Origin of the sequence: Paraburkholderia sp. JPY419, assembly GCF_050435705.1 — a bacterium.
GTDB classification, from domain to species: Bacteria; Pseudomonadota; Gammaproteobacteria; order Burkholderiales; family Burkholderiaceae; genus Paraburkholderia; species Paraburkholderia youngii.
In genome coordinates this window covers 1-57,671 of the sequence record NZ_JBNDKV010000003.1, presented here as the reverse complement: position 1 = coordinate 57,671, position 57,671 = coordinate 1, and the positions used below count along the sequence as shown (strand labels likewise).

39 protein-coding genes and 18 pseudogenes (1 of these 57 running past the window's edge) are annotated in these 57,671 nt (G+C 59.4%); 24 read left to right on the top strand and 33 right to left on the bottom strand.

Features of this window, described 5'->3' with window-relative positions:
* A pseudogene (locus QFZ91_RS23830) lies at window positions 1–162 on the top strand (IS66 family transposase zinc-finger binding domain-containing protein) (its annotated part extends 501 nt beyond the left edge of the window); the annotation flags it as partial.
* A 92-nt stretch (window positions 163–254) separates the two neighbouring features.
* Here QFZ91_RS23830 and QFZ91_RS23825 read toward each other — a convergent pair.
* Window positions 255–815, bottom strand: a pseudogene (locus QFZ91_RS23825) (ATP-binding protein); the annotation flags it as partial.
* Window positions 797–1,441 (bottom strand): annotated as a pseudogene (locus QFZ91_RS23820) (IS21 family transposase); the annotation flags it as partial. The pseudogenes QFZ91_RS23820 and QFZ91_RS23825, both read right to left, overlap by 19 nt.
* A gap of 168 nt (window positions 1,442–1,609) precedes the next feature.
* Here QFZ91_RS23820 and tnpC (QFZ91_RS23815) point away from each other — a divergent pair.
* Window positions 1,610–2,521, top strand: a pseudogene (gene tnpC, locus QFZ91_RS23815) (IS66 family transposase); the annotation flags it as partial.
* Between the two features lie 61 nt (window positions 2,522–2,582).
* On the opposite strand, the pseudogene QFZ91_RS23810 reads toward tnpC (QFZ91_RS23815), so the two are convergent.
* The 3 genes and pseudogenes from QFZ91_RS23810 to tnpA all read right to left on the bottom strand — a co-directional run.
* Window positions 2,583–3,472: pseudogene (locus QFZ91_RS23810) on the bottom strand (IS66 family transposase); the annotation flags it as partial.
* A 30-nt stretch (window positions 3,473–3,502) separates the two neighbouring features.
* The gene (tnpB, locus tag QFZ91_RS23805) at window positions 3,503–3,847 is read right to left on the bottom strand and encodes an IS66 family insertion sequence element accessory protein TnpB (RefSeq protein WP_429568716.1); all 345 of its coding nucleotides are present in this window, start codon (window positions 3,845–3,847) and stop codon (window positions 3,503–3,505) included.
* Entirely contained in the window at window positions 3,844–4,302 is a 459-nt protein-coding gene (tnpA, locus tag QFZ91_RS23800; RefSeq protein WP_429568715.1) for an IS66-like element accessory protein TnpA, read from the bottom strand. The genes tnpB (QFZ91_RS23805) and tnpA overlap by 4 nt, the downstream gene beginning before the upstream one ends.
* A 599-nt stretch (window positions 4,303–4,901) precedes the next feature.
* Here tnpA and QFZ91_RS23795 point away from each other — a divergent pair.
* Window positions 4,902–4,997: pseudogene (locus QFZ91_RS23795) on the top strand (IS6 family transposase); the annotation flags it as partial.
* Between the two features lie 100 nt (window positions 4,998–5,097).
* Here the strand turns inward: QFZ91_RS23795 and QFZ91_RS23790 are convergent.
* Complete coding sequence (locus QFZ91_RS23790; RefSeq protein WP_429568714.1) at window positions 5,098–6,546, bottom strand: FAD/NAD(P)-binding protein; 1,449 nt, start codon at window positions 6,544–6,546, stop codon at window positions 5,098–5,100.
* A 1,036-nt stretch (window positions 6,547–7,582) separates the two neighbouring features.
* Between QFZ91_RS23790 and QFZ91_RS23785 the strand changes: the two genes are divergently transcribed.
* The 7 genes and pseudogenes from QFZ91_RS23785 to QFZ91_RS23755 all read left to right on the top strand — a co-directional run bounded on the left by QFZ91_RS23785 (window position 7,583) and on the right by QFZ91_RS23755 (window position 14,638).
* Window positions 7,583–8,689: an IS5 family transposase gene (locus QFZ91_RS23785; RefSeq protein ID WP_429522659.1), complete on the top strand. Its 1,107-nt coding sequence runs from the start codon at window positions 7,583–7,585 to the stop codon at window positions 8,687–8,689.
* Window positions 8,690–8,983: 294 nt separating this feature from the next.
* Window positions 8,984–10,120 carry a hypothetical protein gene (locus QFZ91_RS23780; protein WP_429568713.1) on the top strand — a complete coding sequence of 379 codons (1,137 nt, stop codon included), beginning with the start codon at window positions 8,984–8,986 and terminating at the stop codon, window positions 10,118–10,120.
* A 319-nt stretch (window positions 10,121–10,439) separates the two neighbouring features.
* Window positions 10,440–11,309, top strand: coding sequence for an MFS transporter (locus QFZ91_RS23775; RefSeq protein ID WP_429568712.1), 870 nt, complete (start codon window positions 10,440–10,442; stop codon window positions 11,307–11,309).
* A gap of 91 nt (window positions 11,310–11,400) precedes the next feature.
* Window positions 11,401–11,811 (top strand): annotated as a pseudogene (ssb, locus tag QFZ91_RS23770) (single-stranded DNA-binding protein); the annotation flags it as partial.
* 700 nt (window positions 11,812–12,511) lie between these two features.
* Window positions 12,512–12,965 (top strand): annotated as a pseudogene (locus QFZ91_RS23765) (hypothetical protein).
* Complete coding sequence (locus tag QFZ91_RS23760; RefSeq protein ID WP_429568711.1) at window positions 12,919–13,113, top strand: type II toxin-antitoxin system RelE/ParE family toxin; 195 nt, start codon at window positions 12,919–12,921, stop codon at window positions 13,111–13,113. The pseudogene QFZ91_RS23765 and the gene QFZ91_RS23760 overlap by 47 nt, the downstream one beginning before the upstream one ends.
* 526 nt (window positions 13,114–13,639) lie before the next feature.
* Window positions 13,640–14,638: a TylF/MycF/NovP-related O-methyltransferase gene (locus QFZ91_RS23755; protein ID WP_429524073.1), complete on the top strand. Its 999-nt coding sequence runs from the start codon at window positions 13,640–13,642 to the stop codon at window positions 14,636–14,638.
* Between the two features lie 187 nt (window positions 14,639–14,825).
* Here the strand turns inward: QFZ91_RS23755 and tnpC (QFZ91_RS23750) are convergent.
* The 8 genes and pseudogenes from tnpC (QFZ91_RS23750) to QFZ91_RS23715 form a co-directional block, all read right to left on the bottom strand.
* Window positions 14,826–16,436: pseudogene (tnpC, locus tag QFZ91_RS23750) on the bottom strand (IS66 family transposase).
* 51 nt (window positions 16,437–16,487) lie between these two features.
* Entirely contained in the window at window positions 16,488–16,835 is a 348-nt protein-coding gene (gene tnpB, locus QFZ91_RS23745; protein ID WP_429568710.1) for an IS66 family insertion sequence element accessory protein TnpB, read from the bottom strand.
* Window positions 16,836–16,847: 12 nt separating this feature from the next.
* Window positions 16,848–17,240, bottom strand: coding sequence for a transposase (locus QFZ91_RS23740; RefSeq protein WP_429568709.1), 393 nt, complete (start codon window positions 17,238–17,240; stop codon window positions 16,848–16,850).
* A 203-nt stretch (window positions 17,241–17,443) separates the two neighbouring features.
* A pseudogene (locus QFZ91_RS23735) lies at window positions 17,444–18,739 on the bottom strand (IS5 family transposase); the annotation flags it as partial.
* A 159-nt stretch (window positions 18,740–18,898) separates the two neighbouring features.
* Window positions 18,899–20,221 carry an IS5 family transposase gene (locus QFZ91_RS23730; RefSeq protein WP_429568708.1) on the bottom strand — a complete coding sequence of 441 codons (1,323 nt, stop codon included), beginning with the start codon at window positions 20,219–20,221 and terminating at the stop codon, window positions 18,899–18,901.
* A 121-nt stretch (window positions 20,222–20,342) separates the two neighbouring features.
* Window positions 20,343–21,038, bottom strand: coding sequence for an FkbM family methyltransferase (locus QFZ91_RS23725; protein ID WP_429568707.1), 696 nt, complete (start codon window positions 21,036–21,038; stop codon window positions 20,343–20,345).
* Window positions 21,039–21,376: 338 nt separating this feature from the next.
* Complete coding sequence (locus QFZ91_RS23720; protein WP_429568706.1) at window positions 21,377–22,927, bottom strand: mannitol dehydrogenase family protein; 1,551 nt, start codon at window positions 22,925–22,927, stop codon at window positions 21,377–21,379.
* Window positions 22,924–23,637, bottom strand: a complete 714-nt coding sequence (locus QFZ91_RS23715; protein WP_176369547.1) for an HAD family hydrolase — start codon at window positions 23,635–23,637, stop codon at window positions 22,924–22,926. The genes QFZ91_RS23720 and QFZ91_RS23715 overlap by 4 nt, the downstream gene beginning before the upstream one ends.
* Window positions 23,638–23,973: 336 nt before the next feature.
* On the opposite strand from QFZ91_RS23715, the pseudogene QFZ91_RS23710 reads away from it, so the two are divergent.
* A pseudogene (locus QFZ91_RS23710) lies at window positions 23,974–24,563 on the top strand (IS110 family transposase); the annotation flags it as partial.
* 1,811 nt (window positions 24,564–26,374) lie between these two features.
* The gene (locus QFZ91_RS23705) at window positions 26,375–27,388 is read left to right on the top strand and encodes an IS110 family transposase (protein WP_429569124.1); all 1,014 of its coding nucleotides are present in this window, start codon (window positions 26,375–26,377) and stop codon (window positions 27,386–27,388) included.
* A gap of 470 nt (window positions 27,389–27,858) precedes the next feature.
* Here the strand turns inward: QFZ91_RS23705 and QFZ91_RS23700 are convergent, their stop codons facing one another.
* From QFZ91_RS23700 to QFZ91_RS23685, 4 genes and pseudogenes are all read right to left on the bottom strand, one after another.
* Window positions 27,859–28,098, bottom strand: coding sequence for a hypothetical protein (locus QFZ91_RS23700; RefSeq protein WP_429568705.1), 240 nt, complete (start codon window positions 28,096–28,098; stop codon window positions 27,859–27,861).
* Window positions 28,029–28,682, bottom strand: coding sequence for a hypothetical protein (locus QFZ91_RS23695; protein WP_429568704.1), 654 nt, complete (start codon window positions 28,680–28,682; stop codon window positions 28,029–28,031). Before QFZ91_RS23695 ends, QFZ91_RS23700 begins: the two co-directional genes overlap by 70 nt.
* 204 nt (window positions 28,683–28,886) lie before the next feature.
* Complete coding sequence (gene lanM, locus QFZ91_RS23690) at window positions 28,887–31,178, bottom strand: type 2 lanthipeptide synthetase LanM (RefSeq protein WP_429569123.1); 2,292 nt, start codon at window positions 31,176–31,178, stop codon at window positions 28,887–28,889.
* A gap of 9 nt (window positions 31,179–31,187) precedes the next feature.
* A pseudogene (locus QFZ91_RS23685) lies at window positions 31,188–31,254 on the bottom strand (hypothetical protein); the annotation flags it as partial.
* On the opposite strand from QFZ91_RS23685, the gene QFZ91_RS23680 reads away from it, so the two are divergent.
* Complete coding sequence (locus tag QFZ91_RS23680) at window positions 31,225–31,716, top strand: hypothetical protein (protein ID WP_429568703.1); 492 nt, start codon at window positions 31,225–31,227, stop codon at window positions 31,714–31,716. The pseudogene QFZ91_RS23685 and the gene QFZ91_RS23680 sit on opposite strands and share 30 nt — an antisense overlap.
* Window positions 31,717–31,983: 267 nt before the next feature.
* Here QFZ91_RS23680 and QFZ91_RS23675 read toward each other — a convergent pair whose 3' ends face one another.
* The 7 genes and pseudogenes from QFZ91_RS23675 to QFZ91_RS23645 form a co-directional block, all read right to left on the bottom strand.
* Window positions 31,984–32,325, bottom strand: coding sequence for a hypothetical protein (locus QFZ91_RS23675; protein ID WP_429568702.1), 342 nt, complete (start codon window positions 32,323–32,325; stop codon window positions 31,984–31,986).
* Window positions 32,326–32,567: 242 nt separating this feature from the next.
* Window positions 32,568–33,553 (bottom strand): IS630 family transposase gene (locus QFZ91_RS23670; RefSeq protein ID WP_429568700.1). Its coding sequence is split into 2 segments (ribosomal slippage): window positions 32,568–33,094 and window positions 33,094–33,553, totalling 987 coding nucleotides; the frame shifts between segments, so codons are not numbered across the junction.
* Between the two features lie 994 nt (window positions 33,554–34,547).
* On the bottom strand, window positions 34,548–34,814 hold the full coding sequence (locus QFZ91_RS23665; protein ID WP_429537879.1) for a hypothetical protein: 267 nt from the start codon (window positions 34,812–34,814) through the stop codon (window positions 34,548–34,550).
* A 46-nt stretch (window positions 34,815–34,860) separates the two neighbouring features.
* A complete protein-coding gene (locus QFZ91_RS23660; protein WP_429568701.1) occupies window positions 34,861–35,247 on the bottom strand; it encodes a transposase in 387 nt (128 codons plus the stop codon).
* A gap of 402 nt (window positions 35,248–35,649) precedes the next feature.
* Entirely contained in the window at window positions 35,650–36,675 is a 1,026-nt protein-coding gene (locus QFZ91_RS23655) for an IS110 family transposase (RefSeq protein WP_429569122.1), read from the bottom strand.
* 849 nt (window positions 36,676–37,524) lie between these two features.
* Window positions 37,525–38,510 (bottom strand): IS630 family transposase gene (locus tag QFZ91_RS23650; protein ID WP_429568700.1). Its coding sequence is split into 2 segments (ribosomal slippage): window positions 37,525–38,051 and window positions 38,051–38,510, totalling 987 coding nucleotides; the frame shifts between segments, so codons are not numbered across the junction.
* 301 nt (window positions 38,511–38,811) lie between these two features.
* Window positions 38,812–39,502, bottom strand: a pseudogene (locus tag QFZ91_RS23645) (IS6 family transposase).
* Window positions 39,503–39,543: 41 nt separating this feature from the next.
* Between QFZ91_RS23645 and QFZ91_RS23640 the strand changes: the two are divergent.
* Window positions 39,544–40,503, top strand: a pseudogene (locus tag QFZ91_RS23640) (IS5 family transposase); the annotation flags it as partial.
* A gap of 305 nt (window positions 40,504–40,808) precedes the next feature.
* On the opposite strand, the gene QFZ91_RS23635 reads toward QFZ91_RS23640, so the two are convergent.
* Both QFZ91_RS23635 and QFZ91_RS23630 read right to left on the bottom strand, forming a co-directional pair.
* Entirely contained in the window at window positions 40,809–41,576 is a 768-nt protein-coding gene (locus QFZ91_RS23635; protein WP_429569121.1) for an IS3 family transposase, read from the bottom strand.
* A 58-nt stretch (window positions 41,577–41,634) separates the two neighbouring features.
* Window positions 41,635–41,835, bottom strand: coding sequence for a transposase (locus tag QFZ91_RS23630; RefSeq protein WP_429568699.1), 201 nt, complete (start codon window positions 41,833–41,835; stop codon window positions 41,635–41,637).
* Window positions 41,836–42,162: 327 nt separating this feature from the next.
* Here QFZ91_RS23630 and QFZ91_RS23625 point away from each other — a divergent pair, with 327 nt between their 5' ends.
* The 5 genes and pseudogenes from QFZ91_RS23625 to QFZ91_RS23605 form a co-directional block, all read left to right on the top strand.
* Window positions 42,163–42,447: a hypothetical protein gene (locus QFZ91_RS23625; RefSeq protein WP_429524042.1), complete on the top strand. Its 285-nt coding sequence runs from the start codon at window positions 42,163–42,165 to the stop codon at window positions 42,445–42,447.
* The gene (locus tag QFZ91_RS23620) at window positions 42,420–42,719 is read left to right on the top strand and encodes a methyltransferase family protein (protein ID WP_429568698.1); all 300 of its coding nucleotides are present in this window, start codon (window positions 42,420–42,422) and stop codon (window positions 42,717–42,719) included. The genes QFZ91_RS23625 and QFZ91_RS23620 overlap by 28 nt, the downstream gene beginning before the upstream one ends.
* A 1,703-nt stretch (window positions 42,720–44,422) precedes the next feature.
* Window positions 44,423–44,620: a hypothetical protein gene (locus QFZ91_RS23615; protein WP_176369994.1), complete on the top strand. Its 198-nt coding sequence runs from the start codon at window positions 44,423–44,425 to the stop codon at window positions 44,618–44,620.
* 246 nt (window positions 44,621–44,866) lie between these two features.
* Entirely contained in the window at window positions 44,867–45,433 is a 567-nt protein-coding gene (gene phaP / locus QFZ91_RS23610; protein WP_429557367.1) for a TIGR01841 family phasin, read from the top strand.
* A gap of 146 nt (window positions 45,434–45,579) precedes the next feature.
* A pseudogene (locus QFZ91_RS23605) lies at window positions 45,580–46,134 on the top strand (SDR family NAD(P)-dependent oxidoreductase); the annotation flags it as partial.
* 30 nt (window positions 46,135–46,164) lie between these two features.
* Here QFZ91_RS23605 and QFZ91_RS23600 read toward each other — a convergent pair.
* The 3 genes and pseudogenes from QFZ91_RS23600 to QFZ91_RS23590 all read right to left on the bottom strand — a co-directional run bounded on the left by QFZ91_RS23600 (window position 46,165) and on the right by QFZ91_RS23590 (window position 47,799).
* On the bottom strand, window positions 46,165–46,488 hold the full coding sequence (locus QFZ91_RS23600; RefSeq protein WP_429568697.1) for a transposase: 324 nt from the start codon (window positions 46,486–46,488) through the stop codon (window positions 46,165–46,167).
* Window positions 46,489–46,519: 31 nt separating this feature from the next.
* Window positions 46,520–46,981, bottom strand: a complete 462-nt coding sequence (locus tag QFZ91_RS23595) for a winged helix-turn-helix domain-containing protein (protein ID WP_429568696.1) — start codon at window positions 46,979–46,981, stop codon at window positions 46,520–46,522.
* 84 nt (window positions 46,982–47,065) lie between these two features.
* Window positions 47,066–47,799: pseudogene (locus tag QFZ91_RS23590) on the bottom strand (IS6 family transposase).
* A 1,097-nt stretch (window positions 47,800–48,896) separates the two neighbouring features.
* Between QFZ91_RS23590 and QFZ91_RS23585 the strand changes: the two are divergent.
* The 3 genes and pseudogenes from QFZ91_RS23585 (at window position 48,897) to QFZ91_RS23575 (ending at window position 53,622) form a co-directional block, all read left to right on the top strand.
* Entirely contained in the window at window positions 48,897–50,705 is a 1,809-nt protein-coding gene (locus tag QFZ91_RS23585) for a hypothetical protein (RefSeq protein ID WP_429568695.1), read from the top strand.
* A 188-nt stretch (window positions 50,706–50,893) separates the two neighbouring features.
* Window positions 50,894–51,584, top strand: a pseudogene (locus QFZ91_RS23580) (IS6 family transposase).
* A gap of 1,030 nt (window positions 51,585–52,614) precedes the next feature.
* Window positions 52,615–53,622 (top strand): IS110 family transposase, encoded by a 1,008-nt coding sequence (locus QFZ91_RS23575; RefSeq protein WP_429568694.1) that lies wholly within the window; start codon window positions 52,615–52,617, stop codon window positions 53,620–53,622.
* Here QFZ91_RS23575 and QFZ91_RS23570 read toward each other — a convergent pair.
* Window positions 53,593–54,534, bottom strand: coding sequence for a Tn3 family transposase (locus tag QFZ91_RS23570; RefSeq protein ID WP_429568693.1), 942 nt, complete (start codon window positions 54,532–54,534; stop codon window positions 53,593–53,595). The two genes, QFZ91_RS23575 and QFZ91_RS23570, sit on opposite strands and share 30 nt — an antisense overlap.
* Between QFZ91_RS23570 and QFZ91_RS23565 the strand changes: the two are divergent.
* A pseudogene (locus QFZ91_RS23565) lies at window positions 54,496–54,964 on the top strand (DDE-type integrase/transposase/recombinase); the annotation flags it as partial. The gene QFZ91_RS23570 and the pseudogene QFZ91_RS23565 sit on opposite strands and share 39 nt — an antisense overlap.
* 359 nt (window positions 54,965–55,323) lie before the next feature.
* On the opposite strand, the gene QFZ91_RS23560 reads toward QFZ91_RS23565, so the two are convergent.
* The gene (locus tag QFZ91_RS23560; protein WP_429568692.1) at window positions 55,324–55,974 is read right to left on the bottom strand and encodes a hypothetical protein; all 651 of its coding nucleotides are present in this window, start codon (window positions 55,972–55,974) and stop codon (window positions 55,324–55,326) included.
* A gap of 113 nt (window positions 55,975–56,087) precedes the next feature.
* Between QFZ91_RS23560 and QFZ91_RS23555 the strand changes: the two genes are divergently transcribed.
* Window positions 56,088–56,810 (top strand): IS6 family transposase, encoded by a 723-nt coding sequence (locus tag QFZ91_RS23555; protein ID WP_429568691.1) that lies wholly within the window; start codon window positions 56,088–56,090, stop codon window positions 56,808–56,810.
* Between the two features lie 7 nt (window positions 56,811–56,817).
* Here the strand turns inward: QFZ91_RS23555 and QFZ91_RS23550 are convergent.
* Window positions 56,818–57,671, bottom strand: an 854-nt coding sequence (locus QFZ91_RS23550) for an IS110 family transposase (protein ID WP_429568690.1), incomplete at its 5' end; no start/stop codon positions are given.

The following is a 57,671-nucleotide window of genomic DNA, read 5'->3' as shown; positions in this document are numbered from 1 at the left end:
ATGCCCGGCCTGCCGATCGAGCGCAGCATCGCCCATCCGAGCTTGCTGGCAGACATCCTCGTCTCGAAGTATGCAGACCACCAGCCGTTGTACCGGCAATCGGCGATCGCGGCGCGCGACGGCGTGACGCTTGACCGGGCCAGCATGGGCCGATGGGTCGGCTGCGTATTTCGGCGAACGTGACCGCCGATTTCGGGAACGTGACCGATCCGGCGGGGTGAGGCGTTGCGCGGTGTTGATTGTAGATTTCCTTGTTAGTTCTGGTCGAGTTTGGGCTCCAGGACGTTGGGTTTTGGGGATGCTTTTCTGAGGGATTCACCGGTGAGCGTGATCCGGTGATGACGCTGCATGAGGCGGTCGAGCATTGCGTCGGCGATGGTCTCGTCGCCGATCCATCCATGCCAGTGCTCAATCGGTAACTGGCTGGTGATGATGGTCGCCTTTCCCGCCGAGCGGTCATCGATCATCTCGAGCAGATCGTTTCGAACCATCGTATCGAGAGGCGCCATTCCCCAATCGTCCAGCAGAAGTACGTCAACGCGGGCAACCTGCAGCAGCCATTTTGTGAAGCCGCCGTTGCCGTGCAGAACGCGAAGCTCTTCGCCAAGTCGTGGCACGCGCAGATACAAGGCTGAATGCCCACGCCGGCAAGCGTATTGGGCCAGGGCGCAAGCGAGCCACGATTTCCCGGCGCCGGTTGGGCCGCTGATGAGCAGGCTGTAGCCGGCTTCGACCCAGTCACCGAGCGCGAGACTCGTGAGTGAGCGCGGATCGACGCCACGGCCAGCGCGCGTGTCGAGATCTTCAATGGCGGCTTATCCGGCACGATCAGCTGCGGCACGCCACCATAGAAGGTCAGCGCACGTGCGATGCCGCTCAGCCAGTCCTCCATCGTTTCGGCTGGCGTCGCGCATGCGAACGTGTAACTCGATGCGCCCATGGCCGCCACGAAGATGTGCGCGCGGCGTCCAGTCGTCAGCGGCAACGTGGGGCCGGCGAAGTCGACAAACAGTTTCTCGCCGGCGCGGTGAATCTGACGCATCGAGCGCTTCAGGCGTTTCGTGAACGCCTTGTAGTGCTCGCAGAACTGCGTATAGCGGTAGGTCTGCCGGTCCGCAAACTCGGCCTGGTACTCCTCCCACAGCAACGTCAGCGTCATGCCCTTGCGACGCAGCTCCTGGTGGATGCGTCCGTAGTCGGGCTGGGCGTAGCCTGCTGGCCCCGTGGGCTTGCCGAGGAGCCGCCGCTCGAGGTCGCCTTCATCCATATCGCTGGCGCTTGCCCAGTCCAGCCCGGCGGCACCGGCCAGTCCTATGTACTTCGTGACCACGCCCTTGGATATGCCCAGTGACGCGGCGATCCGATCGTGCGAGAAACCGCCGTCGAATTTAAGTCGTAAAACGTCCTTGATCATGCGCATGTTCATCCGGTGCGCGGCCATGCTCTCTCCGGCAAAAGCCGGCGAGCATAGCCCGCGTAGTTGATGTCATGCGCAACGCCAATCCTGCCTTCCGGTCCGCACGGTCACGTTCCCGAAATGCCCGGTCACGTTGCCGAAATCGCCGGTCACCATCCCGAAACGGCCGGTCACGTTCGTCCGAAATACGCAGTCGGCCAGTGCGAGGCACTGTGCGCACCGCTAACAGAGGCGCTGCGCCGCTATACCGTGTCCGCCACCAAGCTGCACGCGGATGACACGCCGATCCCGGTGCTCTCACCGGGCAACAGGAAGACCCGCACCGGCCGGCTATGGGTCTACGTGCGCGACGATCATCGCTCCGGCTCGGCGCAACCTGCTTCAGTCTGGTTCGCGTACTCGCCGAACCGGCAAGGCATCCATCCTCAAACCCATCTCGCCAGCTTCAAAGGGATTCTGCAAGCGGACGCTTACGCGGGCTTCGACGAATTGTTCCGCGATGGCTTGATACGCGAGGCGGCATGCCATGCCCACGCGAGGAGAAAGTTCTACGACATCCATGTGCGCACGCCATCTGACACAACACAAAAGGCACTCGAATATATTGGCGGGCTCTATGACATTGAGGCCTCCATTCGCGGCAAGCCCGCCGCCGAACGGCTGCGAATACGGCAGGAGAATGCCAGACCTCTGCTTCAGATCTACGAAGCGTGGCTCAGGGCAAAGCTCGAAACGCTGTCGTCGAAGTCCGATACGGCCAAGGCGATCAACTATACGCTGAACCAGTGGAGCGCACTGACGTTGTATTGCGAAGACGGTACGCTCGAGATCGACAACAACATCGCGGAGAACGCGCTGCGTTGTGTAAGCCTGGGTCGGAAAAATTTTTTATTCGCCGGCTCAGACAGCGGCGGCGAACGCGCAGCCGCGATGTACGCATTGATTGGCACTTGCACACTGAATGACATCGATCCGCGTGCCTACCTCGACTATGTGCTAACCCATATCGCCGGTCACAAAATCAATCGCATCGACGAGCTCCTGCCTTGGCGTGTGGCCGACAAGCTGCACACGCCAGCCAGTTCGCCAAAGCCCTCTACCTGACCGGCAGCTCCAGTTCACCATCATGCTTTACGCGCACCGCGAATGGACGAACGGCCCAGCTGAGCCGCTTACCATTCTCCTGCCGTATTCGCAACCGCTCGGCGGCTGGCCTGCCGCGAATGGAGGCCTCGATGTCATAGAGCCCGCCAATATATTCGAGTGCCTTTTGTGTTGTGTCAGATGGCGTGCGCACATGGATGTCGTAGAACTTTCTCCTCGCGTGCGCATGGCATGCCGCCTCGCGTATCGAGCCATCGCGGAACAATTCGTCGAATCCCGCGTAAGCGTCCGCTTGCAGGATCCCTTTGAAGTTGGCGAGATGGGTTTGAGGATGGATGCCTTGCCGGTTCGGCGAGTACGCGAACCAGACCGACGCCGGTTGCGTCGAGCCCGAGCGTCTGCGAGCAAGCTCGGATGGGCGATGCTCCGCTCGATCGGTAGGCCGGGCATCGGCGGCTGGGTGATAGTGCTGCAGCATGGGCAAACCAGTTTGCGCCGGATCGTGCGAATGACCTTGAACGCCGCTGCGACCCGGGCGAGTTGTTCGGATTCGTCCTCGCCAAGCACCTGCATTGGGTGTCCGCAATCCGGGCAACCTGATTCAGGCTTGAGCACATGATCCTCGCGCGGCAGATGCGCGGGAAGCGCTTGCCTCGAAGATGCTTCGTCCGTCCTCGCAATCGAGGCGGACGCATTTGCACCGCGAGCCTGCGCACGCTGCACATCCACAACGCCGCGCCCAGCCGCCAGATCCTCAAGTTGAGTCTCGAGCGTCTCGATTTGCCGCTGCAGCTGCTCGGACTTGCGACCGAACTGCATTCGCCTGAGCTTGTGGATCTGCGCCTTGAGCTGCTCAATCTCGACATCGCGTTCGGCAAGCAGGCTACGGGCCTCAACCAGCAAGGCCTTCAGGAGCTCGACATCGTCAGGAAGATCGGCGCCGTTCGACATGCGCCGTAGTTTACGAGTCCGCCGCGCGGTTTACAACATCGATAGTGCGGCAGTGCGACGGGGCTGTCGCCAGTCGATGCCCTCAAGCAGCATCGACAGCTGTGCAGAGCTCAGATGCACCTTGCCACCGTCGGCCTTGGGCCATATAAACCGGCCTCGTTCAAGCCGCTTCGCTAGCAGCCAGATTCCATCCTCCGAGGCCCAGAGAATCTTTACCAGATCGCCCCGACGGCCCCGGAAGATGTAGACGTTGCCGCCCAGCGGATTCTCCCCAGGCGCTGTTTGCACCTTCGCTGCCAACCCCTGGAACCCGCATCGCATATCGGTGACGCCAGCAGCGATCCAGATGCGCGTGCCTGCCGGTAGGGAGATCATGAGCGCAGACTACCCAGCACGATCCGCAGCATATCGGCATCAACCAGGCCGTCCACTTTAACCACCGCACGACCGATCCGGATCTCGATCGTGCCGACCGGTGATACAGGCTTCGCGCCCTGCGCGGGCGCTTCTACCGGAGCTGACTCAATGACCTCCGTCGGCGTGTCGCTGAGCAAAACGACCGGAATGAGCCCGGCAGATCGAGCTTGCTGGTCAGCCAGATAACGCCGCCGCCAGGTGAACAGCATGTTCGCGTTGATGCCATTCTCCCGAGCCAGCTTCGCGACTGATACGCTAGGCTCGCAAGCTGCTGCTGCCAGTCGCTCACGCAGCTCCCGGGGGTAGTTCGGCCGCCCCGTTCGGGAACCCGGCTTCTTCTCCGCAGACTGTGTCAAAGTGGTGCCCATCAGATTGGAAATGATGTGCATCACTTTGATGTCGCCCTCAGCCACTGTCTATAACGGCCGGCACGAGCCGCTTACAGTCGGCCAGCCAGCATGCTTCCTCAAGGATGGCCGCTTCCCCCGGCGAAGGCGGCGCACCGCCGTCCTCTTCCGTCATCACACCATTCATGTCCATGTCGTCACCAAATCGTTAATGCATGCCTCCGGACGCGGCATCGAGATGCTTGTCCGACGTAGATGCGTCGTACACCGGCTGGTATCACCTGACGTGCCTACGCTTATTGATTACGCTTCACGCCATTTTGCGCATGATGGCATGCGAGCCAACGTGCATCGTTGCGAAGCGATGTCTGGCGAATGATCCAAGGCGGGCGGTCTACGCTGACGAACGATTGTCGAAGCCGTCCTCTGGATCGCCTTCCTCGCCCGGCAAGACGTTTCATCGCTCAATAACGTTCGAATCATCTTGGCCTGCTCGCGAAAAAGACAAGATGTAAGCACATTTCATCGAATGTAAACAGCCCCTAGATGCTGTGTGGAAGGGCTGCGTCAGGCGCGCCCGTTTGCGTGCTCCTTCGGAGAAAACGAGTGTGCAAATCCCGTTTTACTCCAGTCGGGCTTACTGCCACTGCCCTCCCACATAGCATCTAGGTGGCATCGAAGTCATGCACATGATCGTCAAGGGGAAATTGAACGATGGCGGCGTTTGGCAAACTCCCGCACATCAGTTCTATTCGCTGGCTGGACAAGGAATCCATGCCATATCGGTCTTGACCGACCTCTCGATCTTACTGCGACAGAACCCGCTTGGATCCACGCCCCTGTCAGGCAATGCGCTCGCGTTTAACGTGCAGAAACCTGCCGCATTATGATCTCCGTCATCCGCTCGATATGCAATAGCAATTCCGGCACCGCCGTCGCCTCCCAAAAGCGTCTTCTAAGCGCAGGGCCAATATAAAACAGCGATGGATTCGTACAGCTATTGACTCGAACCACGCGGTAAGACTCATCAACACACAACCCCGCCCAGTCAAATTTTGCAATCCCGTCGCGCCGTAACTGATCAAAAAGAGAATCACACACGTGTGCTATAGGCCGGTGTATGCAATCTGCATGCGGTTCTGTATCTGACGCCGTAGCTCGATGCGCTGGAGCCATCCCGACACCGGTGCAATTCACGAAATACGATGCGTGCACAACGCGCGAGCCCGTTGCTGCGCGCGGGCGAATAGCCAGCAGCAGCCCGTCGCCATGTGCGCTGATTGTCTCGATTCGCCCCCCCATAAGCGAGAGACGCCCACTCATCCTGAGTGACGCGACAAACGCTGCCGTGGAAGCTGGCTGTCGGTGACGATGTGTGTCCCAGTAAGGCGCAATATGGCGCACGAAAGCGCGCCGGTCGGCCTCAGACCAGTTTGACCAGATCTGCGGTACCGCTGGACGCAGGCTATCGATCACCTCGCGCCAGTCACCGCCTCTCGCGCGATGTTCAGCAATGACTTTGCGTACGACAGTGGTGCAATGCCTAGGGCCGGCAGTCAGTTGATCGAGAAGCGACCGCCGCGCTTCTGGCTGAAGTCTCGGCGGTGACTGGCAGTGGTGTTGGGGCAACAAACCACGGCGGGACATAAGCGTGAAGCGCAACTTTTCGCTGCGCCGGTGCAGCGCGTAAACAACGTCGAGTGCCGTCAGACCAGACCCGCACATGAAGAAATGGCTGCCATCCGGCACGGTCGGCAGTTTAACTGCGTCCCAGGGATTCGCGAGGAAACGTTGATCGAGTGAAGCGCCACCGGTCGCTGCTACAGTGATGGAGCGGCGGCCATCGCTGTGCCCGGTCGCAAGAACGACGTGATCGGCAGAAATCTCCACACCCGTGTGCAAATGAACCTCCGTTCGGCCATCCTCGACGGGCTTCAGCGCCACGGCGTATCCGTCATGTTGAGAAAACTGATGCTTCCCGGGGTTTTCGACGGCTTGTTTTAGCAGATGTGCAAGATAATCACCGTACCACGCACGTGGCAGGAAATCATCGGGTTCGGCAGGACGGCCCCGCAGTCGGCAATAATCGATAAAGCCGTTGCCGTTGTCCCGCTCAACACTGAGGGTCCGTGCGGGGGCGTTCAGGAGCCAGCCCTCTTCGTCTGACCGATAAGCAATACCGCGCGAAACGCTATAGCTGTCATCGACCAGTGCGATCGACAGGGGCTTTGCGGTTTGATCCGACAGTAGCCATGTGGCCGTCATCGTCCCGCAAAAGCCGGCACCCACTATCACAATCGATACAGTCATTGCCACGGCTCCGATGGTTGTTCGTATCCGCTCACGCAGAAAATTAATTTTGACGTTCAGATGGATACCCGCTCCGATGGAGTCGCTTGAATCGGGGCACGTCAGGAAAGCTCTCTTTCTGGCGCGGATAGTCGGAAGCTGTGCCGCGCGTCGCAGGAAGCGACTATGCGGCATTTCGCCCCAAGCTACAAAATCGATTGTTTGGATAACACTGATTCGCATCGCAAATGAATGGGTTCGGGACGGATGGGTGTGCCGTCTGGAGGGTGCCGTTCAAACCCAGTAGCGCACCTATTTCGCGTAGACCTCGCCACACCTCAATGGCATCGCAGCGCTGTCCACGAACCCTCAGACAGTGGGGCCGGCTAACGGGGCGTCAACAATACTCCGCAAATTGAGGCTCGGATAGTTGGGGCTTTCATACCCTTCATTTCGGGACATGGATTGCCGCATCAACGGTTTTGGCAGCTTCTCATTGATGGACAAGAGCTCCCGTGAAGTGTCGCGGCGCGCAGGGGTAGCAACGAAATTAGTTGCGCGAGCGGCGGGGAGGTAGGTGGGCTCCGTCTCCCCCAGTCGGCTTCACGCCCCTCCATCACCTGGCGTTGTTCTGGGTGCGGCGGTATCCGGTCAGTTGTCGCACGCGGCAGTTGCACGGTGTGCGCAGCTGTCCTCACGTGAGCAGCTTTAATCGTGCAGGGTGAACAGGGTTGAGCTGCCCATCCCCCGAATACGTGAGCGTTTCGCTGAGTACCGTCAAACAGGAGAGGCGGGTAAGCAAGGCTGACGGCGGTCGAGCCGCCTTCTGAAAATTTTTTGCACGCGCTCTTCAAATAACGGGTTTTTTGCCGATACCGGTAAATCTCGACAAAAAAAAGAAGCGCACCATGTCAGACGCCGTTGACCGTTTCGCCGGCGCACCCGGCGACCGCCCCCCCCTTCGCCTAGCAGGCTGTTGAATTTGGGTCCCGTGTAAACGGGGTTTGAGGGACGGGCGTTATGGATATCGTGTTCATGATCTTTGGCAGCGGATGCGATGCGCGGAATGGATGAGATGCAGGAACCCCTGTTCACGACGGTCAAGCTCGAGGACTTCGTCCCGGCAGATCACCCGTTGCGACCGATCCGGTTGCTGGTGAATGACGCGTTGAAACGGCTCAACGGGCTGTTCAGCGTCATCTACGCGGACACCGGCCGTGCCTCGATTGCGCCTGAGAAGCTGATGCGGGCGCTGCTGTTGCAGGTGTTCTACTCGGTGCGCAGCGAGCGCATGCTGATGGAGCAGATGCGCTACAACCTGCTGTTCCGCTGGTTTGTCGGGCTGGCGATTGAGGACGCGGTGTGGGACCACTCGGTGTTCTCGAAGAACCGCGACCGGCTTCTGGAGCATGAAGTCGTGGAAGCGTTCTTCACCGAAGTCATGAGCCTGGCGGACAAGCGGGGCTTGCTGTCGAGAGAGCATTTCTCGGTGGACGGCACGCTGATTCAGGCGTGGGCCAGTCACAAGAGCTTCCGCCGCAAGGACGGCCCGGACGATGGTCCGCCAGCCGGCGGTGGCCGCAACGCCGACACTGACTGGAAAGGCGAGCGACGTAGCAATGCCACGCACGAGTCGACTACTGATCCGGAGGCGCGATTGTTCAAGAAGAGCCACAAGAGCCCGGCCATCCTGTGCTACCACGGGCACATCCTGATGGAGAATCGCTCGGGGCTGGTGGTCGGCGCCGTGGTGAGTCACGCAGATGGTTTCGCCGAGCGGGCCAGCGCATTGCAATTGCTCGATTGCGTGCCAGGCGCTCATGCGAAGACAGTTGGTGCCGACAAGGCGTATGACACCCGCGACTTCGTGAACGATTGCCGCGCTCGCAACGTGACACCGCATGTCGCGCGCAACGATGAGCGTTGGGGCGGCAGCGCAATCGATGGTCGCACTTCGCGGCATACAGGCTACCGGATTAGCCAGATCATCCGCAAACGAATCGAAGAGCATTTCGGCTGGGGTAAAACGGTCGGTCGGATCCGGCAGACGGTCTATCGCGGTATCAAGCGCGTCGACCAGCACTTCAAGCTGACGATGGTTGCGAGCAATCTGACCCGCATGGCCCGAATGCCAGGGGTGGTGCCGCAAGGAGCGGCGCGATGAGCCGTCACGGCGTGAAGACTGCGCGCCAGCGGGGCTGCATGCGTGCGCATGCCCCGCGCGGATCGCGCGGCAAACCGGTAATTCAGCGGGAAATTGCACGCGCAAGTCTCCTGAACGTAGCTTCGGTCGTCATGACGGGGCGCTTTTCAACAGCCTGCTAGATCTTCATCGCTCGATCACGCTCACTGTGGCGATGGAGAGGCAGCGGACCTGGGGATCCGGGGCGAAAAGGCCTTGATCGTCGCGCCGGAGCGGGACGCTAGCTGGTTTCGGCGAGTGTGCCTCGCGACGGCCATGATCGCCGCCATTGCGTTGTATCTGTGGGCAGTGCTCTGGCCGCAACTCGACGGGCACTACACTGGGGACGCGGGCCGAATCAGCGCCGATGTGGTGTCCGATAAAAGCCAGACGCAAGTGATGCTCTCAGGTGACGCCGCTGGAGACAGCGCCGGGCAGCGCGTCGATGGCAACCGGAACATGACAACGGTCAGTTTTGGAAACGACGTCCTTCAGCGCCAGGTGCTGGAGGTTCATCCGTTCAACAGCGGACCTGGGCGATACAGGCTGGTCAACGGATGTCGCTCGATCACGCTCAACAAGAGCTCGCCAGGCAGCCGCTTCGTTCTGGCGCACCCCTACCTGACGGTTCTAGTTATCACGGCCGGCGTCCTGTTATTCATGGGCTGGGTGCTCAACCAGAAAGCGAAGGGTGAGCCAGAGGCGATCTTCCCGATGTGGCTCGCGTTCTTTGTCGCATTCTTTGCCAGTGTCGGGTTGCTTTGGTGGTCAGGCAATGCCGGGATGTTCGGGTTCGACGGCGTAGCCCGAAACCTCGTGGCGCGGGTCATTGCCCAGGGCGCCGAGTGGTTCCTTGCGGTGAACGACGAATGCACGTTGCTGCTAGGCAGCCTGGCGATGTTCGTCCTGCCGCAGTGGTGCGCGTATCTCGTCGCGGGCGCCAGCGGCGCGGCCCAGCGCTCGCGGTTTGTGGTCTTCGCGTGGAAATGGGTCGCGCTGTTCATCGCCAAGGCCTTCATCAGTGCGTCCGCCGTACTGCTGGGTATCGTCCTTGTTGGCAGCTACTACGCGTGGCTGAACCCCGAGCCGCTCAATGTCTGCGCGAATGCGATGACCGCCCTCCTGCTGCTGGTCCCAGGAGTGGCAATTTTCTGCACCGTTCCGCTCAAAAAGATGGAAGGCCGGACCGTCTCGCGCCGCGTCCGGCGGGTCCACAAGTGGATGCGCCGCAAGCTGCGCAAGCCTAAGGGCGCGGTCGCGCGGCAGATCGAACGGGAGGCGCGCGAGGCTGCGAAGCGAAAGGACGATCGTCTGTCGGCGGTTGCCGGCGGATGTGGCCAATGGGTGCGGAAGGAGTCGCGCGGCAGCGCGGCGTCGCGGCGGACGAAACATCGGCGGCGTCGTCAACACTGACGGCACGCTGGCCACCAAAGGTGGCAGTCTCGAGCGGCGCGCAGTTCAATGGCCGCTTCGCGGGTAATGTGGCGGCAGCTACCTGGAGCATCCAGGTCAGCATTAATGGCGCGCCGCGGACGCTTACGGGTGCCTGGGGCGTGCAGCGCACGGCCGCTGCCGAAGGCTGCGAGTGATTCGGTACCGGACCTGCAACGGTCTTAGGTAACAGAAGGGCAGACGGGCCGGGTTCCGCAACGAACCCGGCCCGTCCTTGAATCGACTCCACACCCATCGTGTTCCGCTGGCTCAGTTGCTCTGACACTGGCATGGCGTGCGCATGCTGGGTCTCTTCATGATCATGCCGGTCTTCTCGATCGACGCGAAGACCATTCCCGGCATCGGCGCGATGTCGTCGGCGGTGATCACGTTCATTGCTGATCTGACCGCGGAGGAACATCGCACGAAGGCGATGGCGATGGTCGGCGGCAGCATCGGCGTGTCGTTCGCGGTCGCGATCGTCGGCGCGCCGATCGTGTTCCACTGGCTCGGCATGAGCGGGCTCTTCACGCTGGTCGGCGTGTTCGCGATCCTCGCGATCGGTGTGGTGGTGTGGGTCGTGCCCGATGCGCCGAAGCCGGTGCACGTGCGCGCGCCGTTCGCCGAAGTGCTGCACAACGTCGAGCTGCTGCGCTTGAATTTCGGCGTGCTGGTGCTGCACGCGACGCAAACCGCGCTGTTCCTCGTCGTGCCGCGTATTCTCGAAGCGGGCGGGTTGCCGGTCGCGTCGCACTGGAAGGTGTATCTGCCGGTAATGGGGCTGTCGTTCGTGATGATGGTGCCGGCGATCATCGCCGCCGAGAAGCGCGGCAAGATGAAGATCGTGCTGCTGTCGGCGATCGCTCTTATCCTGACCGGCCAGTTGTTATTGGGCGTTGCTCCGCATACGATTCTGAGTGTGGCGGCCATCCTGTTCGTGTACTTTCTCGGCTTCAATATTCTCGAGGCCTCGCAGCCTTCGCTGATGTCGAAGCTCGCGCCCGGTACCCGCAAGGGAGCAGCGGCCGGCGTATACAACACCACGCAGTCGATCGGTCTCGCGCTGGGCGGGATGGTCGGCGGGTGGCTGCTGAAGGTGAACGGCCAGAGCGCGGTTTTCTCCGCCTGCTCCGGGCTGGTATTTTGCTGGCTTATAATCGTCGCAAGCTGAAAACAGCCGCCGCACATAGGAAAAAGCGCTGGCTCAAGACGTGCACTGTGCATGCTGTACCGCCAGCAACGGAGCCGACAGAAAGGAGTCCATAGCATCAGTGAATAAGGTCATTCTCGCGGGCAACCTCGAGGCCGATTGTCCAGTCCGCGCTGTTCTGTGCAGCGACGAAGCGGCGAACATCCGCCTAGCGACGACGGACCGCTACAAGGACAAGGCGTCGGGCGAAATGAAGGAAGCCACCGAGTGGCACCGCGTCGCGTTCTTCGGCTGCCTCGCGGAAATCGTCGCGGAATATCTGAAGAAGGGCGTGTCGATGTACGTCGAAAGTTGCATCCGCACTACAATTATCAGGCGCAGGACGGCACCGATCGCTTCTCGACCGAAAGTCGCGAACAGATGCAGTTGCTCGGCGGCCGAGGCGGTGCGGCGATGAAGGCGGTTACAGCCGTGGCGAGCCGCGGAGCGTAGCGGCGGTGGAAGTGTTGGTCGCGCGATGTCATCGGCCTGGGGCTGAGATATGCCGTAACCTCCGAAAACAATGGCTGGAGTATGTAATCTGTCGATTGAGCTCGCCTTACGCTCAAATGGAAACGGCGCCGTTATCAGCGCCGTTTCAAATGGGGAAGGGACTTCGCCCACGTCCGTCGAAAGATTCAGGCGGGCCCCTTCGGATCACGAACCCACCTTATGGAGGGCACATGACTCTAGCAAACTGGGGTATTGGCTGCTTGCAGCTAACTACCTCTGCACGAGCTTGGTCTATGTCGCGTTCGCGATGTATCACTGACGCAGTGCGGAAGCGATATCGCCGATGCTATCCGGCTTAAGCGTAGCACGTTTCGCTGGCTTAACCTAGCGTGACTGCCAGTCCCTCGCCCGCATCGCCTCTCTGCCGGTGCGAGGGTCTTTTCGCGTACGCTCAAAAATTCTCAATAAATCGGGATGCTCTACAAGGTGGTCGTCACGCTTTACGCAGCGGGCAACCTGGTCGGGATTCACCGTGTCACCAATCAGCGCTCGTTGCCCGCATCGGCCCGATGCTCGATGATTCCTGCTGTTGCGGTCATATAAGTTGCAAGGTTGGGTTGCGACCCGTTAACCGACAGCCCCCCAGTGAGTCCCCAGATAGCATAGATTCCCGCACGCGGTCGCGACACGACGTATTATTAATCGTGCAGACTACATTTATAAGTCAGACGATGGAAACCTTGGACCTCTCTCAGGCTACGGCTGCCGCTCACGCGGGCGGCGTCCTGTCCGCCATTCTGAAAGCCCAAGGCGGCTCTTTCTACGTCGAACTGGAAACCCGCTGGTACGGCCGTGCTTCTTACGTCGAACAATCGCCGGCCCCGCGCATTTCGCAATCCAGCCAAGGCACTCGAAGTGATTCGCGAACTTGGCCTGCAGACAGGGAAATTTTCGCTCGAGGCCTGGCGCCCAGATGAAGTTGAGCTCGACCGGCACAGCCGGCCCGACCGCGCCGAGGCGATGAAGGCCACGCATGCGAGCGCTGCCGCCTACGACAAGTGGGTGCGCGAGCAGGTACAGGACGCCATCGACGACCTGCGGCCGACAATCGCGCACGACGACGTAATGAAGAAAGCCGATGCACGCATCGAGGCGATGCGGAAGGGTAAGCGTGCGAAGGCTTGAATGGAAGGTACAGGCAGAAAACGATCTATTCGACATACTCGACTATATTGGCCGCGACAATCCGGATGCCGCACTCGGGTTGGTAGAAAAAATCCGCACCAAGGTTGACGGCCTTCGACAGCGCCCGACACTGTACTATCAAGGCTAGCGCCATCAGATACAGATCCGGACTGTTGCACGCCCAACGCAGCCGATTGCTGCGGCGTTTGGGGACTTTCATCTTCCGCATCGGCACCAGATTGCTGGGATCGCCCTCAAGGATGTGCGATGCCTGATCATCTCAGACTCAGCGACCCGGCCGCTACCGTCGCGGCGTCTGTCTGTGCAAATTGGTCAATCAGATGCTTACACAAAACGAACGGTTTGTCGGAAAACCGACGTCCAGACGCCTGCTTGATATCCGCGCCTAGAGACGTCTCGTCAACGATTTTCACGTGCAGACTCGACATGGTGCATAGGCTGCTTTGCAGCGGCTCGTGCCGGCACGCTTTCTGCGGGTACAGAGAAAGAACTGCATCTGGACAGATTCGTCGCTGCTTTGCAGTCACGGAACACAACCCGGTTCCATAACGTCTTTTCCAATCGAGGACACCAATGCGTCACAGATACGTCGTCAAGGGGCCATGTGGTGCCGGGCTTGCGACACGCCGCTTTCACGCGGTGTGCGACGAGTCATGAGCATTTTCGAGCGCTTTCTTGGCGATCCTCTTTTCGCCAACCTTACGCTTTTCGAGCCGACCACCCAGACCTCGAAAAGCGTCGCCCCGGAGACTTTCCCGACAAAGCGGAAGTTCATCGTCTCAGACCAGCCGATTCCGCAGGATGTGAGCGATTCAATCGGGCCGGTGCTCACGAACGTGGATGGTTTGGCTCCGCAGGAGATCTCGGAAGCCGTCTTTTACATCGGAATGCAATGCGATTCCGATGCGCTACCAGTCCTCCGCCGAATCAAGCAGCATGGCGGCACATTCGTTCCGCATCTAAACTTTGCCAAAACCGAATATCGGTTCGTCAACCGCCTGGCGCACAACGCAATGGTGAAGACGTGGACAGAAAAAGGGCATGCTGTCTCGCACCTCCACACCGGGATTCATGAAAATCTTTGCGAGGCGCTCGACATCACGCGGACAGTCGAAGGTGACTATGTCGAGATCGGCGTGTACCGCGGCGGCTCGGCGCTGACGGCCATAAACTATCTCGACCAGCTCGCCTGCGTGGGGGCTCCGTGCAGGAAAGCGTGGCTACTCGACACGTACGATGGCTTCACCTACGAAGAAGCGGTCGGGAGCATGGACGCGCTGTGGTCCGGCACGCACCGGCTGTACGGCAAAGACGAAACGATGAAGTACATCCGCGAGACGGTCATGTCGGACGTCTCGTCGGAGTTCGAGCTGATCGCTGTGAACATTTGCGCCGATGACCTGCCGTTTGGCATCAAAAAGATCTCGGTCGCGAACATCGACGTCGACATGTACGAGGCAACACTTGCTGCGCTTCACAAGGTTTCCCCGCTGATGGCACAGGGCGGCATCATCATCGCGGAAGACCCGACAGCGACGCCGGGCCTTTACGGTGCGTTGCTTGCGCTTGACGAATTCATGACGTCTCCCGCTGGCAGGCCGTTCTACAAGATCTTCAAGGGATCGCAGTACTTCCTGATCAGGATGCATTGAACCTTAGCCGCCGATGCAACGGATTTCCGGCCTACCATCGATAACCCAGCGTCACTATATGCGCCGCCCGAAATCCGAGCGGCACGTTGCTATAGCTGACGTTCTTAACGGTGTGCTGACGTAGATATAGCGTAAGCATTCGACCTGCACCGTCGCAGATTTTGTTGACGCGCGAGTGGATCGGCTGCTATCGAACGGGATCGATGTGTGAGGCGGAGGGCAGCAAAGGAGCGACGTTCCAAGGTAACAGTTCGTCGATGCGGTTCATTGGATGATCGGCGATGCGCTCGATGACGTAATGCAGGTAGGCTTCGGGATCAGCACCGTTCATGCGGGCAGATCCAATCAGGCTGTACATCGCGGCTGCACGTTCTCCGCCTGAGTCCGCACCGGCAAACAAAAAATTTCGTCTTCCGATTGCTACGCCGCGCAACGCGCGCTCGGCTATGAGATTGTCAATCTCTGCCTGACCATCACTGCAGTAATAGACCAGCGCAGGCCTGCGATTCAACGAATACTGGATCGCTTTCGTGGTGTCTGATTTCGCGGACAGAGTGAGAAGCGTCGCCTCGAACCACCGCTTCATGTCATCAAGCAGCGGCACAGCCTTCTCCTGGCGAATGCGCCGTCGTTCTTCAGGCGGCTTGCCACGAATCTGTTCTTCGATGCGATAGAGTGCGCCGATGCGCTCGAGTGCCTCGCTGGTGATCGGCGATGCCCGAACAGCGTGTAGATCATGTAGCTTTCGACGTGCATACGCCATGCACGCTGCTTCGTGAATCTGACCGTCCAGGTACAGATCCGCATAACCGGTGAAGGCGTCTGCGTGCAGTACGCCCGTAAAGTTGGCAAGGTGACGCTGTGGATGTTCGCCGCGACGATCCGGTGTATAGGCAAACCAGACGGCCGGCGCTAGGCAAACCAGACGGCCGGCGCTTCGTCCGAACCACTGGGCCGATCATCGGGCACATACACCCAGAGCCGACCGGTCTTCGTCCTGCCATTGCCCGGCGCGAGCACCGGCAGCGGGGTGTCGTCGGCGTGAACCTTGGTGCCACCAAGCGCGTTGCGGCGCACTGCTTCGACCAGAGGGTTGAGTAGCCATGTCAGACTGCCCAGCCAGTGGCCCATGGGGCCCGCTTCGATCTCGACGCCGTCACGCGCATACATGATGGACTGGCGATAGAACGGGATGTGGTATGCGAACTTCGATGTCGTGATGTGGGCGAGCAAAGCCGGACCCGGCAAGCCACGATCGATCGGCCGGCTCGGCGCTGAGGCCTGCACGATACAGTCGCAGCACCAACAGGCAAACTTGGGACGGCGATGACGGATGACGCGGAAGTGCGCGCGCACGTATTCAAGCTGTTCGGAAACGTCTTCGCCCAGCGGTTTGAGCGCGCCACCGCATCCCGGGCAGTGTTCCTCGAGGGGCCGATGCACGCGCTCTTCGCGCTCGAGGTGATCGGGTAGTGGTTTGCGACAGGCACTCTCGCGCCGTTGCTGCGCCTTCTTTGAGTCAGCCTGGGTGGCCGCACCTTCGTCTGCCTGCAGGTCCTCAAGTCGCTGCTCAAGCTGCTCTATCTGACGCTCCACCTTCTCAGACTTGCGACCGAACTGCATGCGGCGCAGCTTCGCAATCGTCAGTCAGATGTTCGATCTCGATTACGCGGGAACTGAGCTGGTCCTGCAATTCGACGACCCGCTGCGCGTTTGCGTGAGCCGACGCCGCATGCGCGCGAACCAGCGCCTTCAGCGCATCAATGTCGTCGGGCAGGTCGGTATCGGTCAGATCCATTGCGACAGTTTACGACCATCTGCCGCACACGGATCATCGGGTAACAGACGTTTACAAAGCACTGCGCGGGCGTGCCGCCTCGACGGGTTGTCGCCAGTCAAACCCTTCGAGCAGGAGTGAGAGTTGAGCGGTGGTCAACGCCACGACGCCGGCGTCGGCGCGGGGCCATGCAAAACGCCCTTTCTCAAGACGCTTCGCAAATAAACATAGGCCGCCATCGCTCCAGTACAACGCCTTCAACAGATCACCACGGCGGCCCCTGAAGATAAAAACATGGCCACCGTATGGATCCTTCTCAAGCACCATCTGTACCTTCACCGCAAGGGAATTGAAGCCGGAGCGCATGTCAGTGACGACGGCCGCGATCCAGATCCGTGTGTTTGTAGGTGGCCCGATCATCGCAGAATCCCCTCAAGGACCAGGCGCAATATCGTCGCGTCGGGGCACGCCTTCTCTCCAGACCGACGTATTGCCATGCTGAAGCTGAATGCTGCCGTTTGCAGCCTGCGGAGGTACCAGAGCGTTCGTCACCTCCGGCGCCTGGACGACCGGTCGATCGGACTGAACATCGACAACGACAGGCAACATGGTCTGCGTCTGCGCACCTTCGACCAACAGACCCTGAGCATACAGTTTCCGCCAGCCCCACACCTGATTGGCGTTGATGTTGTTGTCGCGAGCGACCTTGGCGACCGACGCGCCGGGTTCAAACGTCTGCTCGACGACCGATCGCTTCCATTCCAATGGATGCCGTCGATTCTGGCGCTTGGCAGGTAACTCGACTGTCTGAGGCACTGTGTCCATTCCGCAGTTTGTGGACAGAGTCGGTCACTCGTGTCCGTCGCAGGCGATGATTGCATCTTCTACGCAAGACGGGGAACGGTACAAATCAGATGCTTACGCACTTTTTGAGGCATCCGCGTTCTTAGACCGTGTCTAGTGAGTCGGGTCTGAATAATTCGCTTTGGACGACGCTTGCCCTCACGGCTGGCAGTCGACAGCGATTGAGCGTTGAGCAAGGCGGTCAGAACAGCGGCGTAAAAAAGCCTCAGCTTCCTGAGGATCATCCGCAGGTTATGGCCGGCGCCGCACAGCACTGCGTGTATCGCGTCGCCGAGCGCGCCTTTAAGCCAGTTCCGGTCGAGCTTCCCGTCTGCCTTCATGTGGCCGATGGCTGGCTCGATCGCACTTCGCCTTCGGATCATCTCGCGTAGTCCACGTGTGATTCCGCGCCGTAATCCCGGATGGTAGATCTTCATGCCATCAACGATGACACCCTTGTAGCCGCGATCGACAACGGCCACTTCCGGCTTCACGTCACTCAGGATCGCCGCCTGCTCCAGCGCCTCGGCCAACGTATGGCCGTCGTACGGATTGCCCGGCATCGAGCGCGCCCCGATCACTAGCCCTTCCTTGTGGGTCGTCGTGATCGACACCTTGACGCCGAATTCGTACGGCGTGCGGGCCTTGCCTTTGGCCAGACATTCGACTTCCGGCGCATGCAAGGCGTAAAGCTTGTTCCGGTCCTTTTGCTTCTGTGACAGGATCCGCCTGGTGCGGCCGATCAACTCCGTTAGCGCGCTGCGCCCGGTGTCGGAAACTGAATCGAGCTGACGCTCCACATCACGCATCACCCGCCCAACGCGCGAGCGCAACGTGCGCAGCGCCTTCTTCATGCGCTTGAACTGCTTCGCATGGGCGTAGCGGCCAATCTGAAGTGCCACGTGCGGCGCCTCGCGGTTGTAGTTCTGCCGCAGCTTCAACCCGTGTCGCGCCGCGGCCTTCACCAGATGTTCGCGACACCGCTCGAGCAGGCGCGAATCGGTTGGATGGGCGATCGCCTTTTGCATGACCGTCGTGTCGACGATTACGCGCTTCGCGCTTGCGGCCTTGATCACGCCCGCACGCTTCGCCGCTTCGATCGTCTCGGCCAGCAGTTCTTCAACGCCAGCTTCACCCAGGCGCTTACGCCAGCGTGTCAGGCTCGACGGATCGATCGGGGGCTCGGTCTGCAAATACGTCTCGCCGGTGAAGACCTGCCAATACGGGTTCTCCACCCATTGCCAGACCACTTCCTCGTCCGACAGATCGAACGCATGCTGCAGATACAACAAGCCAGCAATCAGTCTCGGTGACGTTGCCGGACGACCCTTGCGTGAGACAAAGCTCGCGCTCATCGACGCATCCAGTTGATCCCAGTTGATCAGATCGGCCAGACGCACCAAAGGATACTTCAGGTTGATCTGCTCGCGCAGAAGATGCCGGAACAAATCGCCTTCGCTCACCGCTGTCTTCGGACCCATCCAGACCTCGACATGCAGGAAACTACCCACAATCTGCCAGGTTCCTGCAAATGCATCAACAACTTTCCGCTTCAAACCCTTGCTGCAAAAGGCTCTCCGGAATGTTCAGGTCCGACTACTTAGTCCGTCCTGAACAATTCGTTTTGCCGAGCACCGTAGTTACGGGGATTGAAGCCGAGCAAGTCGGTGGTTGAACAAGGCGGTCAGAATGAAGGCGCAAAGAAGCCGCAGCTTCCTGAGGATCATCCGTAGATTGTGTCCTGCGCCGCACATCACCGCGTGCATCGCGTCGCCGAGCGCACCCTTGAGCCAGTTGCGATCGAGTTTTCCGTCTGTCTTCATGTGACCGATTGCTGGCTCGATTGCGCTGCGCCGTCTGATCATCGCGCGTAGTCCGCGTGTAATGCCCCGCCGCAAGCCCGGGTGGTAGATCTTCACACCATCGACGGCGACACCCTTGTAGCCACGGTCGACGATGGCGACCTCCGGCGTGGCGTCGCACAGGATTGCCGCCTGCTCCAGCGCTTCAGCCAGGGTGTGCCCGTCGTACGGATTGCCTGGCATCGAGCGCATGCCAACCACCAGTCCTTCCTTGTGGGTCGTCGCGATCGAAACTTTCACCCCGAACTCGTACGGCTTGCGCGCCTTGCCCTTGGCCAGGCACTCGACTTCCGGTGCATGCAGCGCATAAAGCTTGTTCTTGTCCTTCGGCTTCTGCGCCAGAATGCGTCTCGTGCGGGCGATCAGTTCCGTTAATTCAGCGCAGCCTAGGTCGGCCACCTGGTTGACCTGCCGCTCCACATCGCGCATCACCCGTCCAACGCGCGAGCGCAGCGTGCGCAGCGCTTTCCTCATGCGTTTGTACTGTTTCGCGTGAGCGTAGCGGCCAATCTGCAGCGCCAGATGCGGCGCCTCGCGGTTGTAGTTCTGCCTCAGTTTCAGACCGTGCCGTGCCGCGGCTTTCACCAGATGTTCGCGACACCGTTCGAGCAGGCGCGAATCGGTTGGGTGGGCGATCGCCTTCTCCATGACGGTCGTATCAACAATCACGCGCTTGACGCTCGAAGCCTTGATCACGCCAGCGCGTTTTGCTGCTTCGATCGTTTCGGCCAGCAACTCTTCAACGCCGGCTTCGCCCATTCGCTTGCGCCAACGCGTCAGGCTCGATGGGTCGATCGGAGGTTCGGTCTGCAAGTAGGTCTCACCGGTGAACACCTGCCAGTACGGGTTCTCTACCCATTGCCAGACGACCTCTTCGTCGGACAGGTCGAACGCGTTCTGCAAATACAGCAACCCGGCGATCAGCCTCGGCGATGTCGCCGGTCGTCCCTTGCGCGATACAAAGCTTTCGCTCATTGATGCGCCCAGTCGCTCCCAGTTGATCAGGTCGGCCAAACGTATCAACGGATGCTTCAGGTTGATCTGTTCGCGCAGCGGCTGGCGGAAAAAATCTCCCTCCGTCACAGGCGTCTTCGGACCCATTCGCACCTCGTCGAAAAATGCAGGATTCTCACGTTAATGTGCCAGGATCCTGCAAATCTCACAACACCAATTCGGCCTCAAAGCTCTGCCACGCAAGGCTCTCCGAATTGATCAGGCTCGACTACTTACTGCCACCGCGCCTCCAGCGGTCGATGATGCGGCCCACGCACAACAGGTACTTCGCCACATACCTCGTGGTCGCATACTCGACGTAGCCGAGCGGACACCGCGCCCGGTTTACGGACAGATGATCTTCGTGCCCGTGCGATTCCTTCGAGAAATTGATCGACCGGAATCCCTGCGGTTCAAGCCGCTGCTCAAGCCGGGCGACATCCCTCTTCTCCACAAGGCCACAAAAATCAGGGAATTCGAACGCGATCTGGCCAATGTTACGCAGGAACGCGTCCGGCCGTGAATCAAGCAACGGCACCTCGGCGCCTTCGATGTCGACCTTCAGCAAATCGATTTGCGCGATTCCCTGCTGCTGCGTGAACACGTCGAGCCGCACAGCGGACACCTGGATCTCGCGATTGTTCTCGCTGGTGCGAACGAACGACGATGCCTCCGAATTCGCCGCCACGAAGAAGCTCATCGTCCCTGCACGATCGGCAATCGCGAGGTTGAAGGGCTGCTTCACGCACGCCATGCCGTCGAGCCGCGCAAAACAGTCGGGATTCGGCTCGACCGCGTAACATACGCATTCGTATTCCTCCGACATCAGCCGGGAAAACGTACCGCTGTTCGCGCCCAGATCGATAACAGCACTGTCTCGCTGCAAAAACCGCCGGAAAAACGTATGTCCGCTGATACGATCCATCGTGTTTTGCTGGAGTTGACTAGAAATCGTCGCACTGCAACCAGCGGGAATTTGCCGGCGCAGGCGCGACACGTAGAGCAGTTTGAAACGGTCGGCCGCACTGAAATACTGAACGTCATGATCAAGATGGCCATCGCGGCATCAAGTCGCGAACTGGACCGGTGCCCGGCCGTTCCTTCATGGGGGCCTGCAAGTAGTCGGCAAGGTCTCTCTGGTTGTTTTCCGGGACGGGCGTATGCGGATAGCAGCGAGATAAGCGGTGCTCGCGCAGCAACGGTAAAAGGACGGCAGGGATCTACGCGACCGATTTGGCAATTTGACAATGGCTAAAAATACGCTCATCGTGCCTCACGAAGCGCCATGCGCGTATCCCCCCGTGACACGATGCCCTGCAGCAGGCAGAAAGGCTCGACGAAGGCCCTTTTCTCTGCGAGGCGCAGTGACGAGAACGAAGACATGTTCAGCACAGCAAGAGGGTCGCTGCTTTTATGCAATTCCCAGTCCGCCGCAGTGAGTTTCTTCTCGTCCACCGTGAAAATTTCACCGCGATCGTCAACGCCCCTCAGATACTCCTGAAAGCAGGCTAGCAGCAACGCTTCGCGTCTTATGTCGCGTTTGTCGTGGACCAACCTGTCGATCGTCTTTGCGTGAAACACAGGGATCTTGGCCGCGCCGTCGTGGGCAACGCGAAGAAGTTGATCGGCGACAGCCGGGTTGCCGAATCGCTCGAGCACTTTCTCTTCGTATATTTCAGATGAAACGCCCGGAGGCAGCTCGAGAATCGGGCTGACATCATGCTGAAAAAACGCTCGTAAAAGCGCAGCGATATCCGGATCGCTCATTGCTTCGTGAACGAAACGATAGCCGAGCAATATTGCCGGATACGCAAGCAGCATGTGGGACGCGTTCAGCATGCGCCCTTTCATCGCCTCGTAGGCCGAAACGTCGCTCTTCACTTCGACACCCACGGCGTCGAATGCGGGACGCCCATTACTAAAGCGATCCTCGATCACCCATTGCGTGAACGTCTCCGCGACAACGGGCGTCGCGTCGTCGATGCCCGACATGATGGCGACCTTCGCACGAACTTCGGGGGTAACCTGCGGCGCGATGCGGTCGACCATGCCGTTGGGAAAAGTGGCATTGTCCGCGATCCAGTCCGCAAGTCCCGGGTCGACCGCCTGCGCGAAACTCAAAACCGCGCGCCGGACTGTATTGCCGCTTTGCCGCAGATTGTCACAGGACATCACCGTAAAGGCAGGGACGTTCGCTTCGCGACGGCGCCGCAGCGCTTCGACGATAAACCCAAACGCCGTGCGCGGCAGTGCTCCCGCCAGATCGTGCGCGACATCGGGCTCGTGAAACTTGAACTCGCCCGTCGCTTCGTCGAAGTTATAGCCGCCCTCTGTGATGGTCAACGAGACAATGCGGATCGCCGGACCGGCCAGTTCGCGCAACACGGCTTCCGGATCGGCAGGCGCGTGCAGATAATCGATCATCGCGCCAATGACTCGCGTGCTCGCACTGCCATCCGAGTCGAACTCGGTTACCGTATAGAGGCAGTCCTGCGCGTGCAAAGCCCGAACCTTTGCCAGGGCGGACGTACTACTGCCGAGACCAATACCGCAGATGGCCCACGCCTCGTGTCCCGGTAAATGCAGGCACCGATCCACATAAAGCGCCTGATGCACACGATGAAAATTGCCAACGCCGATATGCGCGATACCCGCTGTGAGCCGGTTGCGGTCGTAGGCGGGAACTGCCACGCGGTCATTCAATTGACCGAGAGTGGCGTTAGACAGGAGTTGCTGTTTCATTGTCGGCTGATAAAGGTATTCTGTCAGATCGAGCTGCAGCCGAGAAAATCTCTTCTCGCTGCCGCGTTTCATTCCCCGTCGCGAGCAAGCTGGTCCTGCGTCCAGCTTTGGACCAGCAACGGAAGCTCCCGCATGCTGTAGAACACCGCGTTCACCCCGACGTTACGAAGGTTCTTTGCCCGTTCGTCCGGTGCGTGCGCTCCACCGGCAAAGCCGAGCACGGTCATGCCGGCGGCAACCGCCGCCTTGGCTCCCGTCACGCTGTCTTCCACCACAACGCAACGTTCAGGCGCCACGCGCAAACGACGGGCAGCAGCAAGGTACACGTCGGGCGCCGGCTTCGGATTCGACACCATGTCAGCTGTGAAGACCCGCTCCCCGAAAAACTTGACGAGTCCCGTTCGATCGAGTACACGCCTGACGTAGTCCGCGAAACTGTTGCTCGCTACAGCTTTACGCAAGGAAATCGCGGCAAGCACTTCGTCTATCTCCGCAGTCATCGGCGCTTGCACCGCGGCGCGTACAACTTCCGCGTCGATTGAGGCAGCCTGAGCTTCGTCGATTGTCCTGCCCAGTGCGGCGGCCGTGCGGGCCACCAGCGCCTCTGTGCGCAGTCCGAGCAGCGGACGCACGACCCGCTGCACGCCAGTTTGCTGCCATAGCGCTTCCAGTCGCTCCACAATAATGCTTTCGGCAATGGCATCGCTGTCCACGAGCACGCCGTCGCAGTCACAAATCATCAAATAGTTTTCCAGCGCGTCGCTGGATGCGATGTCGATCATTGCTTTCCCCCAAGATGATTACTGTGGCGCGCAAGTCTTCGCGCAACGCCGGCTGTAGTGCGAACGTCTCGCCTTTCCGCACCCGTTCCGACGTCTTCGATACTTCTGTCACGGGTTTCGGGCATGGCGAAGAAGATAAAATCCCACGCTAATGCGTTCAATCATGCGTACACCCACATTGCCCCGCCGACGCCAAGCCATTGGTCATCGTCAGTGCGCTGCCGGTTAGCAGCAGGTTCACCCCGTTATTTTCTTCATGTCCCGACAATCGGGGGTTTGGCCAACCAGGCTCGGCATAATTCTCGCCCCCAGTCGCACTCATTATCAGGGGGCGTCGATGAAGCCAAACCGCGCGCGCTCATTACGGAACTCAAGGCGCACGGCCAACTTCTGGTTGTTGTCGATCGGCCTGCCACGATTGGCGCGCTGCCCGTGGCAGTTGCGTGCGATGGAGGTGTTCTAGTCGCCTATTTGCCGGGTCTGGCCATGCGCCGCATCGCCGATCTGCATGCACGCGAAGCCAAGACCAGTGCCCGCGATGCCGCCGTCATTGCTGAAGCCGCGCGTTCCATGCCGCACACGCTGCGCACGCTTCGACTGGCCGACGAACCAATCGCCGAACTCACCATGTTGTGCGGCTTTGACGATGACCTCGCCGCACAAATCACGCGGACCGGCAACAGTATTCGCGGCCTGCTTACCCAGATCCATCCCGTACTGCATCGGGGTCTGGGCCACGCCTTGATCGTCCTGCAGCGATAGTCGTCGCCCACCGAGCGCCGATACGAGTGAAAAAAAACTCGCCAACCGCCTCACCAAACGCCGCGTCGCGCATGGGAAAAAGTCTTGCGGCCGAGATCGTCCAGGCGCTCGCCGAACAGGCTGTGATCGTGCCCGGCACTCAGGCCGCAACAATCGTCATCCCATATTCACCAATTGCGTCCTTGCGGTCGGAACCTCACACCTGCGAAAAGCGCCGCAACACGCCTTTGCTGAAACCGAAGCGTCCGAACAACTGCTCTGGCGGTCAGGGAATAGAATGCAAGGGAGCAGTCTTGCATTTTGAACTTGTGAAAGTTGCCGCATTGCGGAACCGCCCATCGTAAAAGCCTGACGGTCCGGATCAGGTGGTCACCGGCGGAGGCATGATATGTCGATAACGCCCAGCTCGAAGCTGATTCTCCTCTCGCATTCGATCGGAAATCCGGCAAAAAACGTCAGGTCTATCAGGAATTCTGACGGTCCGCCCAAAAAGCTTCGCAGCGAGCAGAGCAAGAATAATCGCTCGCTGCAAGCACAGGATACAAGCAGATGCCTTAGTAGCATATGACTGAGATCAGACTTTTTCAAAGCCCGAAGACCGCAACATTCTCAAGCCTGCCCTAGCAATGGGTTTCCACACGTCTTGGGCAGATCAAGAACCCTTCAAAATTACCAGCACGCCCTATGACATCAGCGGCACGAGCGTGTCGCATTCAAGACGCAAACGCCAGTTGGACGAGCGACGGGAGAACGCTTCGTCTGCAACATGATCTCCGCGATGGCTTCTACCTTGTTTCTGGCGGTCAACTGCGCCCCCCTGCAACGCCGCGTGAAAGCGCAGCGACAAATCGAGTGAGGGAACTGGCGACCCGGATACGCAGCGCCAGCCTCCATCGCAAAACGATTCGTCGCTGACCATGGGCCCGGAATAACTTCATCGCGTGAAGCAACACGCCCCCCGTCTCGACAAGTTGATCATCATTGAAAGGCCTCCTGGCCGCCCCAGAAAGGGGGCGGCCAGGGTCTAGAGTTGAGATGCAGCCCTCAACCGACCCTTTCAGGAGAGAGGGTAGCCACGTTTCCTCTCGAAAGCGCGGCCCCCGAAGAACGCAGCATGCGACTTTCATCGCACTGCGCTCGCGCACAGCATTAAGCGTCGCACGGACGCCGGTCTCGAAAGCTGCACGAGCCCTTCGCAAGCATCACATTGTTGATTCGCCTCATCGCCGAGACGAAGGGCGCTGAACCGTAACGATATCGGTCTCTCACAAGCTTCCCTCCAGTGAATCTCTAACATGGACCTGCGACAACTGCACCACGCGGAAGTCTGCACCCTTTCAGGTCGAGGCAAATCTTGAACCCCTATGTGGCCGACTACAGGTCACCATTCGCTTTCTCCGCGTTCTCTTACCCGCTTCTCCGACAGTTTCCCTCGCGAGTCACCTGCTACCGGTCCGATGCCCTGAACTGACAGCGAAGAATCGGGCTTACCACGTTCCCAATCTTGCCGACGCAACTAAGATACCCATGCGCCTGTCCGTTTAGCGTCCGCTTCTCCCCCGGTAGCGCTCGCGACGACGTGCCCCGATTCAGCAGCAAGGCAACCGGCTACCTACCTTTTTGGTTTGAGCCTCCCAGCAGCTTTGGCTCGTCACTTCTTACGAGGGTTGTACAGCGATTCACTTAGGTTACGCCTGCGGAACTTGCCTTGCCCCTACACCGCACGGCTGCTGGCAGTGTCGATTCCTACCGTGTCGCCACGGTGAACCGTCTTCTGAAGGGTACGTTGTCTCCGGAGCTTCGAACCCGATCGTTACCAATCGCGCACGTCCAGATAGGCAACTGCTGGTCGTACAGCAGGTCACAGCTCAGTCGGTGTTTCGACACCGAGTGTGACAAGGCAAGAAAGAGCTTTGCCGTCTACTACGTTCGCCGATTTACGTCCGGCGGACGGCGACACGTGTCGCACGCTGAAATGAAGTATAGCGGCATCGATCTGCACTCGAACAACGCCGTAGTCGCCGTCATTGACGACCAGGACCGGGTGCTGTACTGCAAGCGGCTCACCAATGAGCTCCAACTCATAGTGTCCGCGCTGGGGCCCTATCGGGATGAACTGCAGGGAGTAGTCGTGGAATCAACGTTCAACTGGTACTGGCTTGTCGACGGACTGATGGCCGCCGGTTTTGCCGTACATCTGGCCAATACTGCAGCGATCAGGCAGTACGAGGGCCTGAAGTACTCTGGTGACGAACACGACGCCGTATTCCTTGCCCATATTTTTCGGCTTGGACTACTGCCCGAAGGCTACATTTATCCGTCGCACGAACGCGCGTTGCGCGACCTGGCACGCAAGCGCATGCAGCTTGTCCAGCAACGCACCCTGAACATCCTGAGTATCGAAAGCCTGCTCGCCAGCCAGCTCAATCTACGCATCAATGGAGAACACGTGCAGCGTCTCGACGACGACGCGGTGAGAGCACTCGCGTTGCCGCCGCACGTCGAGCGCGCGTTGATGGCCAACCTTGCCGTGCTCCATACGCTGTGCGCAGAGATTCAGGCGCTTGAGGCCATTCTCCACAAGGAAGTCAAGCTGCGCCCGCAGTTCGACATCCTCAAGAGTGCGCCGGGAATCGGCGACATCCTGGCGGCCACCATCATGCTCGAAACCGGCACCATCGCGCGCTTTGCCAGCGTCGGCCATTTCAGTTCCTATTGCCGCTGCGTGGACAGCAAGCGCATCTCCAACGGCAAGAAAAAGGGCGAAGGCAATGCAGGCAACGGTAACCGTTACCTTGCCTGGGCATTCGTCGAAGCCGCCGCTGGAGCGCTGCGCTGCTGTCCACAGGCCAGACGTTTCTATGATCGCAAAAAGTCAAAGCGCCTGCCCGTCGTGGCCATGAAGGCGCTCGCGCACAAGCTCGCGCGTGCCGCTTATTACATGATGCGGGAGGGCAAACCCTTTGACCTCAACCGATGTTTCGGCTGACCTTGGCGGGGGGTGACGAGCCCGCCGGCTTTGTTGGCATCAAACCAGCAAGTTGATTGGGACACCCCCCCGGCCATCCCCGATGCAGCGTAACGACTGAGACGCCCAGACCATGAGCCCGAGCAAGCCTGGTGCCCACACAGGTAACCATATTGTTGTCTCACCCCATGGACATTGGCCTGGTACCGACGGCTTTCTGGGGCTCCACGTGAGCCAGGGGCGAAGACCAGAACACCGGCACTCGCCTTGAACCCGATGGGTGACTGGTGCGGATCAGTTCCGCAACCAGATGAACGAAATACCGGATGCGTCGCGGCGCTTCGCTTCACGCGGGGTTGGCGAAGGTTTCGCAACAACGCAAGGCCGCGCCTTGTGCGTAGTGCTGTACCGCTTTCCAACGGCCTTTCAACGGGTGACAATGCCCTACAGAAGTATCGGACAGCGAAGGAATGGACGCCGTGCTGCCCGGCTCATTGCCGGTCGATCCGCTCCGGCATCGCCGGGGCGGCCTCATCGGTGCCCGCCTTGCGCGCGAATCCGATCCTCGCAGTGCTCCGGGCCAGCGCCTGACGTCGCCATGCATCCGCCAGCGTGCGTGACGACGATACGAGATCGTCGTCGAGCCGCTCCTCGATCTGCTTCAGGGCGACGTTGGACGCGATCGGCGCAAGTTGCAGCGGCGAGCCGTCCGCGCCGGTTTCGAGAAACACGATGGAGCGTTCCCACACGTGCATGCGCGACCAGAACGTCGCATCGCGCTCGCCGCATCCGATGCGGGTACGAACAGCGTGTGCAGCGGCGTCATCATCTGCACCGTTCGATGCAGGTCGGCCAGCTTGAACCAGAATTCGTGCGTCATGTCGGCCGGATGCATCGGAAACCTGACCAGCGCCATTGCCTGACGCGGCCCGAACGACAGCGACAGCGTCTCGGCCAGCGCGTTAAAGCGGTCGGCACGGGATTGCGGCCAACCCACGTGCCACAACGTGTCGAAGTAACCGGGCTGGATGACGACGGTATCGAGCCCGGCGCTCAGCCTGATTCGCCGTGCCACGAGTTCCTGTGCGAGCACGGTCTGTAACCCGCTGGACGGATCGATGCCGAACGTGATGCAAAGATGCTCCAGACTGGAAATGCCCGCGACGATCCGGGTGCGCAGCCCGGCACCGTGTGCGGCCTCCAGCACGAAGCGCGTCACGAGGTCCGTCACCATCGCACTGCCCGGCTCGATCAGGACCACGGCGCCCGACTCGCGCGCCGCGCCCACCACCCGGGACGCCATCGCGCGGTACATGTCGGGCCGATACTGGCCGACCTGATAGTGACCGGTATCGATGTCGACGACGTCCGCGTCGCCGGCGAGATCAGCCAGCGGGCAACGCCCTCATGACATCCGGCGTGAAACACGACCTCTGCGTGGCGAATCGCCCGACATGCCTCGACGCTCGGATCCTTCGAAAAATCGAGCCCGCCGCCAACGATGGTCACTTCCGCTTCGCTATGCATCTGATGTCTGCTCTTCTCGATCCCAATGGGTGGACGCAATCGGGCGAGACCCGATCCCCCACAGCAGCGCGCATGGAAACTTGCTCGGATACGCGAGGCGGAGCAATTCGTAGCCAATGCCCGCGACACCCTGGAAAAAACCGAGGTTCTCGTTGTCGCTGCCGAACGGCCAGCTAAAGCCTTCCACCGTGCGATCCAGACGAGCAGCGGCGCGTCGGCGCGCCAGCGCGACGAGCGCCGGCCTCCCGAGCGTGACGCCGGCTTCCAATAGCAGATCGAGCCGTCCGAAATTGCCGCAGCACAGGCAGTCGAGCGCGCTCATCGGTTCCGCCACCGTGCGGGCGATTGCCCGCTCCAGGTCTTCGCGCACGGCGCGTGCGGACGCGCCGTGCAGAACCATCCCGAGACGCGCCAGTCCGATCCCGGATGCGCCGTGGCACCATCGGCAGCTCGCGTGTTCGGACTGCGGTCGTTCCTCGGCCTCGAAGCGCAGGTCCGGCCAGTTGCCGGTTGCATCATCGAAGAGCGCGTGCTCGTATGCGACCCATTCCGCAGCGGCGCTCGAGCATGCGCGTCGCGCCGACGCGGCCGCGAGGCGTTGGAGCGCATAAGCGAACCCCGCCGCGCCGTGAGACATCCCCGCGAGTGGACGCGCATGGCCGACGGTATCGTCCGCCGGAGCCGGCCGACAGTGTGCGAGCAGATGCGCACCGCAGGCCATGGCGCGGTCCAATCCGATCGGCCGGCCGGCCTCGTGCAAAGCCAGCAAGCCGAGCATGGCACCCGCCGCCCCGCCGATGACGTCGTATGCGGTATCCGCGCCGATCCACGCGTCACCGATGCATTGCGCGATCTCCTCGGCCCAGTCCAGCAGCATGTCAGAGTCGGCCAAGTGCGCGCCCAGCACGAGCGGATAGATGCAGGACGCCAGGCCTTCGGCTCCGCCGAGAATCCGGTCCCGGTCGGGAAAGCCGGCATGCCGTTCGCGGACGAAACCGTCGCGCAGCGTCGCAAATGCGTTGAGGCCGGTCTGCCTGCAATCGTCGCGTCCGGTCGCGCGAGCAAGGGCCAGCAGGAAGACGGCAATGCCCGCCGTCCCGTCATAGAAGTTCTCGCCTAGCACCTGGATGTGCGGCGCGGCATCGATAGCGGTCGAGGGCAGGCCGATCCATGTCGCACCGCCGTCGCCGATGATGGCCAGCGACAGCAGATGCTCGCCGATGCGGGTAGCACCCTGCACCATTTCCTGAGGACGCCAGGCTCGATCGCTGTCCTCCGGCCACGCGTCGCTGGCGAACCCGGGCGCGACCCCATTGCGCGAGAACGCGAAGCGCAAGAATCGCCGCTGCTGCTCAAGGTGTGCGTCGTCGAATGCATCGAGCCGTGCCACCGCGTGCGCCATCGGCGACAGCACGTCGTCTTTCAGGTAGAAGAATTCGACTTCCTCGCCGCCGACCTCGTGCAATGTCGTGCCGTCGCTTCTCATCCGGAACAGCGGCGTATCGAGGCGCAGCATGGCCGTCTGCTCGCAACGCACGCACGTTATTGCGTTCGCGTCGACCGGATGATGGAACCGCATCAGGAACTCCAACTCGAGGCTGGCGCTCAACCCGTCCACCAGCCGCGTCGGCTGCATCGCACGCCGGCTCAACATCTCATAGAAGCGCGTGTCGCGGAGCACGACCCGCACGCTGGTGTCGCGAAACACGGCGAGCGCGTCGCGGACCGTCTCGCGATGGGCCAGAACGAAGCGCCCCATGGCCACGAGCCCGGCATCGATGTCTCCGAGATGGCCCGAAGGATCGGCAATGGATTCCGCGAGCCTCGGCAGATGCCGCACGGCGTCGATTGCAAGCGGCTTGCGGCCGAGCATCATCGCATCGGTATTTGCATGCAGCCAGCCAGTCACCTTGACCTCCTCGGGAGCCGACCAGCTCAGCCCGCCCACGGTCCATCTCGTACTGCGAAACGTATTCCAGTACGGGAGATAGCCCGATTCGAGCACCGATGCGCTCATGCGCCGCACCGCGGCGGAGATAGCCGGATGCCAAGGTCGGTCGTCGCCATCTCGCCTGCCCCCGGGGCGCAGCAGCGTTTCGAGGTCCACCGGTATTGGATGGCTGCCGCATGCAATGACGTTCTCCTGATGGAAATCGCAACTGCCAAGGATCTGGAACAGCGCGAGAAGCGCGCCTGCGCGCAGGTAGAACACGCGTACTTCGTCGAGCGACGCGCCCGTCCCGGTGCCGATCCGACATGCCGAAGTCCAGGCCGACCACCGCACCGGGCGGGCGACCGCCGAAGAACCGCGCGACAATCACCTGCCGATCATGCTCGAAACGCTGCGCGAGCTCCGTCACATGCTGCTCCCACTGCAGGACGGAGATCGCGAAAAAGCGGGCAAGGACCGGCTTTCGATCGAGCAAGCGAACGAAATGCCCGCTGCGCAGCCACGACAGGAAATCGGTGTAAATTCGGTTCGACGCGGCCGCAGCCTCGTCCGCCGCAAGCTGGCCGTGCGATTGCCGGACCGACCGGAATGCGTCGAACCAGACGTAAAGGCTGTCGGCGAACAGGGCGGACAGGTGCGTGGTCAGCCCGGCGCTCACGTCGTCTCGAACCGGCGCGGCCCAAAGCGAGCCATCCAAATGGCGGGCGATGCGATCCCATATGGCACGGCCCAGCGGACGAAAGAGATCAGCAAACGGGACATTGCCGTCGTCGCGGCCCTCCGATGCCGCGTCGCCCGTACAAACGAGCGCAATCCACGCGGGCAAAGCGATTCGCCCAGTCAGGCAGCGCAGCGCGGCCGGCCTGCCTAGTAGGGCCGAGGCGCAGCACCGCCTGGTGCTCGCTCAACCCGAGCCGTTCGAGATAGGTGTCGAAATGGTGCGCGTGATCCTTCGCGGCCAACCGGCGCCAGGACGCAAAAGCGGTAGCCTCCTTGTCGCCCCCGACGCCACCGGCGTCGGGGGGGCAGGTCAGGCGCTCGCCTAGCCACGCGCTGCGAGCGACCCAATCGCGCAACGTCGATTCCGCGAGTGGAGGAAGAAGCGTGACGACTTGCGCGTCCATCGCGAACCTCTCCGTCAGCCCCGACACCCGCCGCAGGTGTTCTGGCAACTTTCGGTGCTGGTCTGCGTCGTGCGGCCGAATCGCATTTTCGAAGGCGTGCCGGAGGCAGCGGCGCCGATTGCTTGCAGGTCGCAGTTCTCCAGATCCTCGTCCAACGCCAGCGACGGGTCATTCACGGCCGGTGCGGTGTCCGTCGCTTCGACGAGCATCGCTTCCAGCATTTCCGGATCGATCGCATGCACGTCCGCCCCGGCGCCGTTCAGCCGTGCACCTCGCAATGATGAATTGCTGCTTGATGTATGGTCATTCATATCAACTCTCCTCGAAATAATATCCAACAGGTTGACCACGTTCACGCCCATATCGGCGATACGGACACTTATTTCCCTGCGGTTTCGATTTCTTGAACAATGAAATCAACGGTCGATCAGATCGTTTCACCGCTCTTGAGTCGGGCAATATCATGCCCCGGCAATTTAGCTCGATCTAGAGAGTTCATTTCGGATCCAATTGTTTGGACATATAAAATTGTCCATCGCAGAATACGTCGAAAGCGTCCCCAGCAAACCAACTATTGAGAGTTACGTAATTCATGACATCACCAAAGCTCGGCTTGCTTCCAGCAGGCAACGATGATCGATTTGCGCTTCTGGCCGCTCTTGAGCTTGTTTCGAGCGGTGTGCTTCAGTTCGGCCAGGTTATCAGGGCAGAAGTTCGCCAATGCGTGCCGCTTGAGCCAGGCCCAAAGGTATTCGACTGGATTCAGGTCCGGGGCGTAGCCGGGCAGCAGCGCCATCTGGATTGCGCCATCCGTGCTGTCAAGGTACTCGCGCACGACGCGGCTCTTGTGCTGCGCTGCGCCGTCCCACACGATCATCAGCTTGCGCCTGAGTTGCGCGCGCAGCGCTTTGAGGAATTCGATGATTTGCGCGCTTCTGATCGCGCCGTCGTGCAGTCGGAACACGAAGTTGGTACGGGTAAGACCGGCGATGGCCGAAACGTGCTTCCAGTTGAAGTGGTACTGAATGATCGGCGTGCAGCCCTTGGGCGCCCAGGTGCGCACTCGTGTGGGGCGCTCCGAGAGGCCGGATTCGTCAATGAAGACGATCAGTCTTCCTTCGGCGGTACTCTTTTTTTGAGCGCGGGCCAGGTCTTGCGCTTCCCGGTCAGTACCGCGTCCTCGTTGCGCTCGATCGCCCGGCGCTCCGGCTTTTGCGAGCTGAACCCCAAGGCGCCCAGCAACCGCCACACATGTACCTCGCTGAAGGTAACGCCGTACAGTCGCTCGATGAGCACCCGTACGCGCTTGAGCGTCCACAGTTCGGTACCGAATCCGTGTGTCAACGGGCTCTGCAGCAGCGCTGCGCGCAGACCTTCGAGTTGGGCCGCATCCAGTTGCGCCGGCCGCCCCGTGGCCATCACGCGGAGCGCATCGATGCCACCTTCGTCGAGTCGGGCCTTCCATGTGTATGCAGTCTGCCGCGCCACTCCGACCATCTTTGCCGCTTCGGCGGGCGTCTTGCCCGCCAACATCAAGCGACCGGCACGCACCCGCTTGCGCGTAGCGTCGTCCATTTTGGCCATCAACCCCGTCTCCCTTCAACGTGATGACCGTATAACGCACCAGCAGAGAATCGGTTGTCGTGAATTTAGTAAATCTCAATAGGCGATCGGCCTAGCGAATGATGTTAAAGGAACACGGACATGGAGTTGTGGTGTCATGCCTTGCACCTATCCCGTCTCAAAGGAACACCACTGGTACGAGCGCGTTAGTGCCATAAAATGGGCATGTCCTTTTGACTGAGCAGGTCACACGTTTATAAACGCGAGTTTCATGCCAATTCACTCATTTCCGCCCACATTCGCGCCCGTCGGTCAGCCAACGTAATTCTTTTAGTTGGCCTACACTCAAACCCGACAAACGCGACGCTTTCGAGAACCATGGCCCCTCCCGAACAGCCAGCATTTTATGACGAACGTTTGCGGGAACCCGTTTGTTGCGTCATCCGCTACGTGGGGCCGCTCCAATCACTCACTTTCTTGCAGAGGAAAACCTATCCTCCATCTCCGTCCCAAAAGACTGAGCAGAAGACTGCACTAAACGCGTCGAACGGAATGCACTCATGTTCCAACGCGGCGGCAGCATTTTCCGCCACCCCGATTAGCATAGCAATTAGCACACCGTTACACAGCGCCCTCCTCATTTTGAACATGACCGATCCTTTCCAAAAAGTTACCGGGTTTTCAGTCCTGCGACTCGCGCCACTGTCGGCAGGCAACCATGAACCGCGCTTTCACTGCGCGGGACTTGTCTCCAAGCATCTTCCGGGCCATGTGGGCCGCAAACGCCCGGAACCCCAGCACAGACGCTAATGACGCATTGGCGTCACTGTCAAATTGCGTCGCGCACTTGCGGGGGCTATCGAACAATGATGTTGGATTCCCTCCAAATCGCGCCTTGCCGACAAATTCCGGCCATGGGGAAACGCCGGCGGCCACAGGCGTGAAGGCGTTCCTGGTACGTCCGGGACGCTTTCATCCTCGTGACCTGCCCGCAGGGACGAGTGCCGCTGCATCATCAATAAATTTTTTGTTTTTCGTCGTTATTGACATCACTTTCGGGTGCGTCAGCCGGCTGTCGCCAGCATTCTAGTTCAGCAGCAATGCGCTCGCGACTATCGCCCCAAAGTAGTTCACGCACGTTGTCGGGCCATGCTTCGACGTCGCACCCGTGATGATGCAGCAGCGCAAGCGCGAGCCGCTCCATTCCGAATGCGATGCAGGCCGAGTGCGCGACGGCGCCATTCGCGCAACGAAGTTTCCATATCCGACCGAAGTGGTCCATGTGGGCTTTGTCCGGATGGGTACAAGTTCCCGTGCCATGGGCGCGACTATGCATTTTTGACGCAAACCGGTTTGCCGAAGGCGTTCCACCGGTTCAGCAGGTTGGCGATGATTACGCCTTCGCCTTCCTGCGACGCTAGCTCCTGCGTCAGCAGGCGCTCGCCGATGCAGCGCTTGATGCGCGAGATCTGTGCCTCGACCAGCGAGCGCACACCGTAGCCGTATTTCTTGCGAAATGCATAGATGCCTTTGTCCTCGATGTATCTGACGATCTGGTCATGCCGGCGGGTTCGCTCCTCGCCGTGTACGACAGCGTGAGCTGGCGGTGGGATGACGGGCGTCACGCCCGCGCCTGAAAGCGCTTCGGCACGCTCGATGCTGTAGTACGCGCCATCGGCAATCACCCGATCCATCGGCACATCAGCGGGCAGCACGGCGTCCATTCCTTCGCTGTCCGATACTTCTGTAGGGCATTGTCACCCGTTGAAAGGCCGTTGGAAAGCGGTACAGCACTACGCACAAGGCGCGGCCTTGCGTTGTTGCGAAACCTTCGCCAACCCCGCGTGAAGTGAAGCGCCGCGACGCATCCGGTATTTCGTTCACCTGGTTGCGGAACTGATCCGCACCAGTCACCCATCGGGTTCAAGGCGAGTGCCGGTGTTCTGGTCTTCGCCCCTGGCTCACGTGGAGCCCCAGAAAGCCGTCGGTACCAGGCCAATGTCCATGGGGTGAGACAACAATATGGTTACCTGTGTGGGCACCAGGCTTGCTCGGGCTCATGGTCTGGGCGTCTCAGTCGTTACGCTGCATCGGGGATGGCCGGGGGGGTGTCCCAATCAACTTGCTGGTTTGATGCCAACAAAGCCGGCGGGCTCGTCACCCCCCGCCAAGGTCATGTAATAAGCGGCACGCGCGAGCTTGTGCGCGAGCGCCTTCATGGCCACGACGGGCAGGCGCTTTGACTTTTTGCGATCATAGAAACGTCTGGCCTGTGGACAGCAGCGCAACGCTCCAGCGGCGGCTTCGACGAATGCCCAGGCAAGGTAACGGTTACCGTTGCCTGCATTGCCTTCGCCCTTTTTCTTGCCGTTGGAGATGCGCTTGCTGTCCACGCAGCGGCAATAGGAACTGAAATGGCCGACGCTGGCAAAGCGCGCGATGGTGCCGGTTTCGAGCATGATGGTGGCCGCCAGGATGTCGCCGATTCCCGGCGCACTCTTGAGGATGTCGAACTGCGGGCGCAGCTTGACTTCCTTGTGGAGAATGGCCTCAAGCGCCTGAATCTCTGCGCACAGCGTATGGAGCACGGCAAGGTTGGCCATCAACGCGCGCTCGACGTGCGGCGGCAACGCGAGTGCTCTCACCGCGTCGTCGTCGAGACGCTGCACGTGTTCTCCATTGATGCGTAGATTGAGCTGGCTGGCGAGCAGGCTTTCGATACTCAGGATGTTCAGGGTGCGTTGCTGGACAAGCTGCATGCGCTTGCGTGCCAGGTCGCGCAACGCGCGTTCGTGCGACGGATAAATGTAGCCTTCGGGCAGTAGTCCAAGCCGAAAAATATGGGCAAGGAATACGGCGTCGTGTTCGTCACCAGAGTACTTCAGGCCCTCGTACTGCCTGATCGCTGCAGTATTGGCCAGATGTACGGCAAAACCGGCGGCCATCAGTCCGTCGACAAGCCAGTACCAGTTGAACGTTGATTCCACGACTACTCCCTGCAGTTCATCCCGATAGGGCCCCAGCGCGGACACTATGAGTTGGAGCTCATTGGTGAGCCGCTTGCAGTACAGCACCCGGTCCTGGTCGTCAATGACGGCGACTACGGCGTTGTTCGAGTGCAGATCGATGCCGCTATACTTCATTTCAGCGTGCGACACGTGTCGCCGTCCGCCGGACGTAAATCGGCGAACGTAGTAGACGGCAAAGCTCTTTCTTGCCTTGTCACACTCGGTGTCGAAACACCGACTGAGCTGTGACCTGCTGTACGACCAGCAGTTGCCTATCTGGACGTGCGCGATTGGTAACGATCGGGTTCGAAGCTCCGGAGACAACGTACCCTTCAGAAGACGGTTCACCGTGGCGACACGGTAGGAATCGACACTGCCAGCAGCCGTGCGGTGTAGGGGCAAGGCAAGTTCCGCAGGCGTAACCTAAGTGAATCGCTGTACAACCCTCGTAAGAAGTGACGAGCCAAAGCTGCTGGGAGGCTCAAACCAAAAAGGTAGGTAGCCGGTTGCCTTGCTGCTGAATCGGGGCACGTCGTCGCGAGCGCTACCGGGGGAGAAGCGGACGCTAAACGGACAGGCGCATGGGTATCTTAGTTGCGTCGGCAAGATTGGGAACGTGGTAAGCCCGATTCTTCGCTGTCAGTTCAGGGCATCGGACCGGTAGCAGGTGACTCGCGAGGGAAACTGTCGGAGAAGCGGGTAAGAGAACGCGGAGAAAGCGAATGGTGACCTGTAGTCGGCCACATAGGGGTTCAAGATTTGCCTCGACCTGAAAGGGTGCAGACTTCCGCGTGGTGCAGTTGTCGCAGGTCCATGTTAGAGATTCACTGGAGGGAAGCTTGTGAGAGACCGATATCGTTACGGTTCAGCGCCCTTCGTCTCGGCGATGAGGCGAATCAACAATGTGATGCTTGCGAAGGGCTCGTGCAGCTTTCGAGACCGGCGTCCGTGCGACGCTTATTGAGAGTTACGTAATTCATGACATCACCAAAGCTCGGCTTGCTTCCAGCAGGCAACGATGATCGATTTGCGCTTCTGGCCGCTCTTGAGCTTGTTTCGAGCGGTGTGCTTCAGTTCGGCCAGGTTATCAGGGCAGAAGTTCGCCAATGCGTGCCGCTTGAGCCAGGCCCAAAGGTATTCGACTGGATTCAGGTCCGGGGCGTAGCCGGGCAGCAGCGCCATCTGGATTGCGCCATCCGTGCTGTCAAGGTACTCGCGCACGACGCGGCTCTTGTGCTGCGCTGCGCCGTCCCACACGATCATCAGCTTGCGCCTGAGTTGCGCGCGCAGCGCTTTGAGGAATTCGATGATTTGCGCGCTTCTGATCGCGCCGTCGTGCAGTCGGAACACGAAGTTGGTACGGGTAAGACCGGCGATGGCCGAAACGTGCTTCCAGTTGAAGTGGTACTGAATGATCGGCGTGCAGCCCTTGGGCGCCCAGGTGCGCACTCGTGTGGGGCGCTCCGAGAGGCCGGATTCGTCAATGAAGACGATCAGTCTTCCTTCGGCGGTACTCTTTTTTTGAGCGCGGGCCAGGTCTTGCGCTTCCCGGTCAGTACCGCGTCCTCGTTGCGCTCGATCGCCCGGCGCTCCGGCTTTTGCGAGCTGAACCCCAAGGCGCCCAGCAACCGCCACACATGTACCTCGCTGAAGGTAACGCCGTACAGTCGCTCGATGAGCACCCGTACGCGCTTGAGCGTCCACAGTTCGGTACCGAATCCGTGTGTCAACGGGCTCTGCAGCAGCGCTGCGCGCAGACCTTCGAGTTGGGCCGCATCCAGTTGCGCCGGCCGCCCCGTGGCCATCACGCGGAGCGCATCGATGCCACCTTCGTCGAGTCGGGCCTTCCATGTGTATGCAGTCTGCCGCGCCACTCCGACCATCTTTGCCGCTTCGGCGGGCGTCTTGCCCGCCAACATCAAGCGACCGGCACGCACCCGCTTGCGCGTAGCGTCGTCCATTTTGGCCATCAACCCCGTCTCCCTTCAACGTGATGACCGTATAACGCACCAGCAGAGAATCGGTTGTCGTGAATTTAGTAAATCTCAATAATGCTGTGCGCGAGCGCAGTGCGATGAAAGTCGCATGCTGCGTTCTTCGGGGGCCGCGCTTTCGAGAGGAAACGTGGCTACCCTCTCCCCTGAAAGGGTCGGTTGAGGGCTGCATCTCAACTCTAGACCCTGGCCGCCCCCTTTCTGGGGCGGCCAGGAGGCCTTTCAATGATGATCAACTTGTCGGCAGTGGCTCGGACTACGGCGAAGAGCCAATCGCTCAGGAGACAGTCGACGGATTTTGAGCGATGCCGGTGAATTCGCGCCACGCAGCGAATCGGGATGCGAGTTGTTTGCGATAGAGCGAAGCACGTAGCAGGTGTCGCTTGAGCGCGAAGTGCTGCCGGATCAGGCCGAAGCTGGAGAGAAAAGCCTGCGTGCGCTTCGGGTCACGAAATCCGCGCATGCGCCGCTCACGTTCACGCGTAGGCTGATGACTATTCTCTGCCCGGTTGTTCACCCGGGCCGCAGCCTTGACGAACACATGCTTGACGTTCGCCAGTTCGGGGATGTCGGCCTTGGCTGCCGGGTAGCTGCGAAGCTGATCGGTGACAATCCTTCCTGGCGCGTCGGCACAGGCGGCCAGCACGCGGTTGAAGAAGCGCTTTGCTGCGGCCTTGTCGCGACGTTTCTGCAGCAGGATGTCGAGTTCGGCGCCGTGCTGGTCGACTGCCCGCCAGAGCAGATAAGGCTCACCGCGCAACGTAACGAAGACTTCGTCAAGATGCCATGTGCGGCCAGGTTTGCGGCGAGCAGCGGATCGTCTCGTAACTGACAACGACACCGCGCTCGAACAGCAGTTCTTCAATATCACGCAGGCCAAGTTGGAACCGCAACTACCACCGAACCGCGAGACTAATGATTGCCGCCGGGAACCGGTGGCCATGATAAAGCGATTTTCTTTTCTTCATCGTGACATCTTACGTGACTACCTCGCCAACGTGACAGTGCCGAACTGCTGGCCGAGACGATCGAAGCGGCGAAGCGTGCGGGCGTGATCAAGGCCGCAAGCGCGAAGCGCGTAATCGTTGACACGACGGTCATGCAAAAGGCGGTCGCCCATCCAACCGATTCGCGTCTGCTCGAACGGTGTCGCGAACATCTGGTGAAGGCTGCGGCACGGCACGGGTTGAAGCTGCGGCAGAACTACAACCGCGAGGCGCCGCACGTGGCACTTCAGATTGGCCGCTACGCCCATGCGAAGCAGTTCAAGCGCATGAAGAAGGCGCTGCGCACGTTGCGCTCGCGCCTTGGGCGGGTGATGCGTGATGTCGAGCGTCAGTTCGATTCAGTCGCCGACACCGGGCGCATCGCGCTGCAGGAATTGATCAGCCGCACGAGGCGGATCCTGTCTCAGAAGCAGAAGGACAAAAACAAGCGGTACGCACTGCATGCGCCAGAAGTTGATTGTTTGGCGAAAGGCAAAGCCCGCACGCCCTACGAATTCGGTGTGAAAGTGTCGATCACGACGACACACAAGGAAGGGTTTGTGGTTGGCGCCCGCTCGATGCCCGGTAACCCATACGACGGTCACACGCTGGCTGAAGCGTTGGAGCAAGCGGCGATCATGAGCGATGTGAAGCCCGACGTCGCCATTGTGGATCGCGGTTACAAGGGTGTCGCTGTCGAGGGAGTGAAGATCTACCACCCGGGATTGCGACGCGGAATCACGAGGGGCCTGCGCGCGATGATCCAAAGGCGAAGCGCGATCGAGCCTGCCATTGGTCACATGAAGGCCGACGGCAAACTCGACCGGAACTGGCTCAAAGGCGCACTCGGCGATGCAATACACGCAGTGCTGTGCGGCGCTGGCCACAACCTGAGGATGATCCTCAGAAAGCTGAGGCTTTTTTACGCCCTTGTTCTGATCGCCTGGCTTAGCCGATCAATCACCGTCGACTTCCAGGCTTGAGGGCAAGCGCCGACCAAACGAATTATTCAGACCCGACTCATGAGCAGCGGAAACCCGACTGGATTGAACATCGGCGAGTCCGTCTGGCTTGTACCCGGCTCCAAGACGACGCTCTACAGCTCGGTTCCTGTCAACGTCGATGTGCTGCTACCGGTTGTGCAAACCCTGGCGTCGTCGACAGAAGCAATTGTCGGTTTCGCCGCCTTCCATATCGATGCGTCGGTCGGCGGCAGCGGTAAATATGAGAGGTGGCCTCGCTCGTTCGGACAGTTTTCTGAGATTTATAAGTGGAACGTCCGAGGCAATCATGCTGCCGATTTGATCGCAGGCAGCGTCGCGAAGTATGCCTCATCCGGTGTGCGGTCCGCCAGGCTCGAATGAGGCCGTTTCCGGTTGTACAGCTCGATGTATTCGCCGATGGAGCGCCGGGCATGGCTGACCGACTCATACGCTCTCAGGTAGACCTCTTCGTACTTGATGCTGCGCCACACGCGCTCGACGAACACGTTGTCTCGCCAGCCTCCCTTTCCGTCCATCGACAGCCGCACGCCCCGGCCGAGCACGGCCTCGGTGAACGCGCCCGCCGTGAACTGGCTGCCCTGATCGGTGTTCACGATGTCCGGCAGCCCGTAGCGGGCGAACGCTTCTTCCAGCACCTCGACGGCGTGCGTGGCTTCCAGCGTGATGGCGACCCGATGCGCGAGAACCTTGCGGCTGGCCCAATCCACCACTGCCGTCAGATACACGAAGCCACGCGCAATCGGAATGTACGTCGTGTCGAGAGCGAACACCTGGTTGGCGCGCTCGATCTTCATGCCGCGCAGCAAGTACGGCCAGACCTTGTGCTGCGCATTGCGCCGGCTCGTGCTCGGCTTGCAGTACAGCGCTTCCACGCCCATGCGTTTCATCAGCGTGCGCACGCGACGGCGACCCACTTCATGGCCTTCCCGGCGCAGCAGGCGCGCCAGCATCCGTGCTCCGGCAAACGGAAACTCCATGTGCAGTTCGTCGATGCGGCGCATCAGCCTTGGTCGGCGTCGCTCATGGGTTGCGCCTGGTAATACGCGCTCGATCTTGCGATACCGACAAGCCGGACTTGCTGCGAGATCGGCAACGAGTGGCTACGGTCAATCATCGCTTTGCGCTCAGCAATCCCGTCTTGGTGAGCGCGCCGCTTAAAAAATCATTCTCCAGGGTGAGCTGTCCGATCTTGGCGTGCAGCGTCGTCACGTCTACCGGCGGTTCATTCGATGCGGCACCAGCCGATCCAAATACGTCGGCCGCGCGCTCCTGCAACTGCCGTTTCCATTCCGTGATCTGGTTCGGATGCACGTCGAACTACTGCGCCAGTTCGGCCAGTGTGCGCTCGCCCTTGACTGCGGCCAGCGCCACTTTCGCTTTGAACGCCGCTGAGTGTGTGCGTCGGGTTCTCTTCGTCATGTCCTCGGTTCCTTTGCCTGCATTATCGCTGGCTCAGGCCCCGGTCAATCCACTGATGCGGCTGTCCGAATTTGCGCGGCCACCTCTATATTCAGGGTCATCTGACAACGAATCTCAAAGTGACCGGAGGCTCTGGACAGGGTGGCCCTTACTACGGGGCGTATGTTCCACCGCGTCTCGCGCAGTGATACTCATGAACCAACGCTACATTCACGATCCATGAATAAGGTCCTCACGCGCGTACAACTTACGGCAGAAATCGTTTTGCGAGCGCTTACCGTGCCGCTGCTAGGGCTATTCGTCGCCGCGACCATTCATCAATACGTGAGAGATCCATCACGGATCACGCTGCTGGTGTTCGCGTTTGCCGAAGTGCTGACCGTCGTGCTGGCCGTGTTTGCCCGCGTTCCGAGCAAGCGTGCCTCAAGCTGGTTCCTGAATGGCTGGCGGCAGTCATACAGGTCGCCGGGGTTCTGGTGCAGATCCATGCAAAGTGGTCGCTAGGGCGTTCGTTCGGTCTTTTGCCGGCCAATCGTGGTGTCGTCATGGCTGGACCGTATCGGGTCGTCCGCCATCCGCTGTACCTAGGCTATCTGGTCACGGACATCGGTTTTCTCGCGGCCAACTTCGGCATGCACAATCTCATCGTCATTGTGGCGCAATGGACGCTGCAAGTCGTTCGGATCGTCATGGAGGAGCAATTGCTTTCGCACGACGCCGCTTACCGCGAGTACACGAGGCGCGTGCATTACCGGCTGATCTACGGCGTGTTTTGACCAGCTTGCGCCGCGTCTCGCGACCGGCTCGATCCTCCGGATCGGTCCGACCGGGGCGATCATAGGATGACGGAACAGGCAGTTAGCCGCGAGTTAGCCGCGCCTGATGCTTACCGAGGCGTGGACTGGTCGTGCCCTGAGTATCGGAGGCACGGCACAATAGGCAGGTTTTGCTTCTGCACGTGGCGTGACTGCACAATACGCAGGTTTTGCTTCGGGACGGTCAGCGCGAACTGCACAAGTGCTCAACGGGTTCCCGATGCGGACCTGCCCTTGCTGCGACAGGCCAGACTGGCGATCTCCCGGTTCCCAACAAGGAGCGTGCGTGCCAGGGTCTTCGACCACGTCGAGCCGAACGGAGTGCTCGCAATATCGCGCTCCGTCGTGTTGCCTTCCGCCTTGTCAACAGCGTCGGCACTCAGAATAAGTAAACTATCGCGGCTCAATGGCTGGCCCGCACGTACCCCTGTCAACGATATCGTCGCCGTTATCCCCTCCTTCTGCCAGACGGCGGTGTGGCGAAGCTCAGCGGAAGGTCGGTCGCGCTCGACGGTTAGTTGCGTTGTGAACGCCGGGACGCCTTGAGTACGCACGGGCTGCGGCGCTATGGCGTATGGCCGAAACGGAAAAACCGACGAACGTCGCGGCTGGGGGTTGTCCCTGATGAGCCGCTCGCCTGCGGCGACAGCCTGCAGCGGAAAGAGCCCCCCTTGCGGTGCACTCATGAGCGGCGCGCGGTGGGTGCGTCGCGATCGCACGGTCTGTCGCTCAAAATAGCCGAAAGGCTGTTGCGGGTCACGCCGTCAACAACAGTCGGAAACGGTCGTCATCCGTCTGAGTGCCACTCCCGTAAGTTCGTCGGCCGGTGGCCGTACCTACGCCGATTGCAAACTTCCGTCGACGGGACCCAGTCTGGACGTAATGCGGGTCGTTCAGACGCACCGTGCTCCCTGAATTCAGAAATTCGAACCTTGATCGGGCGCCGTTTGGCATAGAGGAATACGCGCAGCTGACGAAAAAAAGCGTCAGCCTGACAGAGCCGACGCGCAAAAGGGGAACCGGCGATCAGCGGGTTCGCGCTCATTTCATCCCGCAAACAAGTTTTAAACAAATGCTACATCCATCGCCAGTCGGGGCGAAGATCGTGCTTGCGGCAGAACCTCGACTACGGGCGCCGTAGTTTTTGTGTCACGCAACCTGACTGGTCCTGTGCATCACGTGCCCGAACCATCATTTTGGATTCAAACGCCCCCTATCCATAAACGCGTTCGCTGACTGTAAATGATGTCCCTTCGACGAGGTAAAGCCTATGTGCGTGCGCAAGGAGGGGGACCTGCGCATGCCTCAGGTCGCATTCTTGACGTAAGTCCGGATGCTTCAGACCGGCAACCGATGAGGCCTGAGGTGTTTCACCACCTGTCCCACAAAGAGCGCGCGGTCCTTGGCGGGACGTACACTTTATGCGAACTGATGTTGCGCTCCAGATCGGGGGCGCCTACTATTATCAGACAAACTGAGTTGTCGTTTACCCTTCTGAACGATCGTGCGGAGGGTGACACCTTAAGATGAATTCCCGGGCGCGCAGCCGGCATCCGGGTAGCGTGACACATGCGCACAGGCACCTTTCGCGGGTCGCGTCACGGTGGTCACGCGAGAACGGTTGAGCTTTCCAGCAAATTGACACCTATCAACAGGAGACAATGATGCTGAGTCCTCATGAGTTCGCAACCTTGATGCTGGTCAAGGACGCTCCCGATCAACTCGGGCTGGATCGTGCAGATCTGGATATTTTGCTCGAACACCAACTTGTTGCATTGGAAACACTCCCATCCGGCCAGCAACGCCCCCTGATAACCCGCGACGGCGTTTCTGTACTCAAAGCTGTCACGCGGTTCAGCTGATGCCTTCCGTTAGCGGATCGTTGTCTGCCCCATAAAATCCAGCGCCCATCTGCGCCCGGCAAGCAATGAAGTTCCTTATCATCGGAATAAGTGAGCCGGGAATACAATCAGTACTACTATGAATCATACTGATGGGTGCAATACGCTGTTCGCATTGCACCCACCAGCCCATCCACACGACCACCGCGCGCCCCATTTCTATCCGATTGATCGGAAAGGCGCCGGCCAATTTTTGGGAGGTTCGCAATGAATCCATCAACCCCGGAGCAGCTTGCTGCAGCCCAGAAGGCCCACCTTGACACCGCTTACGGGCTAGCCACCAAGGTAGTTGAAGGGGTGGAACGGCTGACCGAACTGAATCTGAAAACGATCCAGTCGACGTTGGCGGAAGCCCAGCAAAACGCACTGAAGGCCTTCTCCATCCAGGATCCGCAAGCATGGCTCGCGCTACAAGCCGCTTTCGTTGCGCCGACGGCAGAAAAAGTGCAGTTGTACAGCCGTCAGCTGTTCGAGATTGTGTCAGCCACCCAGGGCAGATTCGCGCAGGTCGCGCAGGCGCAATACGAAGCGTACAACCTCCGGGTACAAACGCTCGTCGAGGCCGTTGCCAGAAGCGCACCAGCGGGTTCCGAAGCCGCCATCGCCGGATGGAAGTCGGCGATTGGCGCCACCCATACGCTGATCGAAACCCTGCAGAAAACCAGCCAGCAGGCGGTGCAGGTTGCCGAAAGCAGCCTTAACGCCGCCGCGACCGCCGCATCGAAGACTGCCCGGCGCACTGCCGAGCAAGCGTCGGCGAGCGCCAGGCGATAACCGCCGACGCGGGCCTGACGCCCCCGTCGGTCAGTTGCAGCATACAAAGGATTCCTGTTGATAGCGGCATGTCTGAACGGCCATCGGGCGGACTTCCGAGTTCTGCATGAGCGAGGATCGCCTCCCTTTTACCGGAGACAAGTGAAATGACGAAGCAGGTTGCCCTGGTCACAGGCGGAATGGGAGGACTCGGTGAGGCGATCAGCATCAGACTGCACGACGCCGGCTATGCCGTCGTGGTCACCTGCTCGCCACAGAATACTGGCACGGACCGGTGGCTGGCCCGCATGGAAGCCGACGGGCGGCGGTTCCGCGCTTATCCCGTCGATGTCGCCGCCTACGACTCGTGCCAGCAATGTGCGGAACGGATCAATGCAGAGGTCGGCCCGGTCGACATCCTGATCAATAATGCCGGCATCACACGGGATGCCAGCTTCAAAAAACTCGACAGAGTCAATTGGGATGCGGTGATCCGCACCAATCTCGACTCGGTGTTCAACATGACGAAACCGTGGTGCGACGGCATGGTTGAACGAGGCTGGGGCCGCATCATCAACGTGTCGTCAATCATTGGCTGCAAGGGCGGGTTCGGTCAGGCGAACTATGCCGCCGCCAAAGCCGGCATGCACGGCTTCACGAAGTCACTGGCGCTCGAGGTGGCGAAGAAAGGCGCCACCGTCAATACGATCTCGCCCGGTTACTGACGGGTGCATCAAATAGTGCGCACTTGATCAGGCGGCGTACCGGACATGTTTTTCCTTGAACAGGTTGCGGATCACGTGCGGCTCCTTCTGTCGACGATGCAGATGCCGGTGGACAGTGCCGATCATTTCCGCCTTGCTGGTCGGTCGGCTCTTGCCGAGCGCATTGGTTTTCACATCCTGATTCAGGAGTTCGTCCGGGTTCAGCTCGGGACAATACTCCGGCAGCCGGATCAGGCGCAGACGTTCGGCGTTATCGGCGACGAACTGCCTGACGGCAACCGATCGGTGCACTGGGTGTCCATCGACGATCAGGTAGATCTTGCGCATGGCCTGCCTGAGCATGCGTTTCATGAATTCGTCGCGTTCCTGAAGGTTCCCTCGATCACCGCATCGTTGCGCTCGTACGCTCGCCGCCAGGCCTCTGGGCACTCATGCCCCATGCCTTCAGGTATCGGCCGGCCGTCCACGCCGACACCGTGATGCCATACTCCCGCTCGATCAGTCGCGCCACCGACTCGCGCGTCCACAGGTAAAACGGCAGCGCCAGTTGATCCGGCAGCCGCTCGATGATCAACCTGCGGATTCTCACAGCCTGTCGGTGATTCAACCGACCACTTCCCGGCAGGCGGCCTCGCTTGCCAGGTCGCAGCGCCCGCAGGCCGCCGTCGCGCGCCAGCTTCATCCATTTGCTTACTGCTCGCAGGCTCACCCCGTAGGTTTTCGCCGCCGCAATCTGCGTCATGCCGTCACGCACGGCCTGCACCACCATTTTTCTCAGGTGCGCCTGCGTGGCGCCGTCCAATTTGCGGGCATCAGTTTTCGTCTTTATGCCCATATAACGCATAACGCACCATTTGGTGCACTCGTCAGGGCTCTGTCAGGTTGGCCGATGTAATCGGTCTTTGTGGCATACGAGTAGTTATCCTTATTAGTTAGCCCTGTCTGCGGCCGCAGTGACAGTCCAATCATGCCACGTCGCGAAACGTTTCTGGAGAGCGGTCCGATGACATGCCGCGTTCATCTGGTGTCTGGGCAACGCGAAGTGCTGCCGGATCGGGCCGAAGCATGAGAGAAACGCGTGCGTGCGACGCGCTTCGCGAAAGCCGCACATCTGGCGCTCCCGCCTGCGGGGGTCGGCTGGTGGCTGTTCTCGGCACGGTTGTTCACCCGTGCAGCCGCTTTAACGAAGACGTGCTTCACATGCACGAGCTCGGGAATGTCAGCCTTCGCCGCCGCATAGCTGCGCAGCTGGTCGGTCACGATCTTGCGCGGCACCGGGTTTGAACGCAGCACCCTGAGGAAGGAGCGCTTTGCCGCTGCCTTGTCGCGCCGCTTTTGCACCAGCACGTCCAGTTCGGCACCATGCTCATCGACGGCTCGCCACAACAGATACGGCTCGCCGCGCAGCGTCACGAACATCTCGTCGAGGTGCCACGTACTGCCCGGCTTGCGCCGCGCGGCCTTGGCGCACTGGGCGAATCTGGCGCCAAACTTCTCGCACCAGCAACGGATCGTCTCATACGTGACTACAACACCACGCTCGAGCAGCAACTCCTCAACGTCGCGCAAGCTCAGGCTGAACCGGAAATACCAGCGAACCGCGCAGCTGATGACGACGGCAGGGAAGCGGTGGCCGCGATAAAGCGGTTTTGTCTTCTTCATCACCTCATTCTACCGCCCCCTCTCCATCAACCTGACAGAGCCGGGAAAAGTCCTCCAGATGCTGTCCTTAATGTATGCCCGGCTTGGGAAACTGCTATGGCGATAGTCAGTCAGATACCTCTTGTACCTGCGCCAATGCTACGCCTGATTCGTCTCGGTGAATCGACGCGCGAAGCGTTGCCTGCCAATGTTCGCAGCCCGTAAGCCGCCAGGCGCGGTCGCCAGAATCGCGATCCGAGACTTCCACGTCCTGTGTCGAACTTCCGTAATCGGGTCGGCTTCGGCCGAGCGCATCGGGCAGCAGTCGACCGAGGGCGTGTGAAAACGCGAATCCACTCGGTTTTCGGGTGTCGCTTTACCCTTCCCAAGGCGCTACGAAGCCAATACAACGCGATCTGGAGGGTCGAGATTTTCAAACACTGCATTCGGCAGGCGTTTTCACACGCCCTCGACCCACAAGAGCCGATCACACGAAATTAGCGAAGGGCATCTTTCGAGCGACTAGCGGCGTTAGCCTCTCCGTTTCGACCTGCCGACACACTTAGCTATAAAGAACAAACGCGCGCGACCCAACGACCCAATAGGACCGCTCTCACTATTGTCGAACGCTTACGGCGACAGAACCAAGTAAAACCCTTCGCTGTTCACTTGCCGTTGCCGCAGTTATCATCACTTCGGCACGGGGGATGTTCGCAACCAGCATAAGAGACGGAATAAACGCACGTAGTGCCGAGCAGAAAGGCCATCGCTAATATCAGAGCTTTCACGTTCTTTCTCCGGGAAGAATTTCGTTGACTATAGACGATATTCTTACCCGCGAATACCAAGACGCGTGCCGGAAACGAAAAAACTGAATCTAACTCCAAGCCACACGTTATATATCTCGCTAATTAATTCCCGCCCCGTTCAATTTCCAATATCTATTTCATACCCGCGAAGCAGGCTGTATAGATTTTTTCGGGCCCTCCACAATTTAGATGCCGAGTGTTAGGAACCGAACAGAGTAAGTGATTTTTTTACTCGCCGGCAAGATCTATCATTAATTTGGTTAGGGCTCGCGGCGCGGCGGCGACGCAAGGAAATCTTTGGGGGGGACCATGTCCAAAGAGTACGTCGGCATCCTAATAGCAGTCGCGCATCAATTGCGCAGAAGATTTTTTGGCGTATCGGTAGCTGCCCTCTTTTGGGTGCTAGCTTTCAATCCTGCCATTGCCAAGCCGAACGTTGGAAAGCCGCCTCCGAATTGTGCGTCATTTCAGCACGACTGGACACCGATTGAACGCAAAGTTTGGCAGTTGCTTTGTGCAAAAGGAAGCGCGTCGTCATCGTCTTTCGCGCACACGCCGCACATTGGCGCAAATTTCATTCGGATGATACTTACCGAGGAACCATACGCCACTCGAATCGACTCAGCCGGGCTGCGAATGGACGGCATTGTTATCTCAGGACCCTTAAAGCTGACGGGTGCCGTCATAATTCCGCCGATTTTTTTCACAAACTGCCTATTTCAAAACATTGTCGATTTAAGTGACTCAAGCTTTCGAGGAACAGTATCATTCGCGGGCACCTATCTTTTAGGGGGTATTGCGGCGCGTAGAGCAGAGTTTGCTGGATCCCTGATATTAGGTTCGGTAGATCAGGATAGCCTGAATATAGAGAGACCTCCGACGAATAACGTCGCAATAGCGTTCATTGACGCGGCATCGACACGTGTCGATGGCAATCTTTCAATAATGAGTGCATCCCTAGGCGGCGCTATAAACATTCCCTATTCGACGATAAAAGGCATGCTTGATATAGAGTCGGTCATCGGCTACGGACTAAGCGCAAGTGCAAGCAAAATCGACGGTCAAGTGGAAATCGTCGGATCCGACTTTTCCCCTAACATGAAAACCATTGATGGCAAATACGTTCCCAGCTACGTTTATATGTTCGAAGTGAAGGCCGGAGAAGGAATGTACTTTGATCGATCCACTTTTGATCATCTTTATCTGAAAGGTGCCTCAGTTTCGGGCGCAGTGGAGCTTCTCGGAACTTCGGTGCATTCTCTCGATCTCAGCGATGCTTCAATTGGCGGAGACCTGAACATCGGCTACCACAATCGTTCATTTAACGTCACATCCTGGACTGGCGAATCTGAACTGATACTCACTCGCGCGAACTTGAGCGCGATAAAGGCGCCCAAAAATGTACTCTACTGGCCCAAACATATTGACTTCTCCGGGTTCACGCTTGGCGCCTACCTCGTTGATTTTCTTGTACCCTCAAATCGACTGGGCCGCATGGGAGGGGGCACGCGTGAAGAAGTAGAGACATCACGCGTCACCGCTGGACCGATCGGCTTAGATTGCAAGGCCCGTTTCGATTGCCCGATGAAAGCGGACGCCTCTCGCTGGTCCGCGAATCAGGACTCCCGTGACTTTTTCCCGGAGTGGCTTGCAAGACTACCAGACGCAGGTTTCGCGCCGCAGCCATATAGACAGGTAGCCGCAGCGCTTGAAGCGGTGGGCGAGCACGATGCCGCAATGGAAGTAGGATACGCTGGTCGAGATCGGGAATTTCGGAAAGCATGTAAATCCGGAGACATCTTTCGCTGCGCGCTGCTTGGGTTTTCAAAGGCTACAATTGGTTACGGGTACCATATTGGGCGCGCCTTCGTTTTGAGTTTTCTGTTCATTATTTTGGGGGCTGTAATTTTTAGAAGAACCCCGGAGGCAGCGGAGGCTAACATGCCGATCGGTCTAACTTACAGTTTTGATTTATTCCTACCCTTGATAAAACTAAAAGAAAGCAATTATAAAATCGAGATAAAAAATAACGTGCGGTATTACTTCTACTTCCATAAACTCGCGGGTTGGTTTCTCGGTTCGTTCGTCGTGGCCGGGCTATCTGGCCTTACTCAATAGAAAGCTAGGCATACCAAAAATTTATGGGAAAACGCACGTCATTTGGGCTCGGATGCAAATAGAGGGTTGGCCGGGATTCGTTAAAAATCCGCCACACCTAAGCTTAATCACGTGATTTTAATGAGAAATCTACGGTTGGCTCGATCCGGCACTGTCACGTTGGCGAGGTAGTCACGTAAGATGTCACGATGAAGAAAAGAAAATCGCTTTATCATGGCCACCGGTTCCCGGCGGCAATCATTAGTCTCGCGGTTCGGTGGTAGTTGCGGTTCCAACTTGGCCTGCGTGATATTGAAGAACTGCTGTTCGAGCGCGGTGTCGTTGTCAGTTACGAGACGATCCGCTGCTCGCCGCAAACCTGGCCGCACATGGCATCTTGACGAAGTCTTCGTTACGTTGCGCGGTGAGCCTTATCTGCTCTGGCGGGCAGTCGACCAGCACGGCGCCGAACTCGACATCCTGCTGCAGAAACGTCGCGACAAGGCCGCAGCAAAGCGCTTCTTCAACCGCGTGCTGGCCGCCTGTGCCGACGCGCCAGGAAGGATTGTCACCGATCAGCTTCGCAGCTACCCGGCAGCCAAGGCCGACATCCCCGAACTGGCGAACGTCAAGCATGTGTTCGTCAAGGCTGCGGCCCGGGTGAACAACCGGGCAGAGAATAGTCATCAGCCTACGCGTGAACGTGAGCGGCGCATGCGCGGATTTCGTGACCCGAAGCGCACGCAGGCTTTTCTCTCCAGCTTCGGCCTGATCCGGCAGCACTTCGCGCTCAAGCGACACCTGCTACGTGCTTCGCTCTATCGCAAACAACTCGCATCCCGATTCGCTGCGTGGCGCGAATTCACCGGCATCGCTCAAAATCCGTCGACTGTCTCCTGAGCGATTGGCTCTTCGCCGTAGTCCGAGCCACTGCCGACAAGTTGATCATCATTGAAAGGCCTCCTGGCCGCCCCAGAAAGGGGGCGGCCAGGGTCTAGAGTTGAGATGCAGCCCTCAACCGACCCTTTCAGGGGAGAGGGTAGCCACGTTTCCTCTCGAAAGCGCGGCCCCCGAAGAACGCAGCATGCGACTTTCATCGCACTGCGCTCGCGCACAGCATTAAGCGTCGCACGGACGCCGGTCTCGAAAGCTGCACGAGCCCTTCGCAAGCATCACATTGTTGATTCGCCTCATCGCCGAGACGAAGGGCGCTGAACCGTAACGATATCGGTCTCTCACAAGCTTCCCTCCAGTGAATCTCTAACATGGACCTGCGACAACTGCACCACGCGGAAGTCTGCACCCTTTCAGGTCGAGGCAAATCTTGAACCCCTATGTGGCCGACTACAGGTCACCATTCGCTTTCTCCGCGTTCTCTTACCCGCTTCTCCGACAGTTTCCCTCGCGAGTCACCTGCTACCGGTCCGATGCCCTGAACTGACAGCGAAGAATCGGGCTTACCACGTTCCCAATCTTGCCGACGCAACTAAGATACCCATGCGCCTGTCCGTTTAGCGTCCGCTTCTCCCCCGGTAGCGCTCGCGACGACGTGCCCCGATTCAGCAGCAAGGCAACCGGCTACCTACCTTTTTGGTTTGAGCCTCCCAGCAGCTTTGGCTCGTCACTTCTTACGAGGGTTGTACAGCGATTCACTTAGGTTACGCCTGCGGAACTTGCCTTGCCCCTACACCGCACGGCTGCTGGCAGTGTCGATTCCTACCGTGTCGCCACGGTGAACCGTCTTCTGAAGGGTACGTTGTCTCCGGAGCTTCGAACCCGATCGTTACCAATCGCGCACGTCCAGATAGGCAACTGCTGGTCGTACAGCAGGTCACAGCTCAGTCGGTGTTTCGACACCGAGTGTGACAAGGCAAGAAAGAGCTTTGCCGTCTACTACGTTCGCCGATTTACGTCCGGCGGACGGCGACACGTGTCGCACGCTGAAATGAAGTATAGCGGCATCGATCTGCACTCGAACAACGCCGTAGTCGCCGTCATTGACGACCAGGACCGGGTGCTGTACTGCAAGCGGCTCACCAATGAGCTCCAACTCATAGTGTCCGCGCTGGGGCCCTATCGGGATGAACTGCAGGGAGTAGTCGTGGAATCAACGTTCAACTGGTACTGGCTTGTCGACGGACTGATGGCCGCCGGTTTTGCCGTACATCTGGCCAATACTGCAGCGATCAGGCAGTACGAGGGCCTGAAGTACTCTGGTGACGAACACGACGCCGTATTCCTTGCCCATATTTTTCGGCTTGGACTACTGCCCGAAGGCTACATTTATCCGTCGCACGAACGCGCGTTGCGCGACCTGGCACGCAAGCGCATGCAGCTTGTCCAGCAACGCACCCTGAACATCCTGAGTATCGAAAGCCTGCTCGCCAGCCAGCTCAATCTACGCATCAATGGAGAACACGTGCAGCGTCTCGACGACGACGCGGTGAGAGCACTCGCGTTGCCGCCGCACGTCGAGCGCGCGTTGATGGCCAACCTTGCCGTGCTCCATACGCTGTGCGCAGAGATTGAGGCGCTTGAGGCCATTCTCCACAAGGAAGTCAAGCTGCGCCCACAGTTCGACATCCTCAAGAGCACCCCCGGCATCGGCAACATCCTGGCGGCCACCATCATGCTTGAAACCGGCACCATCGCACGCTTTGCCAGCGTCGGCCATTTCAGTTCCTATTGCCGCTGCGTGGACAGCAAGCGCATCTCCAACGGCAAGAAAAAGGGCGAAGGCAATGCACGCAACGGTAACCGTTACCTTGCCTGGGCATTCGTCGAGGCCGCCGCTGGAGCGTTGCGCTGCTGCCCACAGGCCAAGCGTTTCTATGCTCGCAAAAAAGTCAAAACGCCTGCCCGTCGTGGCCATGAAGGCGCTCGCACACAAGCTCGCGCGCGCCGCTTATTACATGATGCGGGAGGGCAAACCCTTTGACCTCAACCGGTGTTTCAGCTGACCTTGGCGGGGGGTGACGAGCCCGGCGGCATTGTTGGCATCAAACCAGCAAGTTGATTGGGACACACCCCCGGCCATCCCCGATGCAGCGTAACGACTGAGACGCCCAGACCATGAGCCCGAGCAAGCCTGGTGCCCACACAGGTAACCATATTGTTGTCTCACCCCATGGACATTGGCCTGGTACCGACGGCTTTCTGGGGCTCCACGTGAGCCAGGGGCGAAGACCAGAACACCGGCACTCGCCTTGAACCCGATGGGTGACTGGTGCGGATCAGTTCCGCAACCAGATGAACGAAATACCGGATGCGCCGCGACGCTTCGCACGGGATCAGCGACCGCTTCGCAACAACGCAAGGCCGCGCCTTGTGCGTAGTGCTGTACCGCTTTCCAACGGCCTTTCAACGGGTGACAATACCCGAGGAAGTGGATGTGCCGCCACGCCACCGGAGAAATCTTCTTCAGCATCGCGAGCGCCTTCTCATTTCCCAGTGCCTGCTGACTCATTTCCTTCACGCTGAGTGGCGCGATGATCTGTTCGAAGACACACGGATCGTCGCAGATGGCGGGCAAGTCGACCTGTCCAGCGGGTTTGATCAGGAAATTGTCGTCCTGCTCAATGTCGTCGCCGCAAAACAGATGTTTTAGCTGTGCTTGCAGGTTGGTGAAGCGCGGCGCAAAGTCCATCTCGAACCAGTACATGGCCGCGAAATTCATCTTGTTGATGCTGTGCATGTCTCCGGTGATAATCGTCGGCGCGATATCGGTCGTGTTGTGGTAACAGAGGTCGAAGACGTAATGGCTTTCGTGCTCGTGCGCACCGATGAGGTTGGTGAGAGTGCCAACGTAATTGGTGAGCCGTATCTGCTGTGGCGCGCGGTCGATGAGCATGGCACTGAACTCGACGTTCTGGTGCAAAAACGACGCGACAAGGCCGCAGCCAAGCGCTTCTTCCAGCGAGTGCTGCGATCAAACCGGTGCCGCGCAGGATCGTCACTGACCAGCTACGCAGCTATCCGGCAGCGAAGTCCGAGATTCCAGAGCTCGCTCACGTGAAGCACGTTTTCGTCAAGGCGGTTGCGCGCGTGAATAACCGCGCCGAGAATAGCCACCAGCCGACCCGCAGACGCGAACGCCAGATGCTCCGCTTTCGCGATGCGCGTCGCGCTCAGGCGTTTCTCTCACGGTTCGGCCCGATCCGGCAGCACTTTGCTTTACCCAGACATCGAATGAAGCGGCAAGTCACCGTGCCGCACTCCAGGAACCCTTCGCCACATGGTACGGTTGGATTGGAACTGCCTCAAACGGTAAGGCTATTTAATAGGGATAACTACCGTTACCAATACCGGTACGCGTACAGTCTACATTCGTTAACTTGACAAAGCCGTATCTACAGGCCCGCGAACGAAATCCGCGGCGCTGGTCCGGCGCGACCCGGACCTGGACGCCTGTCGGCGCAGTAACACTGAATCCCGAGCGCGACTGCATCGTTAAAACACATACGCACTCGACTGATATAGAGCCATTGGCCGCATGACCGAGGCGACAACTTGCTTGACTCGCGCCGACGGGGAACCGGCGCCACGCAAGGCCCACTTCGTCGGAGTCGATCGTCGAACCGGGGAAGTCTCAACATTTGTGCAATTTCGTACCAACTTTTCTTCGTTTGACAGACGCCATCTACGGACGTTTAACAGCCATGGTCAAAGCTGTGCGCAAGTTCGGCGTAAGCTCGACATCACCGCTGCTGACGGAATTCAGCGTTTCACGGACCAAGTCCGGATAGGCACCTCTGGAAAACTGGCCGATAGCGATATTCGCAGCTTCCCCCGGGGAATTCAGCCGAAAGAGTTTTTGTACAGCGAGTGCACGTATCAACTCACTATCGTGGCCGTCCGCTATCTGGTTCAATGTCTGCACGGCCTCACTTCTTAAGTTTGCGGCATCGAGAGTGCTTGGTTCCTCAAGAGTGCCGATGAGATTCAGTCGCGCGACAGCGGTCCTCTCATCGGTCGTGGCATCGCTCCTCAAATCGCTCAGCGCCTTACTGAAGACCTGTTGAGGCGTTTGACTTGGCATGTTGAAGTAAGTCTCATACATCTCGGCATATTTGGATTCGTTTCTGCCCTCCCAAATGGCATTTGCTTCTTGCAAGACTATGTCTCTGCCAATTGCAGAATCAACTAGGATGGATCGAAGAATGTCTCGCTCCATGCCCTGTTCGGCAGGCATGTCGTGATAGAACTGAGTCACAAGCTTTGCGACCTCGGGGTCATTTTCCAAAGCAATCTGCAGCCGAGCCCGAAACTCATCCAGCTCATTCTGAGACATGTTGCCGCGATTCACGATCTTCTGAAAGATCGCACGAAGGCTCGCGTCAATTTGTACGGTTTTGTTGCAGTAAGGCCCACGTTAAAATTGGGTAGGAATTTTTGAACTGTGCGATGAAGAAGACGAAGACACCGCGAACCACACTCGCGCCGGGCCTGGCCAAGGTCCTGAAGCGCCTTCACTACCCGCTTGAAGTGATTTTGCTGTGCGTGCGATGGTACGTGGCCTATTCGCTGAGTTTGCGCAATCTTGCGGAAATGATGGACGAGCGTGGTATCGCGGTGGATCATTCGACGGTGTACCGCTGGGTCATCAAACTGCTGCCGCTCTTCCAAAGGAGCTTCCACAAGCACAAGCGTCCGGTTGGGAAAAGCTGGCGAATGGACGAGAGCTATATCAAAATCAAAGGCGAGTGGAAATATCTTTACCGGGCAGTGGACAAGGCGGGCGACACGGTCGACTTCCTGCTCAGGGCCAGGCGGGACAAGGTCGCTGCCCGGCGGTTCTTTGAAAAGGCGATCGCCCATAATGGTACGCCAGAGACCGTGACCATCGACAAAAGCGGCTCCAATCTGGCCGCACTGGATGCGGTGAATGCCGATCGCGAGACGCCGATCAAGGTCCGTCAGATCAAGTACCTGAACAACATTGTTGAACAGGACCATCGGGCTATCAAACGCCGGACCCGGCCGATGCTGGAATTCAAGAACTTCCACCGTGCGAGGGTCATTCTCGGCGGCATCGAGGTAATGCACATGATCAGGAAGGGACAGATGAAATGTGCGGGCAAAGACCCGTCGTCTGCTTCCCGGCAGTTTTACTCCCTTGCGTCATAAGCAATACTTACCAGATCGACATTTCTCGTCCCGACACCCTTACTGCAACAGAACCCTTGCTGTCCACGCAGCGGCAATAGGAGCTGAAATGGCCGACACTGGCAAAGCGCGCGATGGTGCCGGTTTCGAGCATGATGGTGGCCGCCAGGATGTCGCCGATTCCCGGCGCACTCTTGAGGATGTCGAACTGCGGGCGCAGCTTGACTTCCTTGTGGAGAATGGCCTCAAGCGCCTGAATCTCTGCGCACAGCGTATGGAGCACGGCAAGGTTGGCCATCAACGCGCGCTCGACGTGCGGCGGCAACGCGAGTGCTCTCACCGCGTCGTCGTCGAGACGCTGCACGTGTTCTCCATTGATGCGTAGATTGAGCTGGCTGGCGAGCAGGCTTTCGATACTCAGGATGTTCAGGGTGCGTTGCTGGACAAGCTGCATGCGCTTACGTGCCAGGTCGCGCAACGCGCGTTCGTGCGACGGATAAATGTAGCCTTCGGGCAGTAGTCCAAGCCGAAAAATATGGGCAAGGAATACGGCGTCGTGTTCGTCACCAGAGTACTTCAGGCCCTCGTACTGCCTGATCGCTGCAGTATTGGCCAGATGTACGGCAAAACCGGCGGCCATCAGTCCGTCGACAAGCCAGTACCAGTTGAACGTTGATTCCACGACTACTCCCTGCAGTTCATCCCGATAGGGCCCCAGCGCGGACACTATGAGTTGGAGCTCATTGGTGAGCCGCTTGCAGTACAGCACCCGGTCCTGGTCGTCAATGACGGCGACTACGGCGTTGTTCGAGTGCAGATCGATGCCGCTATACTTCATTTCAGCGTGCGACACGTGTCGCCGTCCGCCGGACGTAAATCGGC

Excerpts from the sequence above, each read along its gene's own strand:
- QFZ91_RS23695 (WP_429568704.1), bottom strand. The coding sequence starts at position 28,682 with ATGTACCGCGCGATGGCGTCCCGGGTGGTGGGCGCGGCGCGCGAGTCG.
- QFZ91_RS23555 (WP_429568691.1), top strand. The coding sequence starts at position 56,088 with ATGAAGAAGACGAAGACACCGCGAACCACACTCGCGCCGGGCCTGGCC.
- QFZ91_RS23615 (WP_176369994.1), top strand. The coding sequence starts at position 44,423 with ATGCTGAGTCCTCATGAGTTCGCAACCTTGATGCTGGTCAAGGACGCT.
- QFZ91_RS23665 (WP_429537879.1), bottom strand. The coding sequence starts at position 34,814 with ATGGACCACTTCGGTCGGATATGGAAACTTCGTTGCGCGAATGGCGCC.
- QFZ91_RS23740 (WP_429568709.1), bottom strand. The coding sequence starts at position 17,240 with ATGGACACAGTGCCTCAGACAGTCGAGTTACCTGCCAAGCGCCAGAAT.
- QFZ91_RS23600 (WP_429568697.1), bottom strand. The coding sequence starts at position 46,488 with ATGAAACGCATGCTCAGGCAGGCCATGCGCAAGATCTACCTGATCGTC.
- QFZ91_RS23655 (WP_429569122.1), bottom strand. The coding sequence starts at position 36,675 with ATGAAGTATAGCGGCATCGATCTGCACTCGAACAACGCCGTAGTCGCC.
- QFZ91_RS23790 (WP_429568714.1), bottom strand. The coding sequence starts at position 6,546 with ATGACTGTATCGATTGTGATAGTGGGTGCCGGCTTTTGCGGGACGATG.
- QFZ91_RS23775 (WP_429568712.1), top strand. The coding sequence starts at position 10,440 with ATGCTGGGTCTCTTCATGATCATGCCGGTCTTCTCGATCGACGCGAAG.
- QFZ91_RS23725 (WP_429568707.1), bottom strand. The coding sequence starts at position 21,038 with ATGGATCGTATCAGCGGACATACGTTTTTCCGGCGGTTTTTGCAGCGA.
- tnpB (WP_429568710.1), bottom strand. The coding sequence starts at position 16,835 with ATGATCGGGCCACCTACAAACACACGGATCTGGATCGCGGCCGTCGTC.
- QFZ91_RS23755 (WP_429524073.1), top strand. The coding sequence starts at position 13,640 with ATGAGCATTTTCGAGCGCTTTCTTGGCGATCCTCTTTTCGCCAACCTT.
- phaP (WP_429557367.1), top strand. The coding sequence starts at position 44,867 with ATGAATCCATCAACCCCGGAGCAGCTTGCTGCAGCCCAGAAGGCCCAC.
- QFZ91_RS23625 (WP_429524042.1), top strand. The coding sequence starts at position 42,163 with ATGAATAAGGTCCTCACGCGCGTACAACTTACGGCAGAAATCGTTTTG.
- QFZ91_RS23595 (WP_429568696.1), bottom strand. The coding sequence starts at position 46,981 with ATGCGTTATATGGGCATAAAGACGAAAACTGATGCCCGCAAATTGGAC.
- QFZ91_RS23560 (WP_429568692.1), bottom strand. The coding sequence starts at position 55,974 with ATGTCTCAGAATGAGCTGGATGAGTTTCGGGCTCGGCTGCAGATTGCT.
- tnpB (WP_429568716.1), bottom strand. The coding sequence starts at position 3,847 with ATGATCTCCCTACCGGCAGGCACGCGCATCTGGATCGCTGCTGGCGTC.
- QFZ91_RS23715 (WP_176369547.1), bottom strand. The coding sequence starts at position 23,637 with ATGATCGACATCGCATCCAGCGACGCGCTGGAAAACTATTTGATGATT.
- QFZ91_RS23760 (WP_429568711.1), top strand. The coding sequence starts at position 12,919 with ATGCACGCATCGAGGCGATGCGGAAGGGTAAGCGTGCGAAGGCTTGAA.
- QFZ91_RS23780 (WP_429568713.1), top strand. The coding sequence starts at position 8,984 with ATGATCGCCGCCATTGCGTTGTATCTGTGGGCAGTGCTCTGGCCGCAA.
- QFZ91_RS23730 (WP_429568708.1), bottom strand. The coding sequence starts at position 20,221 with ATGGGTCCGAAGACGCCTGTGACGGAGGGAGATTTTTTCCGCCAGCCG.
- QFZ91_RS23585 (WP_429568695.1), top strand. The coding sequence starts at position 48,897 with ATGTCCAAAGAGTACGTCGGCATCCTAATAGCAGTCGCGCATCAATTG.
- QFZ91_RS23570 (WP_429568693.1), bottom strand. The coding sequence starts at position 54,534 with ATGCTCATCGACCGCGCGCCACAGCAGATACGGCTCACCAATTACGTT.
- QFZ91_RS23785 (WP_429522659.1), top strand. The coding sequence starts at position 7,583 with ATGCGCGGAATGGATGAGATGCAGGAACCCCTGTTCACGACGGTCAAG.
- QFZ91_RS23705 (WP_429569124.1), top strand. The coding sequence starts at position 26,375 with ATGAAGTATAGCGGCATCGATCTGCACTCGAACAACGCCGTAGTCGCC.
- QFZ91_RS23720 (WP_429568706.1), bottom strand. The coding sequence starts at position 22,927 with ATGAAACGCGGCAGCGAGAAGAGATTTTCTCGGCTGCAGCTCGATCTG.
- QFZ91_RS23680 (WP_429568703.1), top strand. The coding sequence starts at position 31,225 with ATGCTCGAAACGCTGCGCGAGCTCCGTCACATGCTGCTCCCACTGCAG.